49 protein-coding genes (1 of these 49 running past the window's edge) are annotated in these 50,043 nt (G+C 69.9%); 32 read left to right on the forward strand and 17 right to left on the reverse strand.

Going from position 1 to position 50,043, the window contains the following annotated elements; genetic code table 11:
- Both LK09_RS03790 and LK09_RS03795 read left to right on the forward strand, forming a co-directional pair.
- Nucleotides 1-339, forward strand: partial view of a M15 family metallopeptidase gene (locus LK09_RS03790; RefSeq protein ID WP_231562949.1) — the end only. It extends 354 nt beyond the left edge of the window; only the last 339 of its 693 coding nucleotides appear in the window; its start codon lies off the left edge, out of view; the stop codon is at nt 337-339.
- 92 nt (nt 340-431) lie between these two features.
- Entirely contained in the window at nt 432-1,805 is a 1,374-nt protein-coding gene (locus LK09_RS03795; RefSeq protein ID WP_039396189.1) for a glucose-6-phosphate dehydrogenase, read from the forward strand.
- Between the two features lie 36 nt (nt 1,806-1,841).
- On the opposite strand, the gene LK09_RS03800 is transcribed toward LK09_RS03795, so the two are convergent.
- Nucleotides 1,842-2,063: a hypothetical protein gene (locus tag LK09_RS03800; RefSeq protein ID WP_039396191.1), complete on the reverse strand. Its 222-nt coding sequence runs from the start codon at nt 2,061-2,063 to the stop codon at nt 1,842-1,844.
- A gap of 125 nt (nt 2,064-2,188) precedes the next feature.
- On the opposite strand from LK09_RS03800, the gene LK09_RS03805 reads away from it, so the two are divergent.
- From LK09_RS03805 to LK09_RS03815, 3 genes are read left to right on the forward strand one after another with little or no spacing between them, the layout of a single operon-like run.
- Nucleotides 2,189-3,568, forward strand: a complete 1,380-nt coding sequence (locus LK09_RS03805) for a chymotrypsin family serine protease (RefSeq protein WP_156138642.1) — start codon at nt 2,189-2,191, stop codon at nt 3,566-3,568.
- Nucleotides 3,569-3,624: 56 nt separating this feature from the next.
- Nucleotides 3,625-4,425, forward strand: coding sequence for a hypothetical protein (locus tag LK09_RS03810; RefSeq protein ID WP_039396194.1), 801 nt, complete (start codon nt 3,625-3,627; stop codon nt 4,423-4,425).
- The gene (locus tag LK09_RS03815) at nt 4,422-5,363 is read left to right on the forward strand and encodes an ATP-grasp domain-containing protein (RefSeq protein WP_039396197.1); all 942 of its coding nucleotides are present in this window, start codon (nt 4,422-4,424) and stop codon (nt 5,361-5,363) included. The genes LK09_RS03810 and LK09_RS03815 overlap by 4 nt, the downstream gene beginning before the upstream one ends.
- 37 nt (nt 5,364-5,400) lie before the next feature.
- Here LK09_RS03815 and LK09_RS03820 read toward each other — a convergent pair whose 3' ends face one another.
- The 3 genes from LK09_RS03820 to LK09_RS03830 form a co-directional block, all read right to left on the reverse strand.
- Nucleotides 5,401-6,519: a lactonase family protein gene (locus LK09_RS03820; RefSeq protein ID WP_039396200.1), complete on the reverse strand. Its 1,119-nt coding sequence runs from the start codon at nt 6,517-6,519 to the stop codon at nt 5,401-5,403.
- 140 nt (nt 6,520-6,659) lie between these two features.
- Nucleotides 6,660-7,595 (reverse strand): S1C family serine protease, encoded by a 936-nt coding sequence (locus LK09_RS03825; protein ID WP_039396203.1) that lies wholly within the window; start codon nt 7,593-7,595, stop codon nt 6,660-6,662.
- 58 nt (nt 7,596-7,653) lie between these two features.
- Nucleotides 7,654-9,534 carry a Na+/H+ antiporter NhaA gene (locus LK09_RS03830; protein ID WP_039396204.1) on the reverse strand — a complete coding sequence of 627 codons (1,881 nt, stop codon included), beginning with the start codon at nt 9,532-9,534 and terminating at the stop codon, nt 7,654-7,656.
- 91 nt (nt 9,535-9,625) lie between these two features.
- Between LK09_RS03830 and LK09_RS03835 the strand changes: the two genes are divergently transcribed.
- Nucleotides 9,626-10,819 (forward strand): amidohydrolase, encoded by a 1,194-nt coding sequence (locus tag LK09_RS03835; protein WP_039396207.1) that lies wholly within the window; start codon nt 9,626-9,628, stop codon nt 10,817-10,819.
- A gap of 19 nt (nt 10,820-10,838) precedes the next feature.
- On the opposite strand, the gene LK09_RS03840 is transcribed toward LK09_RS03835, so the two are convergent.
- Entirely contained in the window at nt 10,839-11,756 is a 918-nt protein-coding gene (locus LK09_RS03840) for a patatin-like phospholipase family protein (protein ID WP_039396211.1), read from the reverse strand.
- A 121-nt stretch (nt 11,757-11,877) separates the two neighbouring features.
- Here LK09_RS03840 and LK09_RS03845 point away from each other — a divergent pair, with 121 nt between their 5' ends.
- Entirely contained in the window at nt 11,878-13,749 is a 1,872-nt protein-coding gene (locus LK09_RS03845) for an alkyl/aryl-sulfatase (protein ID WP_039396214.1), read from the forward strand.
- Between the two features lie 36 nt (nt 13,750-13,785).
- Here the strand turns inward: LK09_RS03845 and LK09_RS03850 are convergent, their stop codons facing one another.
- On the reverse strand, nt 13,786-14,481 hold the full coding sequence (locus LK09_RS03850; protein WP_039396216.1) for a GntR family transcriptional regulator: 696 nt from the start codon (nt 14,479-14,481) through the stop codon (nt 13,786-13,788).
- A gap of 112 nt (nt 14,482-14,593) precedes the next feature.
- On the opposite strand from LK09_RS03850, the gene LK09_RS03855 reads away from it, so the two are divergent.
- The 4 genes from LK09_RS03855 (at nt 14,594) to LK09_RS03870 (ending at nt 17,208) form a co-directional block, all read left to right on the forward strand.
- The gene (locus LK09_RS03855) at nt 14,594-15,826 is read left to right on the forward strand and encodes an MFS transporter (protein WP_039396220.1); all 1,233 of its coding nucleotides are present in this window, start codon (nt 14,594-14,596) and stop codon (nt 15,824-15,826) included.
- Nucleotides 15,827-15,923: 97 nt separating this feature from the next.
- Entirely contained in the window at nt 15,924-16,256 is a 333-nt protein-coding gene (locus tag LK09_RS03860) for a hypothetical protein (RefSeq protein ID WP_156138643.1), read from the forward strand.
- A gap of 39 nt (nt 16,257-16,295) precedes the next feature.
- Entirely contained in the window at nt 16,296-16,496 is a 201-nt protein-coding gene (locus tag LK09_RS03865; RefSeq protein ID WP_039396226.1) for a CsbD family protein, read from the forward strand.
- Nucleotides 16,497-16,563: 67 nt separating this feature from the next.
- Nucleotides 16,564-17,208, forward strand: coding sequence for an NAD(P)H-hydrate epimerase (locus LK09_RS03870; protein WP_039396229.1), 645 nt, complete (start codon nt 16,564-16,566; stop codon nt 17,206-17,208).
- A gap of 14 nt (nt 17,209-17,222) precedes the next feature.
- On the opposite strand, the gene LK09_RS03875 is transcribed toward LK09_RS03870, so the two are convergent.
- The 4 genes from LK09_RS03875 to LK09_RS03890 form a co-directional block, all read right to left on the reverse strand.
- A complete protein-coding gene (locus LK09_RS03875) occupies nt 17,223-17,681 on the reverse strand; it encodes a hypothetical protein (RefSeq protein WP_039396232.1) in 459 nt (152 codons plus the stop codon).
- A 39-nt stretch (nt 17,682-17,720) separates the two neighbouring features.
- Complete coding sequence (locus LK09_RS03880) at nt 17,721-18,230, reverse strand: O-acetyl-ADP-ribose deacetylase (protein WP_039396234.1); 510 nt, start codon at nt 18,228-18,230, stop codon at nt 17,721-17,723.
- 91 nt (nt 18,231-18,321) lie between these two features.
- Nucleotides 18,322-19,764 carry a DUF1254 domain-containing protein gene (locus tag LK09_RS03885; RefSeq protein WP_082008040.1) on the reverse strand — a complete coding sequence of 481 codons (1,443 nt, stop codon included), beginning with the start codon at nt 19,762-19,764 and terminating at the stop codon, nt 18,322-18,324.
- Nucleotides 19,765-19,889: 125 nt separating this feature from the next.
- Nucleotides 19,890-21,221, reverse strand: a complete 1,332-nt coding sequence (locus LK09_RS03890) for an MFS transporter (protein WP_039396237.1) — start codon at nt 21,219-21,221, stop codon at nt 19,890-19,892.
- Nucleotides 21,222-21,326: 105 nt separating this feature from the next.
- Here LK09_RS03890 and LK09_RS03895 point away from each other — a divergent pair, with 105 nt between their 5' ends.
- Both LK09_RS03895 and LK09_RS03900 read left to right on the forward strand, forming a co-directional pair.
- Nucleotides 21,327-21,833, forward strand: a complete 507-nt coding sequence (locus LK09_RS03895) for a MarR family winged helix-turn-helix transcriptional regulator (protein WP_039396240.1) — start codon at nt 21,327-21,329, stop codon at nt 21,831-21,833.
- Nucleotides 21,834-21,899: 66 nt separating this feature from the next.
- A complete protein-coding gene (locus LK09_RS03900) occupies nt 21,900-22,199 on the forward strand; it encodes a GIY-YIG nuclease family protein (protein WP_039396344.1) in 300 nt (99 codons plus the stop codon).
- 85 nt (nt 22,200-22,284) lie between these two features.
- Here the strand turns inward: LK09_RS03900 and LK09_RS03905 are convergent, their stop codons facing one another.
- Nucleotides 22,285-22,872, reverse strand: a complete 588-nt coding sequence (locus LK09_RS03905; protein ID WP_039396244.1) for a dihydrofolate reductase family protein — start codon at nt 22,870-22,872, stop codon at nt 22,285-22,287.
- 132 nt (nt 22,873-23,004) lie between these two features.
- Here LK09_RS03905 and LK09_RS03910 point away from each other — a divergent pair, with 132 nt between their 5' ends.
- From LK09_RS03910 to LK09_RS03920, 3 genes are all read left to right on the forward strand, one after another.
- Nucleotides 23,005-25,119, forward strand: coding sequence for an MDR family MFS transporter (locus tag LK09_RS03910; RefSeq protein ID WP_082008046.1), 2,115 nt, complete (start codon nt 23,005-23,007; stop codon nt 25,117-25,119).
- A 73-nt stretch (nt 25,120-25,192) separates the two neighbouring features.
- A complete protein-coding gene (locus tag LK09_RS20570) occupies nt 25,193-25,768 on the forward strand; it encodes a TetR/AcrR family transcriptional regulator (RefSeq protein ID WP_052226388.1) in 576 nt (191 codons plus the stop codon).
- Between the two features lie 95 nt (nt 25,769-25,863).
- The gene (locus LK09_RS03920) at nt 25,864-27,573 is read left to right on the forward strand and encodes an AMP-binding protein (protein WP_039396247.1); all 1,710 of its coding nucleotides are present in this window, start codon (nt 25,864-25,866) and stop codon (nt 27,571-27,573) included.
- Between the two features lie 320 nt (nt 27,574-27,893).
- Here the strand turns inward: LK09_RS03920 and LK09_RS03925 are convergent, their stop codons facing one another.
- Nucleotides 27,894-29,471, reverse strand: coding sequence for an HNH endonuclease (locus LK09_RS03925; RefSeq protein WP_082008041.1), 1,578 nt, complete (start codon nt 29,469-29,471; stop codon nt 27,894-27,896).
- Nucleotides 29,472-30,142: 671 nt separating this feature from the next.
- Here LK09_RS03925 and LK09_RS03930 point away from each other — a divergent pair.
- Genes LK09_RS03930 through LK09_RS03940 form a run of 3 tightly spaced genes read left to right on the forward strand, consistent with a single transcriptional unit; the run spans nt 30,143 to nt 31,917 of the window.
- Complete coding sequence (locus LK09_RS03930) at nt 30,143-30,862, forward strand: potassium channel family protein (protein ID WP_039396251.1); 720 nt, start codon at nt 30,143-30,145, stop codon at nt 30,860-30,862.
- Nucleotides 30,863-30,871: 9 nt separating this feature from the next.
- Complete coding sequence (locus LK09_RS03935; protein ID WP_039396253.1) at nt 30,872-31,168, forward strand: DUF1905 domain-containing protein; 297 nt, start codon at nt 30,872-30,874, stop codon at nt 31,166-31,168.
- Entirely contained in the window at nt 31,165-31,917 is a 753-nt protein-coding gene (locus LK09_RS03940; protein WP_039396256.1) for a class I SAM-dependent methyltransferase, read from the forward strand. The genes LK09_RS03935 and LK09_RS03940 overlap by 4 nt, the downstream gene beginning before the upstream one ends.
- 83 nt (nt 31,918-32,000) lie before the next feature.
- Here the strand turns inward: LK09_RS03940 and LK09_RS03945 are convergent, their stop codons facing one another.
- Entirely contained in the window at nt 32,001-32,249 is a 249-nt protein-coding gene (locus tag LK09_RS03945) for a hypothetical protein (RefSeq protein ID WP_039396259.1), read from the reverse strand.
- Nucleotides 32,250-32,953: 704 nt separating this feature from the next.
- Here LK09_RS03945 and LK09_RS03950 point away from each other — a divergent pair.
- From LK09_RS03950 to LK09_RS03995, 10 genes are all read left to right on the forward strand, one after another.
- Nucleotides 32,954-33,424, forward strand: coding sequence for a prepilin-type N-terminal cleavage/methylation domain-containing protein (locus tag LK09_RS03950; protein ID WP_082008042.1), 471 nt, complete (start codon nt 32,954-32,956; stop codon nt 33,422-33,424).
- Nucleotides 33,425-33,486: 62 nt separating this feature from the next.
- Nucleotides 33,487-33,918 carry a type IV pilus modification PilV family protein gene (locus LK09_RS03955; RefSeq protein WP_039396265.1) on the forward strand — a complete coding sequence of 144 codons (432 nt, stop codon included), beginning with the start codon at nt 33,487-33,489 and terminating at the stop codon, nt 33,916-33,918.
- The gene (locus LK09_RS03960; protein ID WP_039396268.1) at nt 33,915-34,481 is read left to right on the forward strand and encodes a prepilin-type N-terminal cleavage/methylation domain-containing protein; all 567 of its coding nucleotides are present in this window, start codon (nt 33,915-33,917) and stop codon (nt 34,479-34,481) included. The genes LK09_RS03955 and LK09_RS03960 overlap by 4 nt, the downstream gene beginning before the upstream one ends.
- Nucleotides 34,469-36,052, forward strand: a complete 1,584-nt coding sequence (locus LK09_RS03965; RefSeq protein ID WP_039396271.1) for a hypothetical protein — start codon at nt 34,469-34,471, stop codon at nt 36,050-36,052. The genes LK09_RS03960 and LK09_RS03965 overlap by 13 nt, the downstream gene beginning before the upstream one ends.
- A gap of 8 nt (nt 36,053-36,060) precedes the next feature.
- The gene (locus LK09_RS03970; RefSeq protein WP_039396356.1) at nt 36,061-36,882 is read left to right on the forward strand and encodes a prepilin peptidase; all 822 of its coding nucleotides are present in this window, start codon (nt 36,061-36,063) and stop codon (nt 36,880-36,882) included.
- Nucleotides 36,883-36,899: 17 nt separating this feature from the next.
- Complete coding sequence (gene pilM / locus LK09_RS20575) at nt 36,900-37,928, forward strand: type IV pilus biogenesis protein PilM (RefSeq protein WP_052226390.1); 1,029 nt, start codon at nt 36,900-36,902, stop codon at nt 37,926-37,928.
- Nucleotides 37,928-38,590 carry a hypothetical protein gene (locus LK09_RS03980; RefSeq protein WP_039396273.1) on the forward strand — a complete coding sequence of 221 codons (663 nt, stop codon included), beginning with the start codon at nt 37,928-37,930 and terminating at the stop codon, nt 38,588-38,590. The genes pilM and LK09_RS03980 overlap by 1 nt, the downstream gene beginning before the upstream one ends.
- On the forward strand, nt 38,590-39,294 hold the full coding sequence (locus LK09_RS03985; protein WP_039396275.1) for a hypothetical protein: 705 nt from the start codon (nt 38,590-38,592) through the stop codon (nt 39,292-39,294). The genes LK09_RS03980 and LK09_RS03985 overlap by 1 nt, the downstream gene beginning before the upstream one ends.
- Nucleotides 39,294-40,430: a type IV pilus twitching motility protein PilT gene (locus tag LK09_RS03990; RefSeq protein WP_082008043.1), complete on the forward strand. Its 1,137-nt coding sequence runs from the start codon at nt 39,294-39,296 to the stop codon at nt 40,428-40,430. Before LK09_RS03985 ends, LK09_RS03990 begins: the two co-directional genes overlap by 1 nt.
- A 3-nt stretch (nt 40,431-40,433) precedes the next feature.
- Nucleotides 40,434-41,675 (forward strand): type II secretion system F family protein, encoded by a 1,242-nt coding sequence (locus LK09_RS03995; protein WP_039396279.1) that lies wholly within the window; start codon nt 40,434-40,436, stop codon nt 41,673-41,675.
- Between the two features lie 63 nt (nt 41,676-41,738).
- Here LK09_RS03995 and LK09_RS20580 read toward each other — a convergent pair whose 3' ends face one another.
- Nucleotides 41,739-42,074, reverse strand: a complete 336-nt coding sequence (locus tag LK09_RS20580; protein ID WP_197060961.1) for a LysE family transporter — start codon at nt 42,072-42,074, stop codon at nt 41,739-41,741.
- A gap of 377 nt (nt 42,075-42,451) precedes the next feature.
- Here LK09_RS20580 and LK09_RS04005 point away from each other — a divergent pair, with 377 nt between their 5' ends.
- The gene (locus LK09_RS04005) at nt 42,452-42,877 is read left to right on the forward strand and encodes an Lrp/AsnC family transcriptional regulator (protein ID WP_039396282.1); all 426 of its coding nucleotides are present in this window, start codon (nt 42,452-42,454) and stop codon (nt 42,875-42,877) included.
- A 133-nt stretch (nt 42,878-43,010) separates the two neighbouring features.
- Here the strand turns inward: LK09_RS04005 and LK09_RS04010 are convergent, their stop codons facing one another.
- The 3 genes from LK09_RS04010 to glgP form a co-directional block, all read right to left on the reverse strand.
- On the reverse strand, nt 43,011-44,681 hold the full coding sequence (locus LK09_RS04010; RefSeq protein ID WP_039396285.1) for a GspE/PulE family protein: 1,671 nt from the start codon (nt 44,679-44,681) through the stop codon (nt 43,011-43,013).
- Between the two features lie 116 nt (nt 44,682-44,797).
- On the reverse strand, nt 44,798-45,529 hold the full coding sequence (locus LK09_RS04015; protein WP_039396289.1) for a glutamine amidotransferase: 732 nt from the start codon (nt 45,527-45,529) through the stop codon (nt 44,798-44,800).
- Nucleotides 45,530-45,562: 33 nt separating this feature from the next.
- Nucleotides 45,563-48,121: an alpha-glucan family phosphorylase gene (gene glgP, locus LK09_RS04020; protein ID WP_039396292.1), complete on the reverse strand. Its 2,559-nt coding sequence runs from the start codon at nt 48,119-48,121 to the stop codon at nt 45,563-45,565.
- A gap of 167 nt (nt 48,122-48,288) precedes the next feature.
- On the opposite strand from glgP, the gene LK09_RS04025 reads away from it, so the two are divergent.
- The gene (locus tag LK09_RS04025; protein ID WP_039396295.1) at nt 48,289-49,209 is read left to right on the forward strand and encodes an NAD(P)-dependent oxidoreductase; all 921 of its coding nucleotides are present in this window, start codon (nt 48,289-48,291) and stop codon (nt 49,207-49,209) included.
- Nucleotides 49,210-49,357: 148 nt separating this feature from the next.
- Nucleotides 49,358-49,972, forward strand: coding sequence for a CYTH domain-containing protein (locus tag LK09_RS04030; RefSeq protein WP_039396299.1), 615 nt, complete (start codon nt 49,358-49,360; stop codon nt 49,970-49,972).
- Nucleotides 49,973-50,043 lie beyond the last annotated feature (71 nt).

Consider the following 50,043-nt stretch of genomic DNA (forward strand, 5'->3'; position numbering starts at 1 on the left):
GCGGCGGGTCCGGACATCCGGTTCGTCGTCAACAGCGGCTGGCGCTCGCCGAAGCTGCAGGAGCAGATGCTGCAGGACGCCATCGCGCAGTACGGCTCGCGCACCGAGGCGGAGAAGTGGGTCGCGACGCCGGATGCCTCCGAGCACGTCAAGGGCGAGGCGATCGACATCGGCCCGTGGGCGGCGGACGACTGGCTGTCGCGCCACGGCGCCGCCTACGGCCTCTGCCAGATCTACGCGAACGAGGGCTGGCACTTCGAACTGCGGCCGAAGGCGAAGACCCAGGGATGCCCGGCGATGTACGCCGACCCGAGCCACGACCCGCGCCTTACCGGATGACCGGGGGCATCCGGATCCCGGCGCCCGTACACCGGAAACGCGTCGAAAGCGAGGGGGTGGCGCCGAACCGTGCGCGGGTTAGCGTCGATCCCATGCGGCCTGCAACATTCGTCATCCTCGGCGCGTCCGGCGACCTCGCGTCGCGCCTGCTCCTCCCGGCAGTCGGGGAACTGCTGCACCGGGACACCGACCGGGAACTCACGCTCATCGGGGCAGGCTCGGACGCCTGGGACGACGACCACTGGCGGGACGCCGTGCGGAAGGCCTTCGCCGCCGCGGGCGCGGAGGACGAGTTCCCCCGCGTCGCCGAGACCCGCTACGTGCAGGCGGACATCACCGACCCGGACGCGCTGACGAGCCTCCTCGAGCCCCTGCACGGGCCGGTCGTGCTGTACTTCGCCGTTCCTCCCGCGGTCGCGGCGGCGGCGTGCACGGCGCTGCAGCAGGTCCGGCTGCCCGAGGACCTCGTGCTCGCGCTGGAGAAGCCGTTCGGCGGAGACCGGGAGGGGGCGGCCAAGCTGAACGCCGTGCTGCGGGACCTGGTGCCCGAGCGGCAGGTCTTCCGCGTCGACCACTTCCTCGGCCGCGACACCGTGCTGAACCTCCTCGGCGTGCGGTTCGCCAATCGGCTCGTCGAGCCGCTGTGGTCGGCCGCGCACGTGGAGCACGTGCTCATCCGCTTCGACGAGTCCCTGGCGCTGGAGAACCGGGCCCGCTACTACGACCACGCCGGCGCGATGGTGGACATGCTGCAGAGCCATCTGCTCCAGATCCTCGCGACCCTGACGATGGCCCCGCCGGCGACGCTCGGCGAACGGGATCTGCGCGACGCGAAGGGAGCGGCCCTGCGCGCCACGCACATCTGGGACGACGATCCGGTGCACTTCTCCCGCCGGGCCCGCTACACGGCGGGCACGATCGGCGACCGCCGGATCCCCTCGTACGTGGACGAGCCCGGGGTCGACCCGTCGCGCGACACCGAGACGCTCGCCGAGTTCACGTGCGAGGTGCGCACGTCCCGCTGGGCGGGGGTGCCGTTCACTCTGCGCTCCGGCAAGGCGCTCGGGACCGCGCGCGCCGAGGTCGTCGTCACGTTCCGCAAGGTGCGGCACCTGCCCGAGGGGTTCCTCGGGGACGCGCCCGACGGCGGCGTGCTGCGATTCTCCCTCGGACCCGACACGGTGACCTTCGAATTGAACGTCAACGGCGGCGACGACCCGTTCGAACTGCACCGCGAGGCGGCGACGGTCGCGCTCGGGGAGGGGCGCATCCACGCGTACACCCAGGTGCTCAGCGAGATCCTCGAGGGCGATGTGACGCTGTCGGTGCGGGGCGACTCGGCCGAGGAATGCTGGCGGATCGTCCAGCCCGTGCAGGATGCCTGGAGCCGCGGTGACGTGCCGCTCGAGGACTACCCGGCCGGCTCGCCCGGGCCCGCGGGCTGGGCGACGTCGCAGGCTTCGTAGGAGCGCGCTCGCCGCCGCAAGAACGGGCGCGGCCGCCTACTGCGGTTCGTAGCGCCCGTGCACCACCCGCAACGGCAGGCCGTCGATCTCGTCGCCGTCCCACGGGGCCGGGAGCGCGGCATCCGCATCGGTCGTCACCTCGAGCACCAGGCCGTCGTCGCGCTGCTTGACGCCGACCGCGTTCACCCCGGGCAGTGCCAGCAGCGCCGACTCGTGTCGCCGCTGGACGGCCACCGCTTCGTCGTAGCTGATCGCCATGTCGTGATCGTCTCACGGCGGCGCCCACCGCGCCAGGGGCGCGTATCAGTGCCTTTCCGGCGCCCTCCTCGTAGGAGAGCGGACGTCGGTCCGCCCGAACAACCTTGGGGGGAAGGGGGATGGCCATGCCATCCATCGAAGAACTGGTCGCGATCAAAGACCGTGCCGAGGCGGAGTATCTGTCGCGGCCCGGCGTGACCGGAATAGACGTCGGCTACAAGTACGTCGGCGGCGAGCAGACGGACGAGGTCGCGATCCGCGTCCACGTCAAGCAGAAGAAGGCCACCGTCGCCAAGGCGCAGCTGGTGCCGGCCCAGATCGACGGCGTCGTCACCGACGTGCTGCAGCGCGACTATCAGCTGCAGGTCGCGAGCGAGCCGCTCGATTTCAGCGCCCAGGCCGACACGAATCACTACGCCACCCTGGAGGGCGGCGTCAGCATGGGCCCGAGCCGGGCCGTCGGCGGATTCATCTTCGCCGGCACGCTGGGCGCGATCGTGGTGGACAAGGCGTCCGGAAATCGGGCGGCGCTGACGAACTTCCACGTCGCCTGCGTCGACTCGACCTGGAGCGTCGGCGACCGTCAGGTGCAGCCGAGCCGCATCGACACCGGCGTCGTCCCGACCGACGAGTTCGGTGCGATCGCCCGGGCGACCCTGTCGTCCGCCGTCGACGGCGCCGTCATCTCGATCGACCCCGGCCGCGCCACGGCAGGGACGATCGTCGATATCGGCAACGTCGCCGGGACGAAGCCGGCCGCGCTCGGCATGGCCGTGCGCAAGCGGGGTCGTACGACCCTGCTCACGTACGGCACGGTCGACGGGCTGTCGCTGTCGGTGAACATCGACTATGGCGACGGCATCGGCGTGCGCACGCTCACCGGTCAGGTGAGCATCGCCTCCGACACCACGCACAACCCGTTGTTCTCCGACCACGGCGACTCCGGATCGGTGATCGTCGACTCGGCGGGCTACGTCGTCGCGCTGCTGTTCGCGGGCTCGGGCACGAGCACGGTCGGAAACCCGATCGCGAACGTGCTGTCGGAGCTGAACGTGGACATCGTCGTGGGCAAGTCCGTCATCAAGGACCTCAAGGACGGTCGCAAGGACTTCATCAAGGACAAGGAGATCCGCAAGGAGATCATCAAGGAGAAGGAGATCCGCAAGGAGTTCATCAAGGACAAGGAGATCATCGCCGACAACAAGCAGTTCAAGGACATCCGCGACGTCAAGCGGATCCCCGAGAACCTGCCTCCGGTCGGCCCCGGTCCCATCGAGACACCGCGGGCGGGTGGACTCGCACAGCGGCTCGCTGCGCTCGAAGAGGTGCTCGGTTCGCTGGAGAACTTCGTCGCTGCGGAACTGCGGCCCGATCTGACGCAGAGCGCGTTCAGCGGCGAGGACGACCTCACCCCGGAGCAGCTCGCAGCGCTTCGTGCCGAGGCCGAGCAGCAGGCGGCGGATGCCGCGGCGGCGAAGGCCGAACTGGACACGCCCTGGGCGTGAGAGTGAACACCGGCCGGCGGCACCGCCGCCGGCCGGTGCCACTTCGAGGAGGACCCATGTCCGTCGTGCTCTGCGACCCCGACGACACCGCTGCGCTCTGGCTCGTGCAGCGCCTGCGCGAGGCGGGCGACGACTGCGCGCTCGTCACCTCGGATCTGCTCTCGTTCGCGAGGCGGCGATCCCAGCGGATCGGCCGCGCGGGCGTGAGCGCCCTGGTGGATGTCGACGGGCGCATCGTGATCGGGCATCCGGATCTGCTGATCAACCGGATGTCCGCCCCGCCGATGGCGGCCTGGCGGACGGCGCCGCCCGTGGAACGCGACTACGCGACCGCCGAGCTGACCGCCTTCGTCCTGAGCTGGCTGGACGGCCTCTCGTGTCCGGTGCGCAACCGGCCCGACCCGTCGTGCCTTGCCGGCCCCGCTCCGCATCCGCTGCGCGCCGGGCTGCTCGCCTCGGCCGCGGGACTCGCGTGTCCGGATGTCCGGCTGCAGACCGACCGGGGGACGCGGGCCGGCGGGCAGCCCCTGCTGGAGGCGGCGCTGCGACAGGCCGGCCCTGGCGCCCGGCTGCTGCACGTGGTCGTGCTCGACGGGACGCTCGTCGACCCGGAGGGCGTCGCCCGGCAGGCGGGCGCACCCGTACCCGCTGGATTCGCTCCGGGCATCCAGCGCCTGTGCGCGAGCCTCGGGGCCGCCGAGGCGCTCGCCGGCATCGACGTCGTCGTCACCGGCGAGCAATGGATGTTCGCGGGTTTCACCCCGCTTCCGGATCTGCCGGTGGCGGGCGGCGCCCTGGTGCGTGCGCTGGCACGTGTCCGGGAGAGCGCCGCGGAGAGGGAGAAGGTGACGGCATGACCGTCGTCGTCTGGGCCGTGCCCACCGAAAGCCCCGTCCGGATGCTGACCGACGCGCTCGCCCGCCGGGGCGCCGACACGCTCGTCGTGCATCCGCGCCGGTTCACGTCGCAGCGCGTCGACATCGCCCTGCAGGGCGGTGCCGTCGTCGGCACGCTCGAGGCCGAGGGGCGCACCGTGGACCTCGCCGACGTGCGGGGCGTGTACGTGCGGCCGGTCGAACCCGAGCTTGTGCCGGAGCTGGCATCCGCCGGCGAGGACGACCCGCGGATGATCCGCGCCCGCGCCGTCTTCGAGGCGCTCACCGCCTTCACGGAGGTCGCGCCGGTCGCATCCGGCCGCCGCGTCGCCAACCGCCTCTCGGCGATGGCGTCGAACATGTCCAAGCCGTATCAGGCGCAACGGGTGCAGCGCGGCGGGTTCGACACCCCCGAGACCCTCCTCAGCGACGATCCCGACGAGGTGCGGGCGTTCGTCGCGGCGCACGGCGGCGCGGTCTACAAGTCCACGAGCGGCATCCGGTCCATCGTCAGCCGGTTCGACCCGGTCGCCGATGCGGACCGCCTGGAACGGATCCGCTGGTGCCCGGTGCAGTTCCAGGAGAACGTGCGCGGCCGCGACGTGCGCGTGCACGTCGTCGGCGACGAGGTGTACGCGGCGATCGTCGACTCGGACGCGACCGACTATCGCTACGCTCGTGCGCAGGTCGGGCGGGATGCCACGCTCGCCCCGTACGCGGTGCCGGACGACATCGCCCAGCGCTGCGTCGATCTCGCCCGCGACCTCGATCTGCCCTTCGCGGGCGTCGACCTGAAGCTCGCCGACGACGGGCGGGTGGTGTGCTTCGAGGTGAACCCGTCTCCGGGATACCCGTGGTACGAGACCGCCGCGGGGCTCCCGATCTCGGACGCCCTCGCGCGCTGGCTCGCCGCCGCCTGAGACAGGCGACGGCGAGCCGGCCGGACGGGCGAGCGGGTCAGATCGCGACGATCCCCTCGCCGCCGGCGGCACCGGGGACCAGAACCGCGCCCACCGCGGTGAGCGATCCATCGGCGCCCACGCGGTAGCCGTCGACCATGCCGGCCGCGCCGGTCTGGACGTACAGGAACCGCCCGTCGGCGCTGACCGCGGCATCCACGGTGCCGGCGTGAGTCGCGGTCACGCCGGTCGCGGTCAGCGAGCCGTCGCGGCCGAGGCGATAACCGCTGAGGGTCGCGCTGGCGGCGTTCGACGCGTAGACGTTCCAGCCGTCGACCGCGATCCAGCAGGTGGCCTTCTGCCCGGTCGCGACGACGTCGAGCTGCGTCAGGCGTCCGTCCTGCTCGACGCGGAAGGTCGCCACCGAGTTGGTGCCGGCCTCGCTGGCGACGAGGTGGCCGGCGGGGTCGAACTGGAACCCGAACGGGACCGTGCCCGGCAGGGACGTGACGACCGGAGCGGCCGACAGCCCGGCCGGCGTCGCCGCGAACACGTCGAACGCGCTCGTGTTGCCCTTGGTGGACACGACGAGCTTCGAGCCGTCCGGGGTGAACGCGATCTGCGCGGGCGTGTGGGTGAACTCGGGCGTCGCGTTCGGGTCCAGCCCGAGGGCGCGGTGCCACGACGGCACGGTCACGAGTGCGCCGCCCACCTTGAGGTAGCCCTGGATGGAGCCTCCGCCGCGGGCGTTGAGCACGAACACGCGGTTATCGTGGGTGGCGATGCTGACCGGGGCGTCTCCGTGCGTCGCGACCACCTGGCGTCGCAGGAGTCGGTCGCCGGCGATCGCGAACGAGGTGACGGTGTCGCTGCCCGCGTTGACGGCGAACAGGTTCGCGCCGCTGCGGGCGAGGCCGCCCTGCGAGGCGAGATGGTCGACGACGGAGCCGGCCAGCTGCACGCCGTCGCCCCCGGTGTCGTAGGTGCCGGCCTGGCGCAGCGTGCCGTCGGCGAGCCGGTCGTAGGCGACGACGGCGTTTCCGGCCAGGCCGTCGGTCTGCACGAAGACCGCGCCCACCGGGCGCGGGTTCGGGGTGGCGTTCGCGGCGGTGGCGCCGGCGCCGAGGAGTGCGACGGCGGCGAAGGCTGCGGCGCCGGCACGGTAGCGGATCTTCATGGTTTCCCTCCCGGGGTTGGTGTCTGCGCTCACAGTCGCACTGCGGGAGGGCCGGGGGAACGGCGATCTGCTTACCGACCGGAGACGGGTGGTGTCACCGGTCCGTAAGGCCGGTGCCGGACCCGAGACGGCGGGCCGGATCAGCGCACGTGCAGCTCTTCGGGCTCAACCACGACGTCCACCAGGGCGCCGTTTCGCCACACCGTCATCTCCATGCGGCGGCCGATGGCCCCCTCGACCATGGCGCGCTGCACGCCGGTCGGATCGAGGATCGGGATGCCGTCGAGCGAGATGACCACGTCGCCGACGTGCGCGCCGGCGTGTGCGGCGGGGCTGCCGGAGACGACCTGCACCACCTGCATCCCGGCATCCGACCCCACCTTCGCGGCGGCGGCCGGGCTCAGCGGCACGGTCGCCCCGGCGATGCCGAGCCAGGCCCTGCGCACACGTCCTCGGGTGCGCAGGGCGTCGATGATCGCCCGGGTGGTGGCGTTGATCGGCACGGCCAGTCCCACGCCGATGCCGGCGACCGCGGTGTTCACGCCCACCATGCGGCTCGATCCGTCCGAGAGCACGCCGCCGCTGTTGCCGGGGTTCAGTGCGGCGTCGGTCTGGATCACCTCGTCGATCACGCGCCCCGACCGCGTCGGCAGCGACCGGCCGAGGCCCGACACGATGCCGGCGGTGACACTGCCGGACAGGCCCAGCGGGTTGCCGAGCGCCACGACGAGCTGCCCGACCCGCAGCCGGGCGGCATCCCCGAGCACGACCGGCGGCGGGGTCGGCCCGTCGGCGCGGAGCACCGCGAGGTCCGAGAGCGGGTCGGCGCCGACCACGTGCGCGGCGGAGGCGGTGCCGTCCGAGAACGCCAGCTCCACTCCCACGGCGCCGTCGACGACGTGCGCGCTCGTGAGGAGGTCGCCGTCGGCGGTGATCACCGACGCACTGCCCGCGCCGCCGCCCTGGCGGGTGCGCACGGTCACGGCCGCGACCGACGGCAGCACCTGCTCGGTGACGCGCATCACGGTCGCGGAGTAGGCATCCAGTGCGTCCGCGTCGGGGTCGGTCTCGTCCACGTGACCAGTGTGCGCCGCCGGCGCACGCGGGGCGCCGAGTTCGCTGACGGCGCACCCGTCAGCGCAGCGACTCCTGGTAGGCGCCCAGCACGGCGGCGCGCAGCGCCTCCACGTCGTAGGCGCCGTAGTGGCGGCGGCCGTTCACGAAGAAGGTCGGGGTGCCGGCGACGCCGCTGAGATCGGCGGATTCGACATCCCGCGCCACGCGGGCCGCGTACCGCCCGTCGCGCAGGTCGCGCCGGAACCGCTCGACGTCGAGACCGAGGATGCCGGCGTGCTCGGCGAGGTCGTCCTCGTCCAGCAGGTCCTGGTGGTCGAGCAGCCGGTCGTGCATCTCCCAGAACCGGCCCTGCGCCGCCGCGGCCTCGGCGGCCTCCGCGGCCCGCTGCGCGTGCGGGTGCACTTCGGTGATCGGCAGGTGCCGCCACACGAACCGCAGTTCGAGATCGCTCATCGCCTCCAGGGCGCGCACGTTGGGCTCGGCGCGCCCGCAGTACGGGCACTCGAAGTCGCCGTACTCGACGACGGTGACGGCGGCGTCCCGCGGTCCGCGGATGTGGTCCCGGCGCTCGTCGACCTCTTCGGCCAGGTCGATCAGTTCGTCGGCCTCGCCGAGGAGGGCGCGGGCGCGGCGCCTGGCCGGCAGCAGCGCGACGATCCGGAAGAACGCCCCGGTGATCAGCGTGCTGACCGCGATCGCGGTGAGGATGCCGATCTTCGCCGCGTCCAGGTCGGGTCCGTGCAGGGCCAGCCCGGCGATGAGCAGCGACACCGTGAAGCCGACGCCGGCGATGGTGCCGATGCCGGTGACCGACGCCCAGCCGACCGGGGCGCGCAGGCGCCCGCGACTCGCCCACGACACGATCCGCGTCGTCGCCGCGATCGCGATCGGCTTGCCGAGGACGTATCCGGCGATGATGCCGAGGCAGATCGGCGACGTGTACGCGTGCGTCAGGGTCGCGGCATCCAGCGCGACGCCGGCGTTCGCCAGGGCGAACAGGGGAACGATGACGTAGCTGCTCCAGGGGTGGAAGACGCTCTCCAGGCGCTCGTTGTGCGAGATCGCCTCGCGCAGGCCGTCGCGCACCTGCACCGCCGACCCGAACGTGGGCTGTTCGCGGAACTCGCGGAACCGCGCCGTGGCGTCTTCGAGGCGCTCGCGCTGCGGCACGGAGGCGCGGGTGCACAGGCCGATCGCGAGCCCGACGATGAGGGGATCCACCCCGCTGGCCAGCACCGCCGCCCAGGATGCCACGGCGAAGATCCACGCGAACGGCACGACGGTGCGGAAGCGCCGCACCACCAGGTACGCGGCGAACGCCACGACCCCGAGGGCGAACGGCAGCACCGCGAAACCCGTGCTGTAGCCCACCGCGATGACCACGAGCGCGACGAGGTCGTCGGCGATGAACAGGGTGAGCAGGAACCCCTTCGCCCGCTCGGGCATGGTGCGCGCGACGAGGGTGAGAAGGCCCAGCGCGAGCGCGGTGTCGCTGGACATCGCGATGCCCCAGCCGTGCATCGCGCCGCCGGTCGCGTTGACGGCGAGGTAGATCAGCACCGGGAGCAGCATCCCGACCACCCCGGCGATCGCGGGGAGGATGAAGTCGCGCCGCCGGCGGAGCGAGCCCAGATCGAACTCGCGGCGCGCCTCGAGGCCGACCACGAGGAAGAACAGGGTCATGAGCCCCGACGAGACCCACTCGCGCAGCTCCAGGGAGATGCCGACGTCGCCGACAGCGATCGACAGGGTGCTCGACCACAGGCCCGCATAGGTCGCCGGGCTCGCGTTCGCCCAGACGAGGGCGGCGACGATCGCCGCGATCAGCACCCCGGAGCTGCCGGCCTCGGTGCGCAGGAACGTGCTCAGCTGCGCGGCGACGGCACGGGACCACGCGGTGAACCCGCTGTCGGCGGACGCGAGCCGATCCTCGCTCACCTCGCCGCCTCCACGAGGGAGACTCTATTCCCGTCGCTCCGGATGCGGGGTCACGGCAGCTGCTCAGGTATTTTGGTATACCATTCTTGTCATGACCGACACCTGGATCCTCCGCAACGTCCGTCCGCTCGGAGAGGCGGCATCCGACCTCCTCATCGAGGGCGACTCGATCGCCGCGGTGGTCGCCGCCGGCACGGCGACGGCGCCGGACGCGGCCGTCGTGGACGGTCGCGGCCTGCTCGCGATTCCCGGTCTCATCAACGCGCACGCCCACGTGGACAAGTCCTGGTGGGATCAGCCGTGGGTGCCCTACGGCGGCGTCGCCACGACGCAGGGACGCATCGAGCACGAGCGCGCCCACCGCGACGAGCTGCAGATCCCCTCGGTCGGCGGTGTCGAGAAGGTGCTGCGCGAGTTCCTGCGGCACGGCACCACCGCGACGCGCACCCACGTCGACGTCGACCTCGGCCTGGGCCTTCGCGGTGTCGAGGACGTGCTCGAAGCCGGGCGGAACCTCGGGGGAGCGGTCGGGATCGAGATCGTCGCCTTCCCGCAGGACGGGGTCATCCGCCGGCCCGGGGTCATCGCCCTCCTCGAAGAGGCCGCGTCGATGGGGGTCGCGAACATCGGGGGCCTGGATCCGGCCGGCATCGACCGGGACCCGGTCGCCCAGCTCGACGCCCTGTTCGACATCGTCGACCGGACCGGCACCGGGCTGGACATCCACCTGCACGACGAGGGGGAGCTCGGCCGCTTCCAGCTGGAGCTCATCATCGAGCGCACCCTCGCCGTCGGCGCGCAGGGGCGGGTGAACATCGCGCACGGCTTCGCGCTGGGCGAGATCTCCGAGCGTGCCCGGCAGGAGCTGCTGCCGCAGCTCGCCGAGGCGGGCATCTCCTGGACCACCGTCGCGCCGGTGGGGTCCGCGCCCCTGCCGTGGCGGGCGATGCGGGATGCCGGCATGGGCCTCGGACTCGGCACCGACGGCATCCGGGACCTGTGGAACCCGTTCGGCGACGGCGACCTGCTGCGCGTCGCGCTCACGTTCGCGCGGCTGCACGGCATGCGCACCGACGACGCCCTCGCCCGCGCGGTGTCGCTCGCCTCGACCGAAGCGGCGCCGTTCGTGCATCGCGAGCAGCACGATCTGGCGGTCGGCTCCCGCGCCGACGTCGTGCTCGTGGACGCCCAGAACGTGCCGGACGCCCTCGTGCGCGCACCGCGCCGGGAGCTGGTCGTCGCCGGCGGACGCGTCGTCGTCGAGAACGGCGTCGTCACCGTCTGATCGCCGGTCCGGCCCGGGCTCACCCGGCGGGCAGCATCCGGCCGTCCCGGAGCCCGAGCTCGAAGGACGCCCGCTGTCCGGCGGCATCCAGGCGCTGCTGGCCGAGGCCGAGCACCGCGAGGTCGCTCGGGGTGAGCAGGGTCACCTCGGTGCCGCCCGCGCGCAGCTCCGCGACGCGGGTGTCGATCGGCGGACGCGGGTACGGCGCGATGACCGTCACGGCGTCGGCCCCGGCCACGAGGTCCGCGCTGGTGGTGTCGAGGATGCCGGCGTCGAAGTACGCCGAGTCGCCGATGGGCATCGCGCCCACGAGGGCCGGGATCGCCGTGCTCGCCGCCACGGCCCGGGCCAGCGGCACGCCGGCGTCCCGGTCGAAGACGTGCCGCGCGCCGGTACGGGAGTCGATCGCGACGATCTGCAGCTCGCCCGGCCACTCCGCGTCGCCGAGCTGCGCCTGCCAGTAGGCGACCCAGCCCGGGCCCGCGGCGCGACGGCGGCCGGCGGCCAGCATCGCGAGGGCGCGCACGTCGACGTCGTCCAGCGGGCGGATCGCGAGCTGCTTGCGGATCGCCCGCGCCCCGGCGCCGAGCGCCCGCGGTCCGGACCCGGCGGAGGCGGCGAACCGGCGCGTCACGGTGCCGACGATCCACGCCCGGGCGAGGGGGTCGCCGAGGGGTCCCGGCGCCGACAGCAGACGCGGGGCGGCACCGCCGAGGGCCAGCGCCAGGTCGCGCCGCGCGGAGGAGGAATCCGGATGCGACACCCGTTCGCACGCCTGCGCGAACGCCTCGGGAGCCTCCAGCAGAGCCCCGGCGAACGCGCCGGCAGAGCTTCCGAGGACGACGTCGAACGGGCCGCGTGCCCAGGTCGACAGCACGCCGAGCGTCCACGCGATGCCGGTGATGCCGCCGGATCCCAGGACGAGGGCGTTCTCCATGCAGGGAACCTTATCCCCGCGCGGCATCCCGAAGCGCCGGACGCCTTCTGCCTTGCTGAACCCAACGCTCTGAGACAGACTTCATAGGCGGGGGAAAGCCCCGCCCGAAGGGAGCAGCACAGTGACCAGCAAGGACGCCACCGCCGCGATCGTCGCCCAGCAGCAGGAGGTGCGCCGCCGGCTGCCGTTCGCGGACGACGCCGACTTCGCCGCCGCCGACCGGGGGTTCATCGCGACCCTCGAGACGCCGCAGATCACGGATTCCGCCGGTGCGGTCGTGTGGGATGCCACCACCTACGACTTCCTCGCCGGCGACGCCCCGGACACGGTGAACCCGAGCCTGTGGCGCCAGTCGCAGCTGGTCGCCAAGCACGGCCTCTACGAGGTCGTCCCGGGCCTGTACCAGCTGCGCGGACTCGACCTCTCGGTGATGTCGATCGTCGAGGGCGACACCGGGATCATCGTGATCGACCCGCTCATCTCGAAGGAGACGGCTGCTGCCGCCGTCGCGCTCTACCGGGAGCACCGGGGCGACCGGCCGGTGACCGCGGTGATCTTCACCCACTCCCACATCGACCACTTCGGCGGCGTGCAGGGCATCGTCACGCAGGACGAGGTCGACTCCGGAGCCGTGCAGATCATCGCCCCGGAGGGACTCGTCGAGCACGCCGTCGCCGAGAACGTGTACGCGGGCACCGCGATGGCCCGCCGGGCCGGCTACATGTACGGCGCCGCGCTCGCGCGGGGCCCGAAGGACGCGGTCGGAGCCGGCCTCGGGCAGACGACGTCCACCGGCGAGGCGACGCTGATCGTCCCGACGGTGGAGATCAGCACGACGGGGCAGAAGCAGACGGTCGACGGCGTCGAGTTCGAGTTCCAGATGGCTCCCGGCACGGAGGCGCCGTCCGAGATGCACTTCTACATCCCGCGGTACCGCGCGCTGTGCATGGCCGAGAACGCCACCCACACGCTGCACAACCTCCTCACCCTGCGCGGCGCGCTCGTGCGCGACCCGCACGTGTGGTCGCAGTACCTCACCGAGGCCATCGAACGCTTCGGCGGCGAGGCCGACGTGCTTTTCACGTCGCACCACTGGCCGACGTGGGGCAACGCCGAGATCGTCGAGTTCCTCGGGCTCCAGCGTGACCTGTACGGCTACCTGCACGATCAGACGCTGCGGATGCTGAACCAGGGCAAGACCGGTGCCGAGATCGCGGAGGAGATCCAGCTGCCGCCGGCCCTCGAGAACGCCTGGCACGCGCGCGGCTACTACGGGTCGGTCAGCCACAACGTCAAGGCGATCTACCAGCGGTACATGGGCTGGTTCGACGGCAACCCGGCACGCCTGTGGCCGCACCCGCCGAAGGCGCAGGCGGAGCGCTACGTGGCCGCGATCGGCGGCGTCGACCGCGTGATCGAGCTGGCGCGGACGGCGTTCGACGAGGGCGACTTCCGCTGGGCGGCGACGCTCCTGGACCACGCGGTGTTCGCCGACCCCGACGACGCGGCGGCGAAAGAGCTCTACGCCGACACGCTCGAGCAGCTCGGATACGGGGCCGAGAACGGCACCTGGCGCAATTTCTACCTCTCCGGGGCGCGCGAACTGCGGGGCGGCTCGTTCGGCACGCCCACGTCGACGAACGCGCCGCAGATCATCGCGCAGCTGTCGCCCGAGCAGCTGTTCGACGCGGTCGCGATCACGATCGACGGGCCCAGGGCGTGGGACCTCGATCTGGCGTTCGACCTGACTCTGACCGACCTCGGCCGCTCCTTCCGCCTGACGCTGCGCAACGGCGTGTTCGTGTACGTCGAGCGGGAGCCGAGCGGGGATGCCCCGCTGCACCTCTCCCTGACCAAGCCGCGCCTGATCGCGCTCGCCGCCGGCGACCAGCAGTCGCCGGGCATCGAGGCGACCGGCGACCTCGGGGTCGTCGGCCGGCTGCTGGGTGTGCTGTCGCCGGGCGACCCGGACTTCGAGATCGTCCTGCCCTGAGCTGATCTGCCGCGTCCGCGCCTGTGCCCGTCGGGCTCAGGCGCGGACCGGTTCGGGGGAGGACTCCACGATCGCGAACCCGCGGCCGCGCAGCCGCCGGTGCTCGTCCTCGAGGTAGGCGAGCAGGCGATCGCGCGTGCCGCGGCTGTGTTCGGCGACGAGCCCGGCCGCCCGGTCGGCGTCGCGCGCGGCGATCGCGTCGACGATGTGCCGGTGCTCGGCACGGGCGTGCGCGCGTGATTCGGCCGTGCGCACCTCGAGCCAGCGGGTGCGCAGCAGCCGGGTGAGGGCGTCGCGCACCGCGTTCGCCAGGAACGGGTTGCGGGCGAGCTGGACGAGCGCCAGGTGGAAGTCGCCGCCGTCGCGGAGCATCTCGGCATCCGCGTCGTCGTGCTCGCGACTGGCCTCGGCGACTGCCCGCAGCGCCTCGATGTCGGCCGCGTCGGCGCGCTCGACGGCGAGGCGCGCGGCGGCGGTCTCGACGATCTCGCGGTACTCCATGACCGCACGGATCTCGGTGAGGTCGATCGGGCTCACCCGCCAGGCGCGCCCGTCGCGCCGGGTGAGGCCCTCGGCGGACAGCCGCAGGAGCGCGGCGCGGATCGGAGTGCGGGACGCCCCGAGCCGGTCTTCGAGCCCGCGTTCGCTGAGCAGCTCGCCCGGCGCGAGGTCGAGCGTCAGCACCGCCTCGCGGAGTGCGTCGTACGCGTCGTCGGCGCTCGTCGTGCCCATGGTGCTCTCCTATCGGGTCCATGTTCATGGTATACCTGACTGGTACGCCGAACTGGTACACCATGCTGGTATCCCAGCAAGATGTCGGACCGATCCCACGGAGGAGGAGCACATGAGCACCGAGACGCGCGTCGCGCCGCCGGTCCGCGAGCACACACCGGCGAAGGCCTGGCTCATGCTCGTGCTCGGCGTGCTCGCCCAGGCGGCCGGGACGTTCCTCGTGTCGACGCCGGCGTATCTCATCGTGCTGCTGCACGCCTCGCCCGACCACGGCGGCCAGGGCATGTCGCTGGCCCAGGCCGGGCTGCTGGCATCCGCCCCGACGTTCGGCATGGTCTGCACCCTCGTCGCCTGGGGAGCCCTCGTCGATCGCCGCGGCGAACGCGGGGTCATCGCCGGCGGGCTCCTCCTGACCGCCCTGTTCGCGCTGGCCGCGTCGGCGGCGCAGGGGTTCGTCGCCCTGGCGATCCTGCTGATGCTGGGCGGCGCGGCGTCCGCGAGCACCAACTCGGCCAGCGGGCGCATCGTGGTGGGGTGGTTCCCGCGCAGCCGCCGCGGCCTCGCCATGGGCATCCGGCAGATGTCCCAGCCCCTCGGTGTCGCCGCCGCCGCGCTCGTCGTGCCGCCGCTGGCGGCCGGCGCGGGGCTCACTGCGCCGCTGCTGGTCGCGGCGGCCGCCACCGGGGTGCTGGCCGTCGCCTGCTGGTTCGGGATCCGCAACCCGCCGCGCCCCGCGGTCGCCGCGGCATCCTCCGGCGCGCGTCCGGCGAACCCCTACGCACGCGACCGGTTCCTGGTGCGCATCCACGCCGTGTCGGTGCTGCTGGTGGTGCCGCAGTTCACGCTGTCGATCTTCGGCCTCGTCTGGATGACGACGGCCCTCGGCTGGAACGCCGCCGTCGCGGGCGGGCTCATCGCCGTGTCGCAGTTCATCGGGGCGCTCGGCCGCATCGCCGTCGGGTCGCTGAGCGACCGGGTGGGCAGTCGCGTGCGGGTGCTCCGCCAGGTCGCCCTCGCCGGCGTCGTCGTCATGGGACTGCTGGCGGCGTGCGGGGCGGCGCACTGGGACGTCGCCGCCGGGGCGGTGTTCCTCCTCGCCACGGCGGTGAGCGTCGCCGACAACGGACTGGCGTTCACCTCGGTCGCCGAGGCCGCAGGACCGGCCTGGTCGGGCCGGGCCCTCGGCATCCAGAACACCGGCCAGTTCGTCGCGGCGTCCGTCGTCGGCCCCGGTGTCGGGGCCCTCGTGACCGCCGTCGGATTCCCGCTCGCGTTCGCCGCGGTCGCCCTCACCCCGCTCGTCGCGCTCGGGCTCGTTCCGCGCGAAGACCGGCACGCGTCGTGACGCCCTGACTAACGTCCGCCGCCGGCAATGTCAACCCCCAAGTCAAAGGATCGGCCGCCGTTTAGAGTCGCATGGACAACAGAACGCACGGCGGGCGATGGGGCACGGCGTGCGACGAGGGGAGTGCAAGATGGAAGCGAGAATCGGGCGCTATGCCGTCGTCAAAGTGGGACCTTCGAACTGGCTCATTCACGACACACTCTACGAGGCACGTGACGCACGACGACTCGTCGCCTACATCGAGGGATCGGTGGGGTACGACGACGTCGACGTGACCTGGGTGCGGCCGGTCGGCTTGCCGACGCATCACGCATCCATCGATCACGCGCTCGGCCAGCTCGCGGCGCGCGACGGGGCCTCCCGGCCCTCGCACACCCGGCCGGTCCCGATTCCGTCGCACCCGCCGATTCAACTGCCGGCAACCGCGTGACCCGCAGCCGCGGGTCGAAACCGAGAAGGGGGACAGCGTATGAGCGCCGAAGACAAGGCCAAGGCCGCCAAGGAGACCGTCGAGGGCAAGGCCAAGGAGGCGGCCGGACGTGTCACCAACAACCCTGACCTCGTCGACGAGGGCAGGGCGCACCAGGCGAAGGCCAAGGGATACCAGGCCAGGGGTCACGTCAAAGACGCCGCGAACGACGTGAAGAACGCGTTCGACAACGACAAGTAGTCCGGACGCGAAGGATGCCGGGCCCGTCGAGGACGGGGCCCGGCATCGTTCTGTCTAGCATCGTCGTATGGTCACCGTCGGGGCGTTCACCGCCGGGCAGATCCGCGCGGCGGAGGCGCCGCTGCTCGCGGCCGGGGTGCCGCTCATGCGCCGCGCCGCAGCGGCCCTCGCGCAGGTGGTCGCCGAGGAAGCGCCACAGCGGATGCTGGTGCTGGCCGGGGCGGGCGACAACGGCGGCGACGCCCTGTTCGCCGGGGCGGAGCTGGCCGCCGACGGCACGGCGGTCGACATCCTGCGCACATCCGCCCGGGTGCACGAGGGCGCGCTGGATGCCGCGCGGGCGGCGGGAGCGTCCGAGGTCGAACTCGCCGTCGCGGCGCGCCGGGAGTACGACCTGGTGCTGGACGGCATCCTCGGCATCGGTGCCCGCGGCGGCCTGCGCGGCGCCGCACGCCAGGCGGTCGAAACCCTCATCGGCACGCCCGCGCGAGTGGTCGCCGTCGACCTGCCGAGCGGTCTCGATCCCGACGACGGCACGACCGACGGCGTGGTGCTGCCCGCGGAGACCACCGTCACCTTCGGCGGCGTCAAGGCCGGACTCCGGCGGGGCGCCGGCCGGCGGCTGAGCGGGCGGATCGTGCTCGTGAACCTCGGCCTGGCGCTGACGGACCCGGTGGCATCCGTCTGGATCGACGAGGTCCGTCGCGGCTGATCAGGCGTCCGGGCTCAGTACTCGCCCTTGATCACGAAGAACGAGCCGCGGATCGTGCCGGCGAGCTTCGACTTCTGCCGCGCGAACTTGAACGCGCCGAGTTCGGCGGGAACCTCCATGCCGTCGGACAGCTTGAAGCCGACCGCGCGCTTCGAACCGGGCTCGAGGCCGTAGAGCACGTTGATCGACAGGCCGGATTCGTAGAAGACGTACGACCACCGGGTGCCCTCGACCTCGAAGTCCGAGACCTCCAGGGCGGGGGAGGCGATGCGGATGTCGCGCTCGGCGAGCACCCGCTCGACCCAGGCGAGGGTGTCGGCGGCCTCCGCGGCGGGAACCGTGGTGAACTCGTGCTGGTACTTGTTGTGGAAGTAGCGGGCCTCGTTGGCGCGCAGGCCCGCGAGGGCCTCGGCGACGGGCGAGGACTCCAGGCCCACGGTGGAGACGTTCACGAAATCGACGACGTACGACATGGGGCCACGCTAGCCGATCGGGCGTCGCCGGCGCGGGGGTCAGAACATCGCGCGGAGGAGCTCCGCCTCGATGTCGGCGAACGCGTCTTCGCTGAACGCGACCAGGCGCACCTCGGCGACGCCGGTGCGGGCCGCGGCGATCGTCTCGATCGCCGCCGCCGCGGCATCCTGCCGGGGCCATCCGTAGACGCCGGCGCTGATCAGCGGAAACGCGACGGACCGGGCGCCCAGTTCGTCGGCGACCTTGAGGCTGCGCCGATAGCACGAGGTCAGCAGGCCGCGATCGCGCTGCCCGGCCGCGTAGTTCGGGCCGACCGTGTGGATGACCCACCGTGCCGGCAGGTCGCCGGCGGTGGTCCATCCGGCATCCCCCGTGGCGAGGCCGTGCGGGAACCGCGCGATGCAGTCCTGCAGGATGGCGGGGCCCCCGGCCCGGTGGATGGCGCCGTCGACGCCGCCTCCGCCGCGCATGGCGTTGTTGGCGGCATTGACGACGGCATCCACCTCCTGCCGCGTGATGTCGCCGAGTTCAGCACGGATCTCGGTCATGGGCCCAGTCTGCCACCGCCGGTCGCGGCCGGCGTCAGTCGATCCGGGTGATCGGCGGCGGTGCGGCAGCGGCGTCGGGCTCGGGCATCCCTCAGCTCTCCTTGACGATCTCGGGGAGCTGCCACGTTCCGTCGAACCAGGGCTCGAGCGGCCCGTACAGGCGCACCATCGGGAACCACGACTTGCCGGGGATCGTCGGGACCCAGTTCGACTCCTTGCCCTCGGGGGCGGTCGGAGCGAACCACAGCACGGACGAGCCGTCGTCGTCCGGCTGGACGGTGCCGGTCAGGCTGGACAGAGCCGGGTACGCCGTCGACTGCAGGAGCGAGCGGGTCTGCGTGTCGTAGAGGTCGACCGACCAGAAGTTCTTCGCGGGCGGGTTCGCGGGGATGCGCAGCGAGTACGTCGCGGAGCCGTCGAGCACGTGCCCGTCGGCATCGTGCGCCGTGTAGGTGTACGCAGATCCGGCACCGACCTGCGCGTGCGCCATGGCCGGGGTGATGACCGTCGCGAAGTAGTGGAACCGGGTGCGCGCGTCGAGGTTGCGGGCGCCGTCGCTGAGGAACTCGTAGCTGCCGCCGACGAAGGGGTTCTTCCACGAGAGTCCCTCCCAGAAGTACGCCTCGGGCTCGCGCGGCGTGTACAGGATCGCCCGCGACATGGCCGCGCCGATGCGGGCGGCGTCGTCGAGGATGCCGCGGAGGCGGTCGTCGGGGGCGAACCGGGTGCCGTGCTTCAGGCCGATCGCCGCCAGGGTGCCGGCGCGCTCCGGATCGAGCGCGGTGACCGGCTCCTCGGCGACGAGCTGGGCGACCTCCTCGAAGAACGAGAAGTCGTTGGCGTGCACCGTGTTCTGCAGCACGTTCGCGATGTTCACGAACGTGTTCTCGCGCGGGTCGTCCGCCGCGGAGAGCGGATAGATCCGGGTCTGCTTCATGGCCGGGACGCCGCCCAGGGCGCGCAGCACCACCCAGTTGGTGAAGGTCGGGCACTCGTACGTGTAGTAGCCGTCCGGCCGCTCGCCGTCGTACCCCGGCGGGAGGAACAGGTACTTGCCGCCGGCGCCTTTGTCGGGGCCTGGGATGCCCATGTCGGCGACGTACCGGAACCAGAAGTCGTCGACGACGCACAACGACTCCGGCGGCGCTTCGATGACCGTGGGGCCCCAGGCACGCAGGTCGAGGAACGTGGTCCCGTAGGTGGTCTCGGTGTTGGGCGTCAGGAACAGGCCGCCGGAGTTCGCGCGGGGGTCCGTGTAGCCGATGATGTCCGGCGACACGACTCCGGCGGTGCGCAGGCCGCGGCGCATCGCGACGAGGGATGCCCCGGGCACGGCGGTCAGGAACGCGTCGATGCCGCGCAGCAGGTCGAGTCCGTCGAAGATCGTCTCCACCGACTCGGCCCGCGGAACCCCGTCGAAGAACTCCAGATCGCCGAACGGCGTCGACAGCGAATCCGGTGTCGACAGGTGGGTCACCTCCTCGGCCAGCTGCTCGCTCGTGAGACCTGCCCCGGGGGTACCCTCGATCGCCATCGGATCGCATCCTTTCGTGTGCCTGACACTCGGGTTCGAGTCTGTCAGGGTGAGGATGCCGCTGCCAGGACCGGCGGCCTGCTGCGGAACGTGTCGCGCAGCGGCCGCGCGGGCGCGGCGGGGCGTCAGGGCACGCGGGTGATGGAGCCGGTCCGGGAGTCCAGGACCGGCACGGCGGTGGTCGGGGTGTGGTGGGCCTGCAGCGCCCGGTGGATGCGCCAGGCGGCGAACACGGCGACCGCGCTGACCGCGAAGTGCAGGCCGAGGTAGACGTCGGCGAGGCCGGCACCGAGCAGGAGCCCGGCGACGAGGGGACCGGCCGCCGAGAACGCGGTCTGCAGTGCCGACACGGTGCCCAGGGTCTGCCCGACCATTCCCGCGGGCGCCAGGGACGCCGTCAGCGGGTTCAGCACCGGGCTGTAGATCGTCTCGCCGACGGCGAAGACGCCGTAGGTCGTGACGAACATCGCCGAGGCCAGGGCGGCGGGCATGAACTGGGCGGCGCTGAGCAGCACCCACGACAGCATCCAGATGACCCCGACGGCCATCAGCAGCACGGGCGCCGAGCGCTTCGCGGTGAGGCGCACCATGAGCACCTGCAGGGCGACCACGACGAGGCAGTTCACCGCGGCGGCGGTGCCGATCGCTGACGGGTCGACGTGCAGCTCGGTGATCGCGTAGGCCGGAAGGCCGGACTCGAACTGGGCGTAGAAGCCGAGGGCGAGGGCGACGGTCACCACGGCCGTCCAGCGCATCGCGGGCTCGGCGAAGATGAGCCGCAGCGCGCCCGGACGCCGGGCGGGCGTGTGCTTCGCATCGGGGCGGATCACCGTGATGGCGCCGGTGGAGGCATCCACACCCGCATCCGTCGCCTCTTCGGCGACCGAATCGACGACGCCGATCGGGCCGGGGAGGCGCCCGGCGATCGCGATCACGATGGACGACAGCACGAAGCCGAGCGCGGCCATCAGGAATCCGGCGTTGAGGCCGGTAGGCTCGTCGAGGTTCACGACCAGACCCGCCAGGAACGCGCCGGCGGCCATGCCGAGCGACTCGGCGGTGAACTTGTAGGCGAACACGCGGCGGCGGTCGTCGCTGGACGACCAGCGCAGGGCGAGCACCTGCTTGGCCGGGACCGCGGCGGACAGTCCGAGGCCGAACACCAGCATCCCGGCCAGGAACAGCTGCGGCGAGTCGACGAACATGAGGGATCCGACCGCTGCGGCGCCGATGAGCTGGGTGGCGACGGCGACGAGCACCGGGTCGATGCGGTCGGCGAGGCGTCCGGCGAGCGGCGCGGCCACGAGCGCGCCCACCGAGAAGAGGGAGGATGCCACGGCCGCCGTGAGGGTGCCCCACCCGCGGGTGTCCGCCGCGTAGGCGTACTGATAGGGGAGCACGGCACCCCAGCCGAGGGAGCCGATCGCGGACGCGAGGATGAGCAGACGAGCACGCATGAGGAGGCCTCCTTCGGTCGGTGGCGGGACGCCGTGATAGCTTTCATGTCGAAGATTTCGACATCGAAATATTAGCAACAGAAAGAAGCGTGGGAGAATTCCCGCATGGCCGGTCGAAGATCAAGCACGCGCGACGAGTACCGCCGCGCGGTCGAGACGTATGTCGCCGCCGGCGGCGACGAGTCCGTGCAGCGCGTGATCACCGCCGCGCAGAGCCTGAACCGCAAGCTCGACCAGTGGTACGCCCGCCAGCTCGTCGACCTCGATCTCACCGCGGGGGAGTGGGGCGTCATCGCCGGCATCGCCCGCGCGGGCGAGCCGCTCACCCCCGGCTACCTCGCCGAGCTGACCAGTGTCGCCCCGTCGTCGATGACTCATCGGCTCGACAGGCTCGCCGAACGCGGCCTCGTCGAGCGCACGCCGGATGCCGAGAACCGCACGCGGGTGCTGGTGGGGCTGACGGATGCCGGCTGGCGCACGTTCAGCTCGGTGATCCGCAGCTCGAACGTCGTGGAGTCCGACGTCCTGCAGGACCTCAGCGACCGCGAGCGCGACGAGCTCGCCCGCCTCCTCGAGATCGTCATCCTCCGCCTCGACCACATCGGGGACTGACCCGTTCCGCGCCCTGAGCCTGTCGAAGGGCAGCCGCGATGTCAGACGTCACACAAAATGCACCCCATGGCGTTCGTCTACATCCTGGAGTGCAGCGACGGCAGCTTGTACACCGGCAGCACCGACCGGGACGTCGAACATCGTGTCTGGCAGCACAATCACGATGACGCGTGGGCGGCGAATCACACCCGACGTCATCGACCCGTGAACCTGGTGTGGTGCGCGTCGGTTCCGGATGCCGGTCGCGCGTTCGCCCTGGAGAAGCAGATCCAGGGTTGGAGTCGCGCCAAGAAGCTGGCCCTGATCGATGGTCGATTGGAAGACCTGCCGGCGCTATCGAGATCTCGTTCGGGACAGACACCCTGACTCCGGGGCTGTTGGGCTTCGACAGGCTCAGCCCGCCGTGCTGCGCCCTGAGCTTGTCGAAGGGCAGTCGCTCCCGGCCCCAGCGTCAGCGGGCGCCGCGGACCGCGTAGCGCCGCATCCCGACCCCGTCGCCGCCGTATTCGCCGGACTCGAGCAGGTCGAGCTGCAGCGGTTCGGCGAGTTCGTCGAACAGGGGGCGCCCCGCCCCGAGGACGACGGGGTGGATGAACAGCAGCAGTTCGTCGAGGAGTCCCGCGTTCAGCAGCTGCGTCGCGATCGATGCGCCGCCGACCCCGATGTCGCCGTCGGCGCTCGAGCGCAGGTCGGCCAGGCGTTCGAGGGCGGAGTCGCCGTAGATCTCCGTGTTGTACTGCGCGGTGGTGCGCGAGCGCGACACCAGGATCTTGGGTTTGTCTGTCCAGATGTGCCCGTATTCGCGCAGGAAGTCGGGCGCCGACTCGTCGGTGCGGGCGGCGGGCCAGTAGTCCTCCATGATCTCGTAGATCGCCCGGCCCTCGACCGACATCGTCTGGGCGGCCGCGCGCCGGTTGAACTCGCGGTGCAGTGGTTCGTCGATCCGCAGCCACTCGTCACCGGCGTGGCCGGTCGTGGCGGGCGGGTCGATCTTGCCGTCGAGCGAGATGTTCATCCAGTACACGAAGCGGGCGGTCATGCCGCCAGGCTACGCGCGCCCGCCCCGTCGCGGGAGGGATATCCTGAGAACTTTGCATGAATGAAAGATTTCACTTCACACAAAGTTGCAGTCGTGCAATGATGTAGGAACGCAATCTCAAGAAGGATGCTGATGTCTTCAACCGCCACCGCGCCCACCCCGACCGTGGGCGCACCCCGTGCGCAGCACGGGTCACCGATCATGACGCACCGGCAGATCATGCTCGTGATCGTCGGCCTCATGGCCGGTATGTTCCTCGCGTCGCTCGATCAGACGATCGTGTCGACAGCCATCCGCACCATCGGCGACGACCTGCACGGCCTCGATCAGCAGGCCTGGGTCACGACCGCCTACATGATCACCTCGACGATCATGGTGCCGATCTACGGCAAGCTCTCCGACGTCTTCGGTCGCCGGCCCATCTATCTGTTCGGCATCGCCGTCTTCATCCTCGGGTCGCTGCTGTCCAGCTTCTCCACCTCGATGGTCGAGCTCGCCGCGTTCCGGGCGTTCCAGGGAATCGGCGCCGGTGCGCTGATGTCGATGCCGCTGGCGATCATGGGCGACATGCTCGCTCCGCGCGAGCGCGCAAAGTACCAGGGCTTCTTCCTGGCCGTCTTCGGCATCTCGTCGGTCATCGGCCCGGTGATCGGCGGCGCCTTCGCCGGCGCGAGCACGATCCTCGGCATCGACGGCTGGCGCTGGGTGTTCCTCATCAACGTGCCGATCGGCATCGTGGCGATCGTCATGGTGTTCGCCTTCCTGCACCTGCCGAAGTTCGGTGAGCGGGCCAAGCCCCGCATCGACTGGTTCGGAGCGGCCGCGGTCGTCGTCGCCCTCGTCCCCTTCCTCCTCGTGGCCGAGCAGGGCCGCACCTGGGGCTGGGACTCGACCGCTGCGATCACCTGCTACGTCATCGGCGCGCTGGGCCTCGTCGCGTTCCTGCTGATCGAGTTCCGCATGGGCGATGACGCGATCATCCCGATGAAGCTGTTCCGCAAGGGCGCCTTCTCGATGGCGACGCTCCTCGGCTTCCTCGTCGGGTTCGGCATGTTCGGTGCGATGCTCACCATCCCGCTGTACCTGCAGATCGTGATCGGCCTGAACCCGACGCAGTCCGGGTTCGCGATGCTCCCGATGGTGCTCGGCCTCATGGCGGCCTCGATCGGTTCGGGTCAGTTCATCTCGAAGACCGGCAAATACCGCTGGTTCCCGACGCTCGGCACCGGCCTCGTCGGCGTCGGCTACCTGCTGCTGACCACCCTCACGGTCGACTCGTCGATCTGGCTGCTCGCCGGCATCATGGTGCTCGTCGGCCTCGGCCTCGGCGTCATCATGCAGTCGCTCGTGCTCGCCACCCAGGGGGCGGTCGAGCCGCGTGACATGGGTGTGGCCACCAGCGCCGCGACGTTCTTCCGCCAGATCGGCGGCACGCTCGGCACCGCGGTGCTGCTGTCGGTGCTGTTCTCGGTGATGCCGACCCACATCAACACGGCCATGTCCGACAAGGCCGAGCTGACCGCCGCGCTGGATGCCGCGATGAACCCCGCCGTCGCCGACAAGGCGAACAACAAGGGCGTCATGGACCAGATGTGGAACAAGATCGTCCAGCCGATCGAGAAGGGCACCCAGGAGGGGCTCGACAAGGCCACCGCGCAGATCAACGCCGCCGTCAAGGTCGCCGTGACCGAGAAGGTGACGCAGGCGGTCGACGCACAGGTCGCCGCCGGGGTCATCCCGCAGGCCGCCGCCGATCAGATCATCGCGCAGCAGGTCGACAAGGCACTGCCGGTCGCCACCGCGACCGCCGTGAAGCAGGCCGCCGAGAAGGCGGGCGTCTCCGTCGAGAACGGCAAGCTCGTCGTGGACTACTCCAACGCCGACCAGCGCAAGGCCGTGGTCGACAAGGTGGAGCCCACCATCGAGAAGAAGCTGAAGGACACCAGCGCGAGCAGCTCGTCCGACAGCTCCAGCATGAGCGACACGTCGTTCCTCAACGGCGCGGACAAGCCGCTGACCGTGCAGTTCCTCACCGGCTTCACCTCGTCGACGGGTCTGGTCTACTGGGTCGGATTCCTGGTGATGATGGTGGCGTTCGTCCTGTCGTTCTTCTTCAAGGCCCCGCCGCTGCGTCAGCGGTCGGCTCTGCAGGAGCAGGCGGACAAGCACGCCGAGGATGCCGCCGCAGCCGACGCCAAGTCGGATGACGACATCATCGACGAGCTCGAGGAGCGGGTGAAGGCCTGACCCGCCACAATGGGAGGAGCACCGGCCGGATCCGTCCGGCCGGTGCACTCCCGCAGAACGGACACCGCACATCATGAACCCGCAGCCCGACTCCCTCCGCGAGCGCAAGAAGCGCGAGACGCGCGAGCGCATCCGAGACGCCGCCGTGGCGCTCGCGGATGCCAAGGGCATCGCCGACACGACGGTCGAGGAGATCTGCGCTGCCGCCGACGTCTCGGTGCGGACGTTCTTCAACTACTACCCGACCAAGAACGCGGCGATCCTGGGGCTTCCGGCCCTGATCATCCCGGATGAGGCGCGCGAGAAGTTCCTCGCCGGGTCGGGCGCGCTGATCGACGACATCGTCACCCTCATCACCGGGATCGGCCTCGAGCTGCCCGGCAAGCACAAGCACGGCATCGTCAAGCGGCATCCCGAACTGGCCTCCACCTTGATGGAGTGGGGCAGCCGTCACCGCAGCGACCTGATCTCGATCGTCGAGCAGCGCACCGACCCCGCGACCGCGCGTCTCGCCGTCGGGGCCGTGATGATCAGCTTCGGGGATGCCGCGTCCGAGGGCGGCGACATCAGCCCCGAGACGGTCGACACCGAGGTGCACCTGGCGCTCGATCGCCTCTCGGCGCTCCTGTCTGCCCGCGCCCCCCGCTGACGCACGCCTGTCGCTCCCGCGCCCTGAGCCTGTCGCTCCCGCGCCCTGAGCCTGTCGAAGGGCAGTCCCACCCGCCATGCGAGTAGCGTGGCTCCATGCCCCGCCTCGCCACTGCCGGCACTGCTGCCGTGCGCGCTGCCCGTGACTTCCTGTTCGCCCACGCGACCGACTATTCGGGGGCGGTGGACGGTTTCGTCGCTCCGCAGCTCGACGAGTTCAACTTCGCGTTGGAGTGGTTCGACGTCGTCGCGGCGGAGCATCCTGATCGTGCAGCGGTGACGATCGTCGAGGCGGACCTGTCGGCGCAGTCGTGGTCGTACGGCCGGCTGTCGGAGCGGTCCGACCAGGTGGCGTCGTGGCTGCGGTCCATCGGCCTCGGCCGCGGATCGCGGGTGATCGTGATGCTTAACAACACGATCGAGCTGTGGGAGGTCATGCTCGGGATCGCCAAGCTCGGCGCCGTCTCGATTCCGACGTCGACCCTGCTGTCGGCGGCCGATGTCGAGTTCCGGGTGGAGCGGGCGGGTGCGGATGCCGTCGTGACGCTCACCGACCTCGCCGACCGGCTCTCGGAGGGGCCCGCCGGCGTGCTGCACGTCGGCGTGGGTGCGGATGTGCCGGACGGCTGGATCGCGTGGGACGACTCGTCGTCGGCGGAGGTGCGGTTCGAGCCGGATGGTCCGACGCCGGCATCCGACACGAGCCTGCTCTACTTCACGTCGGGCACGACGTCGCGTCCGAAGCTCGTCGAGCACACGCAGGTGTCGTATCCGATCGGGCACCTCTCGACGATGTGGTGGCTGGGCGTGCGGCCGGAGGACGTGCATCTGAACATCTCGTCGCCGGGGTGGGCGAAGCATGCGTGGTCGAGTTTCTATTCGCCGTTCCTGGCGCAGGCGACGGTTTTCGTCTTCAACTATGCGCGGTTCGATGCCGACCAGCTGATGCAGGTGATGGAGACGCATCACGTGTCGACGTTCTGTGCGCCGCCGACGGTGTGGCGGATGCTGATCCAGGCGGATCTGGGGCGGCTGACGCATCCGCCGCGCGAGCTCGTGGGTGCGGGGGAGCCGTTGAACCCGGAGGTCATCCATCGCGTGCGGGATGCGTGGGGCGGCACGATCCGGGATGGCTACGGCCAGACGGAGATGACCTGCTGCGTGGGCAATTCGCCGGGTCAGACGGTGAAGGACGGTTCGATGGGTCGGCCGACGCCGGGGTATCCGGTTGTGCTCGTCGACCCGGTGACCGGCGAGCAGGTCGAGGACGAGGGCGAGGTGTGTCTCGATCTGGCGCGTGCCCCGCTCGGTCTGATGGCGGGCTACTTCGAGGATCCGGATGCCACGGCCGCGTCGCGCGAGGGCGGCTACCACCACACGGGGGACATCGCGGCGCGGGACGCGGACGGATACCTGACGTACGTCGGCCGCACCGACGACGTGTTCAAGGCGTCCGATTACAAGATCTCCCCGTTCGAGTTGGAGTCGGTGCTGCTCGAGCATGACCTCGTGGTCGAGGCGGCGATCGTGCCGAGTCCGGATCCGGTGCGGTTGGCGGTGCCGAAGGCGTACGTGCGGATCGCGGTCGCCGGGCAGGACGATCTGGATGCGACCGCGTCGTCGGTGTTCGCGCACGCACGGGACCGTCTGTCGGCCCACCAGCGGGTGCGGATCATCGAGTTCGTGGATGATCTGCCGAAGACGATCTCCGGCAAGATCCGCCGCGTCGAGCTTCGTGCCCGCGAGGCCGAGCGGGTCGAGTCGGGTTCGGATGCCGCCCAGTTCCTCGACCGCGACTACCGCTGACCTCCGCGCCCGCGTCACACGCCCGGACCCGTTCTCGCGCCCCGTGTGCCCCGAGCTTGTCGAAGGGCAGGCGTCCCGGGTGGTGGTGGGCTTCGACAGGCTCAGCCCGCGTGATCTTGCGCCCTGAGCTTGTCGAAGGCCAGGCCCGCTTGGTCTTGCGCCCTGAGCTTGTCGAAGGGCAGGCGTCCCGGGGCGTTGGGCTACGACAGGCGCGGGCCGCCCGTTTGACCTCGCGCTCCGGACCCGCCGGCGCTCAACCACCCGGTCCCTGAGCGAGCGTAGCGAGACGAAGGGGTAACCCCGGTTCGTTGTCATGGGTGTCAGGCGGCGGGTTGGTAGTCGTGTCGGCGGCGGCCGCCGGGCCGGGGGGTGCGGGTCGGGTCGATGTGGGCGGGTGGGATGAACCACACCCCGGTGTCATCGATGCGGATGTCCCATCCTTCGGTGTGGACCATGTGGTGGCAGCTGGTGCACAACAGGATGCCGTCGTCCAGGTCGGTTCTGCCGCCGTGGGACCACCAGGTCAGGTGGTGGACTTCACACATGCCCGGTGGGGCGGCGCAGTTCGCGCACCCGCCGTCGCGTTCGACCAGGGCGAGTCTTTGCGCTTTGGAGAACAACCGTCGGGACCTGCCGTAGTCGAGGACCTCACTCTTGCTGCCGAGGACGATCGGGATGATCTCCGCATCCGCCGCCATGCGGCGGGCGGTGCCGGCGTCGATGGGTTGGGTGAGGCCGTCGATGGTCGCCACCCCGGTCCCGGTGGTGAGGGCCTCCAGCGGGATCCGCACCACCACGGTCGTGGTCGCCAGCGGGGCGGGGGCGTTCTCGGAGCCGAGTCCGATCTTCGCGAGAGTGGACAGCGCGTCGGCCTGCAGCTGCATGATCGTGCGCCGCTCCACCGGCCCACCCACACCCGCAGCACCGGCATCGCCCGCACCGGTGTCGCTTGCGCCGGGACCGGTCGCACCGGCATGGCCCGCACCGGTATCGGGTGAGTCATCCGCATTCGCCCCATCGGCCGCGGGTGAGTCGTCGGTATCCGTGGCGGTCTTGCCACCGTCGCTCCACGTCCACCCACCGTCACCATCGGTTCCGTCGCCGTCGGGGTGGTTGTGGCCGCGCATGGCGCGGATCTGCGCGGTGACGAGGGCGTCGATCGCGGCTTTGATGGGGGCGCCGGTGGCGGGGTCCAGGCGTCCGTCGAGGTTGATCATGCCGTGCTGGTCTTCCCAGATCCTCAAGAACCGGGCATCCCGCAGGTTCTCGATCTTGGGTTCCAAACCGTCCGGATCCAACCAGGCTTCCGCGCGCCGCAACACCACCTGCAACTCGGACAGGGACAACCCGGCCGCCTGCTCCACCAGGGTCTGCTCCGCCTGCGCGAGCAGGGCCCGGTCGGCCCGGCACGCCACCCGATCCAGCAGGGTCGTGATCGCGCCCGCGCACGCCACACTCAACACCCCCGCCTCGATCGCCGCGGCCACGTGCGGGTGCCGGGCGGGGGCGCGTTCCCCGCTGAACGTCATCCGCCCCGCGGTGGCATCCCCCACCTGCACCAGCTTCTTCGCGTCCCCGACATGACCGCCCGTGGTCGCCGCGATCAGCTTCTCCGCCGACCGGAACCCCGCCTTCCGGGCCAACCCATCCGACCCCAGTTCCCGGGCCGACCGCCTGCTGATCCCGTGCGCGATGCGCGCCTGCAACGCCTGCACCCGCCGACCCAACCCCGCCAGTGCTTCGTTCACCGCCAGCAGACCCGCGTCGGTCATCGCCTCCACATCGTCATCGACCACCGCCGACGGAAACCCGCCACCGAGCGCGGAAAGCCAGCCGGCATCCACACTCTGCACCGCCTCCACAAGCGGTGCCAGATGAGTGACGGTGACTTCGACCATGCCACAAGCCTACGCAACGCAAGCGTGATGCACAAGGGATAGTCTCGAACATAAGAACGAACTAATGCACTGCGGCAACCCATCCGCACCACGTCCCGCGTTGTGAACCATTGGGCTTCGACAAGCTCAGCCCGCCCGGGCCGCCGCCCGCCCGGGCCGCCGCCCGCCCGCCCTCCCGGCATTCCGCCTCGCCCCCGCGTCGCGTTCCGCCGAGCGTGCATCTGGGCCCCGCCCGCCGTGCGCCTGCCTTCCGCCCGCGCGGCGTCCGGGCGTCCCGCCAACGTCCCGCACCGCGCGCCATGCGCCGTGACGTCGGCGTCCCGCCCGTCTTCGCCGGGCCGCGCCGCCTCCGATCTCGGTGTCCCGGGCATCCGGCATCCCAGCATCCTTGCCGCCCGCTGTCGCCGTACCGTGTCCTGCCCGCTGTCCCCGCACCGCGTCCGGCCCGCCGCCCCCGCACCGCGTCCGGCCCGCCGCCCCCGCACCGCGGCTCGCCGTCCCGCACAACGGCTCGCCGCACCGTGTCCTGGCCGCCGTCCCGCACCGCGTCCCGCCCGGCCCGCACCGCGCCCCGCCTCCGATCCCGGCCTCCCGGCATCCCGCCCTCCGCCGACATCCCGCTCCCGCCGCCCGCTCAGCAGATCACAACCCCGCCCCCTTACGATCGCCCCATGAATCAGAAGCGGTGGCGTCAGCTCACCGAGCGTCCGCTCATCGTCGTGTCGCTGGTCTTCCTCATCGCCTACGCGTGGCTCGTCATCGCGAATCTGCAGCCGCCGGCGAGCGATGTCGCGGTCTCGCTGATCCTGGTCTCGTGGCTGGTGTTCATCGCGGACTATGCGATCAAGGTGTCGATCGAGCCGCCGGGTCGCCGCATCCGGTGGGTCACCACGCATCTGTTCGATCTCGCGATCCTGCTGGTGCCCGTGCTGCAGCCGGTGCGCATGCTGCGGGGTGTGCTGCAGCGCAATGCCGGGGCGGCGATCCGCCTCCGCATCCTGGCCTACGCGGGAGCCGCGGCGGTTCTGCTGCTGTTCGTGGCATCCCTGACCGTCCTCAGCGCGGAGCGCGGCCAGCCGCACGCCGACATCACCACGTTCTGGCAGTCGCTGTGGTGGGCGTTCGAGACGGTGACGACCGTCGGCTACGGCGATGAGATCCCGGCGACGGCCGTCGGTCGCGCGATCGCGGTGGTCCTGATGGTCGGGGGAGTGACCCTCCTCGGTGTGATCACGGCGACGTTCGCGTCGTGGATCGTCTCGCAGGTCGGTCAGGCCGAGGAAGAGGCCACCGCGACGGTCGGGCATCTGCGTGCGCTGGAGGCGCGTATCGAGAGCCTCGAGCAGCTCCTGCGCGAGGCGCTCGACGACCGCATGACGACCAGGCGGTAGTGTGCGGGAGTGATCGTCGAGTTCGACGGCGAGGTGTTCCAGTGGGATGCCCGTCAGGATGCCGCCTGGTACTTCACCGCCCTTCCCGAGCCGCTGAGTGCCGACATCCGTGAGATTCCGCGGCCGCAGCGCGGTTTCGGATCGGTGCGGGTGCGGGCATCCGTCGGCGGTTCGACGTGGACGACGTCGATCTTCCCGGACTCGGCCGGCTATTACGTGCTGCCGCTCAAGAAGGCCGTGCGCGTCGCGGAGGGGCTGGAGAACGGCGGTCCGGTGCGGGTCCGTCTCGAGGTGCTGGACGCATGAGCCTGTGGACCGAGGATGCCCGCGCCGTCGCGACCTATGACGCGGAGTGCGTCGGTCGTCTCGACCACGGCCTGTACGTCGCGCTGGCTTCCGAATGGGCGGCATCCGATGTCGTCGATCTCGGATGCGGAACCGGTGTGCTGGCGGTCGAGCTGGCGCGTTCGGGATGCCCGGTCGTGGGGGTCGACCCGTCCGCCGTCATGGTGGATGCCGCGCGCACGCGTCCGGATGGCGACCTCGTGACGTGGATCCAGGGAACGGCGGCCGAGCTTCCTGCGGACGCTGCGGATCTCGTCGTCATGACCGGGCACGTCGCCCAGTACTTCGTGGACGAGGGGGAATGGGAATCCACTCTCCGCGACATCCGTCGCGCGCTGCGTCCGGGTGGTCGGGTGGCGTTCGAATCGCGGGTTCCGGAGCGGGACTGGCAGCATCGCTGGAGTCCTGAGCTCACCCGCGGCACCTACCCGCACCCCGACGGCGGCACGTTCACGTCGTGGGTGGAGGTGGTGTCGCGCACGGGTGACGAGTCGTCGTTCCGGATGACCCACCGCGGCCACACGATCCTTCCCGACGGCACCCGGCTCGCTCATGATGAAACCCTGAGATTCCGCAGCGAGGCCGAGCTGCGTGCGTCGCTGGATGCCGCGGGGTTCGAGGTCGAGTCCCTGTGGGGCGACTGGTCCCGCGGCCCGGTGCGCCCCGGGAGTGACGAACTGATCTTCGTCGCCACCGCGCCGTCGCCCTGAGCCCGCCCCGGCGCCCTGACCCGCTCCTTGCGCCCTGAGTCCGCTCCTTGCGCCCTGAGCCTGTCGAAGGGCATCCCACCGGTTCAACGACGTCGACGGAACACCCAGATCACGAACCCGATCGCCAGCGTGAGGGTCATCACCGCGGTGATGAGGTAGACCGGCACGAGCCCGACGGCGGCCATGCCGCAGGACGGGCAGTCCGGCGGGACGGAGAGGTTGAACACCGTGGTCAGCACGATGCTGATCGCGGTGAGCAGGATGCCGGCCGCTCCGAAGAACACGAAGAACGATCGCCATCGACGCCCGCTGTCGGATTCGGTTTGCACCATCGCCTCCCCTGCGGTTCAGAAGTATGGCATGACCGCGGTTCTTCGTCGCCCCCGCGCCCTGAGCCTGTCGAAGGGCATCCACCCCGTTCAGCGCCCTGAGCTTGTCGAAGGGCATTCGTCCCGTTCAGCGCCCTGAGCTTGTCGAAGGGCATTTCCCCCAGGGCACATCGCGCGGTATCTCCGCGGCCCTTTCGCCCTCTTCACCGGTATGTACGCAGCCCTGAGGTTCTCCGGGATGATCATCGTCGTCACGGCCGTCTCCCTCGCCGTGGTCGTGACGCGTCTCGCCCCTGTGGTGGAGGTCGTGGTCCATCTGCTCGCCGCGCGGTAGGTCGCCTAGCACATTTCGCGCGTTGCTTCAGCCGTGCCGTGGATGCCGAACTCCGCCCACTCGCCCGCGCGAAGCGCTGGTCGAACGATACTCGTCTCTGCCGCTCAGTGACTCCGATCGCGTCGCTCGTTGCACATGATCGGTCGCTGCGCGACCTCTGGAAGACCTAGTTCGCACCTCAGTCCATCCTCAGTTTTTACTAAGTTGTGACAATTCGTACTTGCGGGATCATGAGAGCGCGCTCATGATGGTCCCTGGGTGCACTTCGAGAACCCGAAGAACTCGAAGGGGCACCTGTCACTGGGGGCGATAGCTCGTAACTGGGGTGTTTGGCGACGCTGTTCGCCGTTAGCTGGAGTGGTTGAGGCTGGGGATGAAGGTTGCCCGTATCCGTGACGAACGTCCATTCACTGAACAGGAGTCACCAATGCGTGCAACCTTCAATAGCCTGCTCGCGGCCAAGCGCCGCGAGCGGGCAGAGGAGACCGGCGACGCCGGCTTCTCGCTCATCGAGCTCATCATCGTCGTGGTGATCATCGGCATTCTCGTCGCGATCGCCCTCCCGCTCTTCGCGTTCATCCAGCAGACTGCGGTTGACGGTGCGACGCAGGCAACTACCAAGAACGCGGCGACGACCGCCGTCGCACAGCTCGCGTCCGGCGCAGCGGCGCCGGACCTCGCGAAGTTCAACCCTCCGACTGCGGGTGTTTCGACGACTCTGACGGTGTCGGTTGCGAGCGGATCAACCCCGTCTGACATCTGCATTCAGGGGTCCGACACCGCTGGGCTCAAGTACAAGGGTGGGGCGGGCGGCACCGTCTTCAAGTCTGGGCCCGGCTGCTAGACGTCCACGCTGTGTAGGCCGGGGTCGACGGTGGAGTCCGTCGACCTCGGCTTGCCCAATCAATGCAGGTGGTGATCCAGATGCGAGTCAAGGCCGTCACAGGGGACGACGCGGGCTTCGGCCTTGTAGAGCTGATGATCGCGATCTTCCTTCTTGCTATCATCTCGATTGCCCTCATCCCTGCGCTGTACAACAGCATTCGATATTCCGCGGACCAGTCAACTACCGCGACCGCTACGCGCCAGTTGAATGCGCTTGTCGAACAAGCGCGCCAAGCGGGTACCTGCTCCGCGCTTGTCGCTGCTAAGACCCCCTCGGCGACGCCGTACAAGAACGGTGCGGGTGCCACTTTCACCACATCCGGCACGCTCGTTCCGGGGCCTAACTCGTCCGGCATCTGCCCCGCTGCGACCGTCGAGCACCTCACTATTACGGCGACGGACTCGAACGGCAAGACTCTGGCGACGGTCGACGCATTGGTGTACCTGCCATGAGAGATCTCGAGCGGGACGACGGCGGCTTCTCTTTGGTCGAGTTGATCATCTACGTCGTGGTGCTCGGTGTGATCACCGCCGGAATCGCCGTCATGTTCGTCAATATCTGGAAGACCCAGGCCAGCGTCACCGACCAGACCGATGCGACAGCACGCGGTCAGGTCATCTCGTCGCAAATCGAAAAGGCCATGCGCAACGCCGTCGCGTTCAAAGTGACCGACGCCGGGCTCTCGTCGACGCTCGCAACCGGGCCCGTTCTCGAAGTGGCAACCGACCTTTCGGGGAGCAATGCCTGCATGGGCTTCAACCTCGGCGGCGGCAGCGCACAGCTGGCGATGACATCCGGCGGGGCCCTGTCGTCGGCGTCGTGGCGGACATGGGAGCCGGGCGTCGTTCAGCACTACACGGATGACTTCTTCACGCAAAGCGGCACCACGGTCAGCTACTCCTTCGATGTGAAGAGCGCGAACGGCCCGACCGTGCACTTTCAGGGCACCGCGTACATGCGGAACATCACATGGGGTGCTCTTCCCGGCGGAGGGACGCAGACATGCTTCACCTGATCGACAGGTTCTTCGACCGTCAGCGCCGCGCGAACGATGACGGCGCCGCGCTCGTCCTCGTCGTCTTCGTCATGCTCGTGGGAGCGATTGCCACCGCGACGATCGCCGCCGCGATCTTCTTCGTGATCAGCACGAACTCCACGAACAAGGGCAACACGCAGGCCTTCATCGCGGCCGAGTCGGGGCGGGATGCCACCTTCGCCCAACTCAAGAACAGCACATGCACCGCGACGTCGCTGACGGGCACGTCGCCTTCGTACAGCTCCACAATCTATTCGTCACCGAGCAACACCCCGCCGCCTTCGTCCGACGGGCTCACGGCATCGTGCCCGAGCACGTCCACGAACTTCATCGTCATCAAATCCCAAGGCACCTCCGGAGGCCAGAGCGCCACCATCGACTCGGTCTTCCCGTACTCGACGACCACGACGACCTCGCTCGGCGGCGTCGTAACCTACTTCGGCGGCAGCGTGTCGACCCAGGTTTCCAACTACGTCGGCGACCTGGTCGTGCGGAGCGGTAACTACACCTGCCCCAACTCGGGCAGCATCACCGGCAACCTCTACGTCACCAACGGCAACGTCACGTTGAGCAGCGGTTGCACGATCACGGGCAACATTTGGGCGAGCGGATACGTCGACGGGAGCAGTTCCGGAATCACCATCGGCGGCAACGTGAAGGCCAATGGGTACATCACTTTCGCGTCAAACGGCACGACGATCGGCCAGTTCTCCGGCAGCACGCCCGTCGCCGGAACGGGCAACATCTCCTCGGGGAGCGACGTCACGTTGACGAACACCGGCAGCACGCAGGGTAGGGTGGCCGGCAACGTCCAGGCCGCGACGGCCACGCTCACGGTCGGAAACAAGTGGACGGTCTCCGGAACACAGACACCGAACACGCCCCTCCCCGCGTTCAACCCGACGCTCGCAACGATCTCGCTGGCGTCGCAGTGGATCGATCTGGATGCGTCGACCACGTGGAACGCGCAGGCCACGGCGAATCCCTGCGCGGGCGGGTTCAACCTCTCCAGCACGCTCGGAGCGGCAACGACCTCTGTTCTTCTCAACTACGCGAGCTGCGGCGGCACAGCCATCACTGTCAATGCGTCGAGCATCACCCGGGACGCCGTATTCCTGTTTCCCACGGCATCCCGCATGGACGTGACCCTGTCGGGAACCCTGACCGGCGGCCACCAGCTTCTCTTCGTTCACGCTGACGCCAGCCGCGCGCTGAGCGGAACACCGGCCCAGCCCCAGCCAACCTGCGGCAACGGAAATCAGAACGACAAGTTCAATGTGAACAGCGCGTCGAACGTCACCGGAGTCAAAGTGCTCCTGTACTCGCCGTGCGGTCTGACAGGGACGGTGCGCTCGACTTTCGACGGCCAGCTGTACTCGGCGAGCGGAGGCCTCACGTTCGGCAACGGCGCAAACTACACGTGTCAGGACATGGCGTGGCCGGGTGCCTTCACCAAGCTGGGCTGCATCGTGGTGGGCGGGTCGGACGGGATCATCACGGAGACCACGACCCAGACGCTCGGCAACCTTCTCTCCCAAACCGAGCGATAGTGGGACACGTGACTGCGCTCCTCCTCGTCTTCGCCGCTCTGTTCGGACTCGTCATCGGCTCGTTCCTCAACGTCGTCGCCTACCGAGTGCCGGCGCACGTTTCGCTGATGCGCGAGAGTCGATGCCCGCATTGCGACGCGCCGATCCGCTGGTACCAGAACATCCCGGTGTTCAGCTGGCTGTTCCTCCGCGGACGCTGCGCCGAGTGCAAGGCTCCCATCTCCGTGCGGTACCCGATCGTCGAGGCCATCACGAGCGCCGCCTTCGTGATCGTCACCTGGTGGGTCCTCGCGATCGCGGGTTCACCGGTCTACGTCGCGGTGACGTCGCCGGACTTCTGGGTGGTCCTCGTCGCCTACCTCTACTTCGCATCGATCTCGATCGTGCTGACACTCATCGACATCGACGTGCACCGACTTCCGAACGGGATCGTGCTGCCTTCCTACGCGGTGGGGATCATCCTCTTCGCGCTGGCGTGCCTCCTCGGCGCCCCGTGGTCGAAACTGCTCAGCGCTGCGATCGGCATGGCGGTGCTGTACCTCTTCTACTTCCTCATTCGCTTCATCAGCCCGCGCGGCATGGGTGGGGGCGACGTCAAGCTCGCCGGTGTCGTCGGTCTGTTCCTCGGCTGGGGCGGTTGGCCGACACTCATCGTGGGCGCGTTCGCCGCATGGGTGCTGGCCGGACTCTTCAGCCTCGTCCTCATCGCCGTCCGTCGCGCCGGGCGCAAGACGGCGATCCCGTTCGGGCCGTGGATGCTCCTCGGTGCGTGGGTCGGCTTGTTCGTCGGTGGCCGTGTCGGTCACTGGTATCTGGGTTTGTACACGTAAGGAAATGGGGACTGGGGATGGCTAAGAGCGTCATCGGTGTCGAGATCACCGAAGAGAGCGTGCGCGCGGTCGAGGTGTCGCAGGGCCGCACGCCGCAAATCGTCACCTTCGGCGAAGTCGCACTTCCGCCGGACGCGGCGAAAGACAGCGAGGTGCTGGATCCCGGTGCAGTCTCGGTCGCGATCCGGCAGTTGTGGACCAATGCGAAGTTCCGGTCGAAGACCGTGACGCTCGGCGTCGCCAGCCGTCGCATCCTGGTACGGGAATACACGACGACGGCCATGCGTCCGGATCTGCTGCGTCAGGCGCTGCCGTTCCAGGTGCAGGACCTTCTGCCTGTGCCGGTGAGTCAGGCCGTGCTCGACTACTACCCGACCTCCCAGGAGGGCGATCAGGTGACGGGCCTCCTCGTCGCGGCCGTTTCCGAGACGATCGAGAAGATCATGGCCACCTTCGGCCGAGCAAAGATCCGTGTTTCGGGCGTCGACCTGACGGCGTTCGGCCTGGCCCGTGCCGCCCATCTCGTCAATCCCGCCGGGACAGTGGCGGTCGTCTACGCGGGAGACCACACGACGCAGGTCGTCGTCACGCGCGACGGCGTCCCCGATTTCGTGCGCATCATCCCGGTCGACCTGCAGACGGCGGCCGTCCGGCGTCGCACAGGTGAGGTCATGGCACCCGTCGTCGTCCCTGAGCCCGAAGAATCCCTCGTTCTCTCTGGTGGCGTTCGCCCGCGCGGGGGACTGCGCTCGCACGCCGCCGATCGACCCGTAGCCGACTTCATCGCGCGGGTTCGCTCGACGCTCGCGTTCTATCAGAACCGCCCGACGGCGCAGCCCTTCGACCAGGTGCTGATCTCCGGCGCCGGCGTCGGCGTCGACGGCCTCGTCGAGAGCCTGGCGACCGGCATCGAGTCGCCCCTGCGCGCGATCGGGATCGCCGACCTCGTCTTCGGCCGGGGCGCAGCACCGGCCGGGGACCTCTCCTACAACCTCGTCAGCACGCTCGGGCTCGCCCTCGGAACTGCCAATGGAAAGGACCACTGATGGCCCGCAAAGTTCCCGTCGCAGCAGGGGCAGCGCCCATCGGAGGCGCGCCTCGTGTCAACCTGCTGCCGCGCTCCGAGGTCGACAAGCGCGAACGAGAGACACTCACCGGCAAATGGATCTGGGGCATCTTCGCGACGATCGTCGTCGCTGCCCTGCTGATCGGCGCCGCGTTCGTCGTCAACTTCTTGGCGTCGGTCCGATTGGTGTCCGAGCAGGCGACCACCAACACGCTTCTCGTTCAAATCGCCGGGTTGTCGGACGTCAGCACCGCGATGGCGTCCGAGAAGGAACTCAAGTCGTTCCGTGCTGATGCGATGGGAGCGGACTTCGCCTGGTCGCCGGTCTTCGTCACCGTCTCCTCCGCACTGCCGTCCGGGGTGACCACGACAGGGTTCGATCTCACCAGCGGCGCGGTCCCGTCGCCTGGTGTCAAGCCCGCGGATGCCGTGGGGCTGACCGGGACCATCACACTGACCAGCCCCAATGCCGTCGACATGGCGGCCGTGATCCGAAAGTTGCGTGCCATCCCCGACGTCATCAGCGCCGACGGCCAGTCGCTGACCGGATCGAGCGCCACTCAGGGGGCTTACACCTACCTGTTGAACGTGACGTTCGACCAGTCGATCTACTCCGGCGCCTACACGGCGGGAGGCAAGTGATGCCCAAGCAGCTCATCAACCTGATCGGCATCGTCGTCGCGGCGGGCATCCTCGTCCTGGCCGTCGTCATCGGTGTGGTCCCGCAGATCTCGACGGCGCTCTCGACGAGCTCGCAAGCAGACCAGGTGGCAGCCCAGAACGATGCCTACCAACTTCGCATCGACCAGTTGCAACGCCAGAAGCAGAATATGGCGGCGCTGAACGCCTCAGTCGCCCAACTTCACCGCCAGATCCCCGCCGAGTATCGTCTCGACGACGTCTTCCTGCTCGTGGCGAACTCCGCTCAGACGGCGAAGGCGACCATTACGAGCGTGACCGCCGGTGATCCGGCCGCGTTCGTTCAGCGGAGCGCCCCTGTGCCGGCCGGGCAGCCCACGCCCGCGCCGACGGCATCCGCAACGCCCGCACCGTCGGCCAGTGCGTCTCCCGCCGCAAGTCCTGCCCCGGTTGCCCAGCCCCCCGCCGGAGCCGCCGCCGCAGCGGGCCAAGGTCGCACTCAGATCGAGATCACCATCCAGGTCACGGTGCCCGATACGAAGAACGCCGCCAAGTTCCTCGATGCACTCCGATCCGGGCCCCGCCTCCTCGCCAACGTCTCCTCCGTCGCAGCCGGGGGTGGCACGGGCTCCGCAGTCTCCCTCCAGGTCACGGCCCTCGCGTTCGCCGAACCGTCGACCGCCGTCGTCGCGAAGGGCGGCAACTGATGATCAGTTCAGAACTGACGCCGCTCCTTGCGATCGGCGCGCGTCGATCGGCATCCGACCTGCACATCACGGCGGAGCGCCCGCCGCTGCTGCGCATCGACGGCGATCTCGTGCCGATCGCGGGGTATCCCGATCCGCTGTCGGAGGACTGGGTCGAGCGGGTCGCCGACAGCCTCATGAACGACGGGCAGCGCCGGGAGTTCGCCGAGCACCACGAGGTCGACCTGGCCCACTACGACGCGTCGATCGGCCACTTCCGGGTCAACGTCTTCCGGCAGTTGGAGTCGACGGCGATTGCTCTCCGATTCATCCCGGGACGCGTCTTCACCCTCGACGAACTAGGAGCGCCGGCGATCGCACGCGACCTCGCGTTGCGGCCCCGCGGCCTCGTGCTGCTGACCGGGCCGACCGGTTCCGGCAAGTCGACGACACTGACCGCGATGGTCGACATCATCAACCAGCAGCGACCGGTGCACATCGTGACGATCGAGGATCCGATCGAGTTCCACCACACGAGCGCGAAGGCACTCATCCACCAGCGTGAGGTCGGCAGCGACACCAATTCGTTCGCCGAGGCACTGCGCCGTGTGCTCCGTCAGGACCCCGACGTGATCCTCGTCGGCGAGCTCCGCGATCCGGAGTCGATCTCGACGGCCCTGTCGGCTGCCGAGACCGGACACCTCGTGCTCTCGACGCTGCACACGCAGGGGGCTGCGAAGTCGATCAACCGCATCATCGACGTGTTCCCCGCCGACAAGCAGCATCAGATTCGCGCACAGCTCGGTGACACGCTGCAGGGCATCATCAGCCAGACACTGCTGCCGCTTGCCCAGGAGAACGGGCGCACGATCGCCACCGAGGTGCTGATCAACACGCCTGCCGTCGCCAACCTCATCCGCGAAGGTCAGGTCGCGCAGCTCTACACCGCGATGCAGGCGGGCGCGTCCGTCGGGATGCACACGCTCGACCAGGACCTGCGTCGACTGGTCGGCAACGGCACGATCTCGCAGGTGATGGCCCGCGCGTTCGCCAGCGATCCCAAATCCCTCGATGGGGTGCACGTGCGCCCCGTCGACCTGGATGCGGAGTCGTGGACGCATCATGCGGGCGAGTCTCAGCGACAGGAATGGGGCTGAGTCATGGCCATCGTCCAGGAGTTCGCCTTTCAAGCTCTTCAGCAAGGCCACACCGGCGTCGTGAAGGGCACCATCGAGGGGCCGAACGAGTCCGCCGTGATCTCCAAGCTCAAGGCGCAGGGGCTCATACCGCTTCAGGTGGAGGTGAAGGCCAAGACGGGACTTCACCGCGAGATCACGCTGCCCTCGCTGCGCAAGGGCGTGTCATCGAAGTCACTCGCGCTCTTCGCGCGGCAGATGTCGGCGCTCATCAACGCGGGGCTTCCGCTGTTGCGCACGCTGTCGATCCTCGTTGAGCAGACGACGGACAAGAAGCTGCGACCGGTGTTGACCTCGGTGGCCGGTGACATCGAGAGCGGATCATCGTTCTCAGGCGCACTCGCACGTCATTCGGATGTGTTCCCACCGCTCGTGATCTCGATCGTCCGGGTGGGGGAGTCCGGTGGTTTCCTCGGTGCGGCTCTTGACTCGATCGCTCAGAATTACCAGCGAGAGACAGAACTGCATGGGAAGATCCGGGCCGCCACGACCTATCCGCTGGTCGTGCTCGTCATCGCGATCATCGGTGTCCTGAGCATGGTGACGTTCGTTGTGCCCGTCTTCGCGAACATGTTCGCCGGTATGGGCAAGGCTCTCCCGCTTCCTACCCAGATCCTGGTCAACATCTCCCACAACATGTGGTGGATCATTCCCACTCTGATCATCGTCACGCTGGTCGCGTGGATCTGGTGGACGCGGAACCGGTTCACCGATCGCTACCGCAAGACGGTCGACCCGATCAAGCTTCGGATGCCCGTGTTCGGCAAGCTCAATACGAAGATCGCCGTGGCACGGTTCTCCCGCAACCTGTCGATGATGCTCAACGCGGGCGTGCCGATCATCGAGGCACTCTCGATCGTCGGGCAGGCGGCGAACAACTGGAAGATCGAGGAGGCCGTCCGCGACATCCAGGAGTCGATTCGCGCCGGCAAGTCCTTCTCCGTGCCACTCGAGAATGCGCGGGTCTTCCCGCCGATGGTGCCGCAAATGGTGGCGGTCGGCGAGGAATCAGGAACGCTCTCCGACATGCTCACGAGCATTGCGGACTTCTACGAGGACGAGGTGAACACGGCGACCGAGCAGCTGTCGTCGCTCATCGAGCCGATCCTCATCGTGGGCCTTGGCATCGTCATCGGAGGTATGGTGATCTCGCTGTACCTCCCGATCTTCACGCTCTACGCGGACCTCGCGAACCAGTCGCACTAAGGACCTCCCGGTCGGTGGGCGGCTCAGTTCTCCCCACCGGCCGGTGAGTCGGCCACCTGCCACCTACCCCGCGCCGAAACCGCCGACCCCGCTCACCAGCACTCCAATGCCGAGTGCGACCACCACCGCTGACGCCGCCGCCCCGATCCAGCGCACCCCGCGCGCCCCCACCGCGCGCCGAGACACGGCTCCGCTCGTGGCCAGCACCAGCTGCCACGCCAGCGACGCCAACCCGCCCGCTGCGACGAACGCGACCGGAACACCCCACGTGTCCCCGGGCGAGACGACCGCGCCCCCGAGTGCCACGAAGTACACCAGGGTCAGGGGGTTGACGGCGGTGAGCCCGACGAACCGGAGGTACGCCCCGCGCGCGGACGCCCGGCCGCCCGCAAGCGCCACCGCCGGCACCGGCCGCAACCCCGGTGACCACCTGCCGCACCCCGATCGCGACGATGAGCACCCCCGATCCGATCAGAAACCACCCCCGGTACCCCTGGACAACCCCCGCGAGCCACGTGCCGGTCGCCGTCGCCGCTGCACAGTACACAAGGTCGACGGTCGCCACTCCGGCCGCCGCCGCCGCGCCGACCCGCAACCCGCCCACGAGGCTCTCGCGCAACAGCAGCGCCCCGACGGCTCCGAGCGGCATCGCAACGCCCAACCCGGCAAGTCCGCCGGCGAGCATCGCACCCCAGATCGCACCCATGCCGTCCAGTGTGCGCGGCATCCCGACCAGGCGCCGACAAAACCCCTGCGAAACGGATATCATGCGCAGTATGGACCCCAAAGACGAGCAGATTCTCGGTCTCCTGCAGAAGAACGCGCGTCTTTCGTTCAGTGAACTCGGACGCGAGGTCGGCCTCAGCACCAATGCGACGGCAGCCCGGGTGCGGCGCCTCGAGTCCGACGGGATCATCCTCGGCTACACCGTGATCACCGGGCAGGACGCACCGGGTCCGCGCGGCGGCTTGGAGGTCTTCATCGACGTCCGCCTGGACGCGACCACCGACAACGACACGTTCATGGCCAACATCGGCCCCATCGAGCAGATCGTCGAAGCCGTCCACATGACCGGCCCCTACGACTACCTGGTGCGCGCCTACGTCCCCGACACAGGAGCGCTCGACATCCTCCTCCGAACGCTCAAGAAGACCTGCGGCGCCGCCCAGACGCAGACCCGCGTCGCGCTCCGCCCGCGCTGACCGCCTCGGAAACCGGCGTCCTGCGGAGGGGATGACGCAAGCGGAGGATGCTTCGGTGCCGAACTCTCCTCCGCCGGTTGCATCCCCTCCGCTCGCGCCGCTCAGCGGAGCGCGGAGCACCGATCCCGCCGCGTCAGATCGAAACCCGCAGGATCTCCTCGATGGTGGTCAGCCCCTGCGCGGCCTTCGCCCATCCGTCATCCCGCAGCGACACCATGCCCTGCGCCAGCGCCAGCTCGCGCAGTTCCGTGCCCGTCGCCCGGGCGACCAGTCGCTGCTCGATCTCGTCGGTCACCGTCATGACCTCGTGCAGGGCGATGCGCCCGCGGTATCCGGTGTGCGAGCAGGCCGTGCAACCGACCGCCTTGTAGACGTTCGCCGACTCGAGGAGGTGCTCCGGCATCCCGATCTGACGCAGGCGCTCGACGTCTTCGCCGAGGGGCTGCCGGCACCGGGTGCACAGCATCCGCGCCAGCCGCTGGGCGACGACGGCGCTCAGCGCGGTCGCCACCAGGAACGGCTCGGTGCCGATCTCCGTGAGACGCGTGAGCGCCGACGGAGCGTAGTTCGTGTGCAGCGTCGAGAGCACCAGGTGACCGGTGAGGGCGGCTTCCACCGAGATCACCGCGGTTTCCTGGTCGCGGATCTCGCCGACGAGCACCACGTCGGGGTCGCTGCGCAGAATCGAGCGCAGCGCCGAATCGAACGTGAGCCCGGCCCGCTGGTTCACCTGCACCTGGTTGATGCCGGCCAGGCGATACTCGACCGGGTCCTCGACGGTGATCACGTTGATCGCCGGGTTGGAGACCGTCCGCAGCGCCGTGTACAGCGTCGTCGACTTGCCGGAGCCGGTCGGCCCGGTGACCAGCACCATGCCGTGCGGACGCTTGATCGCCGCAGAGAACCGCTCCTCGTTGAACTCCGAGAACCGCAGGTCGCGCATCGACATCAGCTGCCCGGACGTGTCGAGGATCCGCATCACGATCTTCTCGCCCCACACGGTCGGCAGCGTCGCCACGCGCACGTCGATGGTGCGGCCCTCGTGCGTCACCGTAAGGCGTCCGTCCTGCGGCTTGCGACGCTCGGCGATGTCGATCGACGACATGATCTTCAGGCGCGAGATGATGCCGTCCTGGATCGCCCGGTCGGCCTTCTGCATCTCGTGCAGCACCCCGTCGATGCGGTACCGCACGGTCAGCTGCCGCTCGCCGGGTTCGATGTGGATGTCGCTGGCCCGGTCGTTGATGGCCTGCGAGATGAGCAGGTTCACGAACCGCACGACGGGGGCGTCGGCATCCTGCTCGTCCAGCGCCTCCGAGAAGATCGTGGCCGCGGCGGAGGATGCCGTCTCGCCGATCTGCTCGGACAGGTCGCTGAGCTCGTCGTCGCTGCGCAGGTACCGTTCGAACGTCGCACGCAGCGCATCGGCCGCGACCACCAGGGGATCCACCTGCAGGTCCGTGATGCTTGTGATGTCGTCGATCGCGATGATGTCGGTGGGGTCGAGCATCGCGACCAGCAGCCGGTCGCCGGACTTCTCCAGCGGGATCAGCTGATACCGCCGGCACAGCGGACCCGGCACCAGCGCGACCGTCGCCGGGTCGAGCACCACGTCGTTCAGGTCGAAGTAGCGGTGCCCGGTCTGCAGGGCGACGGCCTCGGCCACCTCCGCCTCCGTCACGAGGTGAAGCCCGACCAGGTGCTGGGTGAGCTGCGGCCCGTCGCCGACCGCGGCGAGCGCCGCCGACATGTCGGCCGCACGCACGGCTCCGGTCAGCACCAGTGTCTGCGCGAGTCCCCGCACGTCGGCCTCTTTTCGTTCCCCAGAAGACGGTGAGGCGGTCCCAGGTCCGCCTCTCTCGTCATCCTACGGGGCGAGCGCCCCGACGGGACACGGCTCTCGGCGACCTCACCGCCAGGTCAGCGGGCGTACCGCTCGACGAAGTTGCGCAGCATCAAGGAGGGATGCGACACCGGTGCGCGCCGCACGGCATCCAGCGTCAGCTGCAGCTCGTCGGCGGCGAAGTAGCCGTGCCCGGCGTACACCCGGATGCGGGTGGTGATCCCGTCGACGTCCAGCTCCGGATGGAACTGCGTCGCGTACACGTTCGCGCCCACGCGGAACATCTGCACCGGGCAGGTCGGCGACGATGCGAGGAGCGTCGCCGAAGCCGGCAGCACCGACACCGCCTCCTTGTGCCCGACGAACGCGGTGAACGTGCGGGGGAGTCCCTCAAGCAGCGGATCGGCGGCGCCGGCATCCGTCGTCGTCACGTCGACCACGCTGATCGGCTCGCGGTAGCGGTCGTCGATCACCGCGCCCTGGTGCACGCCGAGCGTGCCGATGCCATAACAGGCGCCGAGAAACGGGTAGTCCCGCGCGACCACCTCGTCCAGCAGCGTCGCGAACTCGGCCTCCACCCTCTGCTGCACGGCCGACTTCTTCTCGGCCGGGTCCGACGCGTTGAACGGGCCGCCGCCCACGAAGATCCCGGACAGCTCGTCCAGGCGCAGCTCGGGCATCGGCCCGGCCTCGAGCCGCACGCGGCGCAGGTCGGATTCCGCCAGCCCGGTGTACCGCAGGAACAGCGCGTACTCCTCGTCGGCGGGGAGGTCCTCGGCCCGTGTCGCCAGCAGCACGAACGGCTTCATGCCCCGAGCGTACGGGACGACCGCGGCCGTCGCCTACGACGCGTAGGTGACGAGACCCAGCTCCACCGCCGAGACCAGCTGGGGATGCGATGGCACCACACGGACCGTGTATCCGAAGGATCCCGTCACCGTCAGGGGCTGCACGCACGTGAACTCGGTCAGCCCGTCGGCGCCTGCGGGCCCGCGCGCCCGCAGCCGGGTCGAACTCGTGTACACGAGCTCGTCGTTCTCGTCCGTGTTGCCGGCGATGAGCTCCACGGCGACGTCGTCGGCGCACAGGCCGTCCAGGCGCACTGCCGCCTTGACCTCGAGGAGGTCGCCGGCCGCCGCCTGCTGCGGGATGCCTGTCTGGTCGATGTGCGCGATGCTGACGTTCGGCCACGACGCCCGCACCCGGCCGATATAGGCGGCCAGCTCCCGCGCCTTGGCGTGGTCGTCGGCGCGCAGCGCCGCGTCGTGCGCGGCCGCCGGCGTGTACAGGGCGGTGACGTAGTCGCGCACCATCCGGTCGGCGGTGGCGCGCTTGCCGAGCTCGGTCATCGTGTGGCGCACCATCGACATCCACTCCCGCGGGATGCCGTTCTCGCGGTTGTAGAACGTCGGCACCAGGCGGTGCTCGATGAGGTCGTACAGTGCGGCCGCCTCGGCGTCGTCGCGCTCCACCTCGTTGGTCGCGGTGTCGGCGGTGGGGATCGCCCAGCCGTTGCGGCCGTCGAACCACTCGTCCCACCAGCCGTCGAGGATCGACAGGTTGAGAGCGCCGTTCAGCGCCGCCTTCATGCCCGACGTGCCGCACGCCTCGAGCGGGCGCAGCGGGTTGTTCAGCCAGACGTCGCAGCCCGGGTAGAGGGTCTTCGCGAGCGTGATGTCGTAGTCCGGCAGGAACACGATCCGGCCCCGCACAGCGGGGGTGCGGCTGAACGCCACGAGCTGCTGGATCAGGATCTTGCCGGAGTCGTCGGCCGGATGCGACTTGCCGCCGATCACGATCTGCACCGGACGCTCCGGGTCGGTCAGGATCCGGGTCAGCCGCTCCGGGTCGCGCAGCATGAGGGTGAGCCGCTTGTAGGTGGGCACCCGGCGGGCGAAGCCGATCGTCAGCACGTCCGGGTCGAGCAGGTCCTCGATCCAGGCGGGGGCCACCGGCGAGGACTGCAGGGCGGATGCCGCCACCCGCCGCCGGGCCTCGGCGACGAGCTCCCGCTTCATGTCGTACCGCACGCTCCACAGCTCCTCGTCCGAGACGCGGGCGGTGTCGGTCCAGTCGTGGGTGGGCACGGCGGAGTCGCCGAAGCGCCGCTCGCTGAGCTCCTTGAGCCGGTCGTGCACCCAGGTGGGGGCGTGCACGCCGTTGGTGATCGACCCGATCGGCACCTCGTCGGCGTCGACCCCCGGCCACAGCGCCCCGAACATGTGCCGGCTGACATCGCCGTGCAGCAGCGAGACGCCGTTCGCGTGCTGACCGAGGTGCAGGCCCAGCACGGCCATGTTGAACACGCCCCGGTCGCCGCCGTCGTAGTCCTCGAGGCCGAGGGCGAGCGCGCGTTCGGCATCCAGACCGCGGAACAGCGCGCTGGACAGGTACGCCGAGATGAGGTCGCGCGGGAACCGGTCGATGCCCGCCGGCACCGGCGTGTGCGTGGTGAACACGGTGGATGCCCGCACCTGCGCGAGCGCCTCGTCGAAGCTCAGGCCGGCGCCGGTGATGTACTCACTCATCCGCTCCAGGCCCTGGAACCCGGCGTGGCCCTCGTTGGTGTGGTAGACGTCCGGGGTCGGCCGACCGGTCGCCGCGCAGAATGCGCGCACCGCGCGCACGCCGCCGACGCCCAGCAGCAGCTCCTGCAGCAGGCGGTGCTCGCCGCCGCCGCCGTACAGGCGATCGGTGACCCGGCGCAGCTCCTCGCTGTTCGACGGGGTCTCAGCATCCAGCAGGAGCAGCGGGATGCGCCCGATGTCGGCGACCCAGATGCGCGCCGCCAGGCGCCGGTCGCCGGGAAGATCGAGCGCGATCTGGACGGGCGCGCCGTCCGTGTCGCGCAGCAGCGTCAGGCCGAGGCCGTACGGATCCAGCAGCGGGTAGCTCTCCCGCTGCCAGCCGTCGTCGCCGATCGACTGACGGAAGTAGCCGGCGCGGTAGAACAGGCCGACGCCGGTCAGCGGCACGCCCAGGTCGCTCGAGCTCTTCAGGTGATCGCCGGCGAGGATGCCGAGCCCGCCGGAGTACTGCGGCAGCGATCCGTCGACGCCGAACTCGGGGGAGAAGTACGCGATGTGCACCGGCTTGTCGCCCTCGAGCCGCTGGAACCAGCGGTCCCCGGCGAGGTAGGCGGTGAGGCGCTCGTCCTCCTCGCGCACCCGGCTCACGAATTCCTCGTCGTCGGCGAGCTGATCCAGGCGCTCCTGGCCGATGGCGCCCAGCATCTGCACCGGGTTCTCGCCGACCTCCGCCCACAGCTCCGGATCCATGGATGAGAACAGGTCGTACGGCGTGCGCGACCACGACCATCGCCAGTTGGAGGCGAGCCGATCGAGCGCTGCCAGGGAATCGGCGAGCACGGGGCGGACGGTGAACGTTCGGATGGCCTTCACCCTTCGGAGTCTAGGGGCGGCATGTTAACGGCAGTGGCACGCTTTGCGTCCGGCATCCGACCCGGCCCGATCGGCGATCGCCCGCGGGGTGCGTTGCCGCGCACGCGCGCGCCACCTAAGGTGGCCAGCAAGCGGGTGCTGCGCCCGCGCGACCGAAGGAGGCCGGAATGTCGCAGATCGCCTGGATCGGACTCGGACACATGGGCGCGCCGATGACGGCCAACCTCGTCGCCGCCGGACACACCGTGCGCGGCTACGACCTGAGCCCCGCCGCCTGCGAGACGGCGGCGGCGCACGGCGTGCAGATCGTCAGCAGCATCGCGAAGGCCCTGGACGGGGCCGACGCGTGCTTCACGTCGCTGCCGATGCCGGCCCACGTGCACGAGGTGTACTCCGACGAAGAGGGGATCTGGGCCCACGCCGACACGGCGACGCTGCTGCTGGACACCTCCACGGTCGACATCGCCACCTCCCGCTGGTGCCACGAGGAGTCCGCGGCCCGCGGATTCTCGTTCGTGGACTCGCCGATCTCCGGCGGCACTGCGGGAGCCGAAGCCCACTCGCTCACGTTCATGCTGGGCGGCGAGAAGGATGCCACCGCCCGCGCGCACGCGTTCGTCTCGGCGATGGCCGGCCACGTGATCGACTGCGGGGGCCCGACCTCGGGCATCGGCTCGAAGCTCGTGAACAACATGATGCTGTTCATCGACATGCTCGCCGTCGCCGAGGGGTCGCAGCTGGCCGAGCAGCTCGGCCTCGACCAGGAGGTCTTCTACCAGGTCGCCGACTCGTCGTCCGGGCAGTCCTGGCCGCAGCGCACCTGGTGGCCGGTCCCGGGCGTCGTGCCCACGGCCGCCGCGAACCGCAACTTCGACGCGACCTTCTCGGTGAATCTGGCTCGCAAGGACTGCTCGCTGGCGGTCGCGGCCGGTGAGGATGCCGGAGTGCCGATGCCGGCGGCATCCCTCGCCCTCGCGCAGCTGGACGAACTCATCGCCCGCGGCCTCGGCGACAAGGACACGTCGCTGATGACCCTGTTCGCGGTGCCCGAGGGCAAGCAGCTGCGCGGATACACCCCCGACGCCTGACCGCGGGCCGCCGCCGGTCGCCCTCCGGTCGTTGAGCGCCCTTCGTCTCGGTCGCTGCGCTCCCTCGCTCAGGAGCAGCGAGACTCCCGGTCGTTGAGCGAGCGAAGCGAGACGAAACGCACTGTGCCCTGCCCGTATCGTTGACTCCATGACCGCGCCGCACAGCTCGCTCGAGATCGAGCGCAAATACGACGCCGACGCCGATACCCCGCTTCCGGACTGGTCCGCCTTGCCCGGCGTGGCCTCCGTCGGCGAGGTCGAGGTGCGCGAACTCGACGCCCGGTACCTCGACACCGAGGATGCCGCCCTCGCCCGGGCCGGCGTGGCCCTGCGTCGCCGCACCGGCGGTCCGGATGCCGGCTGGCATGTCAAGATCACCGTCCCCGAGGGCAAGCAGGAGCTGCACTGGCCGCTCGGAGACCTTCCCGCCGATGAGGTTCCCGCTCCGGTGGTCGCCGCCGTCGAACGGTGGGCGCGGCCGCCGTTCGCGCCGATCGCCCGCATCCGCAACCAGCGGCACGCGTATGCCCTGACCGATGCGGACGGCCGGCTGGTGGCGGAGTTCGTCGACGACCGCGTCGAAGCCGAGGCCGCCCACAGCGGCCGCGTCACCGCGTGGCGCGAATGGGAACTCGAACTCGGCCCCGCCGCCCCGGCCGACGAGATCGCGGAGTACTTCGCCGCCGCCGACGCACTGGTGTTCGCCGCCGGCGGCCGGATCGCGGCATCCGGCTCGAAGCTGGCCCGCGCCCTCACCTCCTAGCCCCCTTGTGGCGGGTTTCGGCCCGGGCCGCGCGCTTCGTGCGGAGGGGATGACGCGAGGGGAGGATGCCT

It is taken from the genome of Microbacterium mangrovi (assembly GCF_000802305.1).
Lineage (GTDB): Bacteria > Actinomycetota > Actinomycetes > Actinomycetales > Microbacteriaceae > Microbacterium > Microbacterium mangrovi.

What these genes read in the sequence shown, in the direction of transcription:
- LK09_RS03850 (WP_039396216.1), bottom strand. Translation starts at nt 14,481, where the DNA reads ATGGGCACGACGAGCGCCGACGACGCGTACGACGCACTCCGCGAGGCG.
- LK09_RS03930 (WP_039396251.1), top strand. Translation starts at nt 30,143, where the DNA reads ATGAATCAGAAGCGGTGGCGTCAGCTCACCGAGCGTCCGCTCATCGTC.
- LK09_RS03870 (WP_039396229.1), top strand. Translation starts at nt 16,564, where the DNA reads ATGGTCACCGTCGGGGCGTTCACCGCCGGGCAGATCCGCGCGGCGGAG.
- LK09_RS03860 (WP_156138643.1), top strand. Translation starts at nt 15,924, where the DNA reads ATGGGGCACGGCGTGCGACGAGGGGAGTGCAAGATGGAAGCGAGAATC.
- LK09_RS03855 (WP_039396220.1), top strand. Translation starts at nt 14,594, where the DNA reads ATGAGCACCGAGACGCGCGTCGCGCCGCCGGTCCGCGAGCACACACCG.
- LK09_RS03920 (WP_039396247.1), top strand. Translation starts at nt 25,864, where the DNA reads ATGCCCCGCCTCGCCACTGCCGGCACTGCTGCCGTGCGCGCTGCCCGT.
- LK09_RS03895 (WP_039396240.1), top strand. Translation starts at nt 21,327, where the DNA reads ATGGCCGGTCGAAGATCAAGCACGCGCGACGAGTACCGCCGCGCGGTC.
- LK09_RS03795 (WP_039396189.1), top strand. Translation starts at nt 432, where the DNA reads ATGCGGCCTGCAACATTCGTCATCCTCGGCGCGTCCGGCGACCTCGCG.
- LK09_RS04015 (WP_039396289.1), bottom strand. Translation starts at nt 45,529, where the DNA reads ATGAAGCCGTTCGTGCTGCTGGCGACACGGGCCGAGGACCTCCCCGCC.
- LK09_RS03990 (WP_082008043.1), top strand. Translation starts at nt 39,294, where the DNA reads ATGATCAGTTCAGAACTGACGCCGCTCCTTGCGATCGGCGCGCGTCGA.
- LK09_RS03800 (WP_039396191.1), bottom strand. Translation starts at nt 2,063, where the DNA reads ATGGCGATCAGCTACGACGAAGCGGTGGCCGTCCAGCGGCGACACGAG.
- LK09_RS03810 (WP_039396194.1), top strand. Translation starts at nt 3,625, where the DNA reads ATGTCCGTCGTGCTCTGCGACCCCGACGACACCGCTGCGCTCTGGCTC.
- LK09_RS04005 (WP_039396282.1), top strand. Translation starts at nt 42,452, where the DNA reads ATGGACCCCAAAGACGAGCAGATTCTCGGTCTCCTGCAGAAGAACGCG.
- LK09_RS04030 (WP_039396299.1), top strand. Translation starts at nt 49,358, where the DNA reads ATGACCGCGCCGCACAGCTCGCTCGAGATCGAGCGCAAATACGACGCC.
- LK09_RS03905 (WP_039396244.1), bottom strand. Translation starts at nt 22,872, where the DNA reads ATGACCGCCCGCTTCGTGTACTGGATGAACATCTCGCTCGACGGCAAG.
- LK09_RS03910 (WP_082008046.1), top strand. Translation starts at nt 23,005, where the DNA reads ATGTCTTCAACCGCCACCGCGCCCACCCCGACCGTGGGCGCACCCCGT.
- LK09_RS03950 (WP_082008042.1), top strand. Translation starts at nt 32,954, where the DNA reads ATGAAGGTTGCCCGTATCCGTGACGAACGTCCATTCACTGAACAGGAG.
- LK09_RS03955 (WP_039396265.1), top strand. Translation starts at nt 33,487, where the DNA reads ATGCAGGTGGTGATCCAGATGCGAGTCAAGGCCGTCACAGGGGACGAC.
- LK09_RS03840 (WP_039396211.1), bottom strand. Translation starts at nt 11,756, where the DNA reads ATGGAGAACGCCCTCGTCCTGGGATCCGGCGGCATCACCGGCATCGCG.
- LK09_RS03945 (WP_039396259.1), bottom strand. Translation starts at nt 32,249, where the DNA reads ATGGTGCAAACCGAATCCGACAGCGGGCGTCGATGGCGATCGTTCTTC.
- LK09_RS03985 (WP_039396275.1), top strand. Translation starts at nt 38,590, where the DNA reads ATGCCCAAGCAGCTCATCAACCTGATCGGCATCGTCGTCGCGGCGGGC.
- LK09_RS03805 (WP_156138642.1), top strand. Translation starts at nt 2,189, where the DNA reads ATGCCATCCATCGAAGAACTGGTCGCGATCAAAGACCGTGCCGAGGCG.
- LK09_RS03835 (WP_039396207.1), top strand. Translation starts at nt 9,626, where the DNA reads ATGACCGACACCTGGATCCTCCGCAACGTCCGTCCGCTCGGAGAGGCG.
- LK09_RS03925 (WP_082008041.1), bottom strand. Translation starts at nt 29,471, where the DNA reads ATGGTCGAAGTCACCGTCACTCATCTGGCACCGCTTGTGGAGGCGGTG.
- pilM (WP_052226390.1), top strand. Translation starts at nt 36,900, where the DNA reads ATGGCTAAGAGCGTCATCGGTGTCGAGATCACCGAAGAGAGCGTGCGC.
- LK09_RS03880 (WP_039396234.1), bottom strand. Translation starts at nt 18,230, where the DNA reads ATGACCGAGATCCGTGCTGAACTCGGCGACATCACGCGGCAGGAGGTG.
- LK09_RS03965 (WP_039396271.1), top strand. Translation starts at nt 34,469, where the DNA reads ATGCTTCACCTGATCGACAGGTTCTTCGACCGTCAGCGCCGCGCGAAC.
- LK09_RS03995 (WP_039396279.1), top strand. Translation starts at nt 40,434, where the DNA reads ATGGCCATCGTCCAGGAGTTCGCCTTTCAAGCTCTTCAGCAAGGCCAC.
- LK09_RS03890 (WP_039396237.1), bottom strand. Translation starts at nt 21,221, where the DNA reads ATGCGTGCTCGTCTGCTCATCCTCGCGTCCGCGATCGGCTCCCTCGGC.
- LK09_RS03960 (WP_039396268.1), top strand. Translation starts at nt 33,915, where the DNA reads ATGAGAGATCTCGAGCGGGACGACGGCGGCTTCTCTTTGGTCGAGTTG.
- LK09_RS03815 (WP_039396197.1), top strand. Translation starts at nt 4,422, where the DNA reads ATGACCGTCGTCGTCTGGGCCGTGCCCACCGAAAGCCCCGTCCGGATG.
- LK09_RS03980 (WP_039396273.1), top strand. Translation starts at nt 37,928, where the DNA reads ATGGCCCGCAAAGTTCCCGTCGCAGCAGGGGCAGCGCCCATCGGAGGC.
- LK09_RS03900 (WP_039396344.1), top strand. Translation starts at nt 21,900, where the DNA reads ATGGCGTTCGTCTACATCCTGGAGTGCAGCGACGGCAGCTTGTACACC.
- LK09_RS20570 (WP_052226388.1), top strand. Translation starts at nt 25,193, where the DNA reads ATGAACCCGCAGCCCGACTCCCTCCGCGAGCGCAAGAAGCGCGAGACG.
- LK09_RS03885 (WP_082008040.1), bottom strand. Translation starts at nt 19,764, where the DNA reads ATGGCGATCGAGGGTACCCCCGGGGCAGGTCTCACGAGCGAGCAGCTG.
- LK09_RS03820 (WP_039396200.1), bottom strand. Translation starts at nt 6,519, where the DNA reads ATGAAGATCCGCTACCGTGCCGGCGCCGCAGCCTTCGCCGCCGTCGCA.
- LK09_RS04025 (WP_039396295.1), top strand. Translation starts at nt 48,289, where the DNA reads ATGTCGCAGATCGCCTGGATCGGACTCGGACACATGGGCGCGCCGATG.
- LK09_RS03865 (WP_039396226.1), top strand. Translation starts at nt 16,296, where the DNA reads ATGAGCGCCGAAGACAAGGCCAAGGCCGCCAAGGAGACCGTCGAGGGC.
- LK09_RS03940 (WP_039396256.1), top strand. Translation starts at nt 31,165, where the DNA reads ATGAGCCTGTGGACCGAGGATGCCCGCGCCGTCGCGACCTATGACGCG.
- LK09_RS03875 (WP_039396232.1), bottom strand. Translation starts at nt 17,681, where the DNA reads ATGTCGTACGTCGTCGATTTCGTGAACGTCTCCACCGTGGGCCTGGAG.